At 72.2% G+C, this 55,184-nt stretch carries 50 protein-coding genes (1 of these 50 only partly in view); 20 read left to right on the top strand and 30 right to left on the bottom strand.

What is annotated here, in order from left to right:
- Window positions 1-37: 37 nt before the first annotated feature.
- A complete protein-coding gene (locus GJ743_RS07280; protein ID WP_196216948.1) occupies window positions 38-610 on the bottom strand; it encodes a helix-turn-helix domain-containing protein in 573 nt (190 codons plus the stop codon).
- Window positions 611-753: 143 nt separating this feature from the next.
- Window positions 754-1,134 carry a sterol carrier family protein gene (locus tag GJ743_RS07275; protein ID WP_155051232.1) on the bottom strand — a complete coding sequence of 127 codons (381 nt, stop codon included), beginning with the start codon at window positions 1,132-1,134 and terminating at the stop codon, window positions 754-756.
- A 94-nt stretch (window positions 1,135-1,228) separates the two neighbouring features.
- Between GJ743_RS07275 and purD the strand changes: the two genes are divergently transcribed.
- The 3 genes from purD (at window position 1,229) to GJ743_RS07260 (ending at window position 4,520) form a co-directional block, all read left to right on the top strand.
- The gene (gene purD, locus GJ743_RS07270) at window positions 1,229-2,539 is read left to right on the top strand and encodes a phosphoribosylamine--glycine ligase (protein WP_328288900.1); all 1,311 of its coding nucleotides are present in this window, start codon (window positions 1,229-1,231) and stop codon (window positions 2,537-2,539) included.
- 52 nt (window positions 2,540-2,591) lie between these two features.
- Entirely contained in the window at window positions 2,592-3,536 is a 945-nt protein-coding gene (locus GJ743_RS07265; RefSeq protein WP_155051231.1) for a phosphoribosylaminoimidazolesuccinocarboxamide synthase, read from the top strand.
- Between the two features lie 69 nt (window positions 3,537-3,605).
- Window positions 3,606-4,520: a VOC family protein gene (locus tag GJ743_RS07260; RefSeq protein WP_230386618.1), complete on the top strand. Its 915-nt coding sequence runs from the start codon at window positions 3,606-3,608 to the stop codon at window positions 4,518-4,520.
- Between the two features lie 48 nt (window positions 4,521-4,568).
- Here the strand turns inward: GJ743_RS07260 and GJ743_RS07255 are convergent, their stop codons facing one another.
- Window positions 4,569-5,210 carry a TetR/AcrR family transcriptional regulator gene (locus GJ743_RS07255; RefSeq protein ID WP_155051230.1) on the bottom strand — a complete coding sequence of 214 codons (642 nt, stop codon included), beginning with the start codon at window positions 5,208-5,210 and terminating at the stop codon, window positions 4,569-4,571.
- Between the two features lie 221 nt (window positions 5,211-5,431).
- A complete protein-coding gene (locus GJ743_RS07250; protein ID WP_155051229.1) occupies window positions 5,432-5,728 on the bottom strand; it encodes a DUF1905 domain-containing protein in 297 nt (98 codons plus the stop codon).
- A 149-nt stretch (window positions 5,729-5,877) separates the two neighbouring features.
- On the opposite strand from GJ743_RS07250, the gene kynA reads away from it, so the two are divergent.
- Genes kynA through GJ743_RS07235 form a run of 3 tightly spaced genes read left to right on the top strand, consistent with a single transcriptional unit; the run spans window position 5,878 to window position 9,094 of the window.
- On the top strand, window positions 5,878-6,774 hold the full coding sequence (gene kynA, locus GJ743_RS07245) for a tryptophan 2,3-dioxygenase (protein WP_328288899.1): 897 nt from the start codon (window positions 5,878-5,880) through the stop codon (window positions 6,772-6,774).
- A gap of 5 nt (window positions 6,775-6,779) precedes the next feature.
- Window positions 6,780-7,838, top strand: a complete 1,059-nt coding sequence (locus tag GJ743_RS07240) for an amidohydrolase family protein (RefSeq protein WP_155051247.1) — start codon at window positions 6,780-6,782, stop codon at window positions 7,836-7,838.
- Between the two features lie 2 nt (window positions 7,839-7,840).
- A complete protein-coding gene (locus GJ743_RS07235; protein ID WP_196216947.1) occupies window positions 7,841-9,094 on the top strand; it encodes a kynureninase in 1,254 nt (417 codons plus the stop codon).
- Here the strand turns inward: GJ743_RS07235 and GJ743_RS07230 are convergent.
- Window positions 9,042-9,512, bottom strand: a complete 471-nt coding sequence (locus tag GJ743_RS07230; RefSeq protein ID WP_196216946.1) for a DUF1304 family protein — start codon at window positions 9,510-9,512, stop codon at window positions 9,042-9,044. The genes GJ743_RS07235 and GJ743_RS07230 overlap by 53 nt on opposite strands.
- Window positions 9,513-9,803: 291 nt before the next feature.
- Here GJ743_RS07230 and GJ743_RS07225 point away from each other — a divergent pair, with 291 nt between their 5' ends.
- Window positions 9,804-10,235, top strand: a complete 432-nt coding sequence (locus tag GJ743_RS07225; RefSeq protein WP_155051226.1) for a hypothetical protein — start codon at window positions 9,804-9,806, stop codon at window positions 10,233-10,235.
- 82 nt (window positions 10,236-10,317) lie between these two features.
- Here the strand turns inward: GJ743_RS07225 and GJ743_RS07220 are convergent, their stop codons facing one another.
- On the bottom strand, window positions 10,318-11,613 hold the full coding sequence (locus tag GJ743_RS07220; RefSeq protein WP_155051225.1) for a wax ester/triacylglycerol synthase domain-containing protein: 1,296 nt from the start codon (window positions 11,611-11,613) through the stop codon (window positions 10,318-10,320).
- Between the two features lie 89 nt (window positions 11,614-11,702).
- Between GJ743_RS07220 and purS the strand changes: the two genes are divergently transcribed.
- The 3 genes from purS (at window position 11,703) to GJ743_RS07205 (ending at window position 14,187) form a co-directional block, all read left to right on the top strand.
- Window positions 11,703-12,023, top strand: a complete 321-nt coding sequence (purS, locus tag GJ743_RS07215; RefSeq protein ID WP_328288898.1) for a phosphoribosylformylglycinamidine synthase subunit PurS — start codon at window positions 11,703-11,705, stop codon at window positions 12,021-12,023.
- 17 nt (window positions 12,024-12,040) lie between these two features.
- Window positions 12,041-12,739: a phosphoribosylformylglycinamidine synthase subunit PurQ gene (gene purQ / locus GJ743_RS07210; protein WP_155051224.1), complete on the top strand. Its 699-nt coding sequence runs from the start codon at window positions 12,041-12,043 to the stop codon at window positions 12,737-12,739.
- A gap of 77 nt (window positions 12,740-12,816) precedes the next feature.
- Window positions 12,817-14,187, top strand: a complete 1,371-nt coding sequence (locus tag GJ743_RS07205) for a DUF2254 domain-containing protein (protein ID WP_155051223.1) — start codon at window positions 12,817-12,819, stop codon at window positions 14,185-14,187.
- A gap of 108 nt (window positions 14,188-14,295) precedes the next feature.
- Here GJ743_RS07205 and GJ743_RS07200 read toward each other — a convergent pair whose 3' ends face one another.
- The 3 genes from GJ743_RS07200 to GJ743_RS07190 all read right to left on the bottom strand — a co-directional run bounded on the left by GJ743_RS07200 (window position 14,296) and on the right by GJ743_RS07190 (window position 16,821).
- Window positions 14,296-14,544 (bottom strand): hypothetical protein, encoded by a 249-nt coding sequence (locus tag GJ743_RS07200; RefSeq protein ID WP_155051222.1) that lies wholly within the window; start codon window positions 14,542-14,544, stop codon window positions 14,296-14,298.
- 165 nt (window positions 14,545-14,709) lie between these two features.
- Complete coding sequence (locus tag GJ743_RS07195) at window positions 14,710-16,254, bottom strand: catalase (protein ID WP_155051221.1); 1,545 nt, start codon at window positions 16,252-16,254, stop codon at window positions 14,710-14,712.
- 126 nt (window positions 16,255-16,380) lie between these two features.
- Window positions 16,381-16,821 (bottom strand): Fur family transcriptional regulator, encoded by a 441-nt coding sequence (locus tag GJ743_RS07190; protein ID WP_155051220.1) that lies wholly within the window; start codon window positions 16,819-16,821, stop codon window positions 16,381-16,383.
- Between the two features lie 168 nt (window positions 16,822-16,989).
- On the opposite strand from GJ743_RS07190, the gene GJ743_RS07185 reads away from it, so the two are divergent.
- A complete protein-coding gene (locus tag GJ743_RS07185; RefSeq protein WP_155051219.1) occupies window positions 16,990-17,478 on the top strand; it encodes a hypothetical protein in 489 nt (162 codons plus the stop codon).
- A 63-nt stretch (window positions 17,479-17,541) separates the two neighbouring features.
- Here GJ743_RS07185 and GJ743_RS07180 read toward each other — a convergent pair whose 3' ends face one another.
- The 3 genes from GJ743_RS07180 to GJ743_RS07170 all read right to left on the bottom strand — a co-directional run bounded on the left by GJ743_RS07180 (window position 17,542) and on the right by GJ743_RS07170 (window position 20,744).
- Window positions 17,542-18,687: a M14 family zinc carboxypeptidase gene (locus GJ743_RS07180; RefSeq protein WP_155051218.1), complete on the bottom strand. Its 1,146-nt coding sequence runs from the start codon at window positions 18,685-18,687 to the stop codon at window positions 17,542-17,544.
- A gap of 212 nt (window positions 18,688-18,899) precedes the next feature.
- Window positions 18,900-20,228: a mechanosensitive ion channel family protein gene (locus GJ743_RS07175; RefSeq protein ID WP_328288897.1), complete on the bottom strand. Its 1,329-nt coding sequence runs from the start codon at window positions 20,226-20,228 to the stop codon at window positions 18,900-18,902.
- 150 nt (window positions 20,229-20,378) lie between these two features.
- Window positions 20,379-20,744, bottom strand: a complete 366-nt coding sequence (locus tag GJ743_RS07170) for a DUF1801 domain-containing protein (RefSeq protein ID WP_155051217.1) — start codon at window positions 20,742-20,744, stop codon at window positions 20,379-20,381.
- 77 nt (window positions 20,745-20,821) lie between these two features.
- Here GJ743_RS07170 and GJ743_RS07165 point away from each other — a divergent pair, with 77 nt between their 5' ends.
- Window positions 20,822-21,718: a formylglycine-generating enzyme family protein gene (locus GJ743_RS07165; protein WP_155051216.1), complete on the top strand. Its 897-nt coding sequence runs from the start codon at window positions 20,822-20,824 to the stop codon at window positions 21,716-21,718.
- A gap of 22 nt (window positions 21,719-21,740) precedes the next feature.
- Here the strand turns inward: GJ743_RS07165 and GJ743_RS07160 are convergent, their stop codons facing one another.
- The 3 genes from GJ743_RS07160 to GJ743_RS07150 all read right to left on the bottom strand — a co-directional run bounded on the left by GJ743_RS07160 (window position 21,741) and on the right by GJ743_RS07150 (window position 23,757).
- Window positions 21,741-22,475 (bottom strand): flavodoxin family protein, encoded by a 735-nt coding sequence (locus GJ743_RS07160; RefSeq protein ID WP_155051215.1) that lies wholly within the window; start codon window positions 22,473-22,475, stop codon window positions 21,741-21,743.
- 111 nt (window positions 22,476-22,586) lie between these two features.
- Window positions 22,587-23,120 carry an adenine phosphoribosyltransferase gene (locus tag GJ743_RS07155; protein ID WP_328288896.1) on the bottom strand — a complete coding sequence of 178 codons (534 nt, stop codon included), beginning with the start codon at window positions 23,118-23,120 and terminating at the stop codon, window positions 22,587-22,589.
- Window positions 23,121-23,160: 40 nt separating this feature from the next.
- Complete coding sequence (locus tag GJ743_RS07150; RefSeq protein WP_155051214.1) at window positions 23,161-23,757, bottom strand: hypothetical protein; 597 nt, start codon at window positions 23,755-23,757, stop codon at window positions 23,161-23,163.
- Window positions 23,758-23,967: 210 nt separating this feature from the next.
- Here GJ743_RS07150 and GJ743_RS07145 point away from each other — a divergent pair, with 210 nt between their 5' ends.
- Complete coding sequence (locus tag GJ743_RS07145; protein ID WP_328288901.1) at window positions 23,968-24,450, top strand: DUF3817 domain-containing protein; 483 nt, start codon at window positions 23,968-23,970, stop codon at window positions 24,448-24,450.
- A 41-nt stretch (window positions 24,451-24,491) separates the two neighbouring features.
- On the opposite strand, the gene GJ743_RS07140 is transcribed toward GJ743_RS07145, so the two are convergent.
- Window positions 24,492-25,664 (bottom strand): AAA family ATPase, encoded by a 1,173-nt coding sequence (locus GJ743_RS07140; RefSeq protein WP_155051212.1) that lies wholly within the window; start codon window positions 25,662-25,664, stop codon window positions 24,492-24,494.
- A 204-nt stretch (window positions 25,665-25,868) separates the two neighbouring features.
- On the opposite strand from GJ743_RS07140, the gene GJ743_RS07135 reads away from it, so the two are divergent.
- Window positions 25,869-35,027 (top strand): SpvB/TcaC N-terminal domain-containing protein, encoded by a 9,159-nt coding sequence (locus GJ743_RS07135; RefSeq protein ID WP_155051211.1) that lies wholly within the window; start codon window positions 25,869-25,871, stop codon window positions 35,025-35,027.
- Window positions 35,028-35,079: 52 nt separating this feature from the next.
- Here the strand turns inward: GJ743_RS07135 and GJ743_RS07130 are convergent, their stop codons facing one another.
- A complete protein-coding gene (locus GJ743_RS07130; RefSeq protein ID WP_155051210.1) occupies window positions 35,080-38,283 on the bottom strand; it encodes a carbohydrate binding domain-containing protein in 3,204 nt (1,067 codons plus the stop codon).
- 217 nt (window positions 38,284-38,500) lie between these two features.
- Between GJ743_RS07130 and GJ743_RS07125 the strand changes: the two genes are divergently transcribed.
- The 4 genes from GJ743_RS07125 (at window position 38,501) to GJ743_RS07110 (ending at window position 42,673) form a co-directional block, all read left to right on the top strand.
- Complete coding sequence (locus GJ743_RS07125; protein ID WP_155051209.1) at window positions 38,501-39,316, top strand: shikimate 5-dehydrogenase; 816 nt, start codon at window positions 38,501-38,503, stop codon at window positions 39,314-39,316.
- 228 nt (window positions 39,317-39,544) lie between these two features.
- Window positions 39,545-41,899, top strand: coding sequence for a phosphoribosylformylglycinamidine synthase subunit PurL (gene purL / locus GJ743_RS07120; RefSeq protein WP_328288895.1), 2,355 nt, complete (start codon window positions 39,545-39,547; stop codon window positions 41,897-41,899).
- Between the two features lie 19 nt (window positions 41,900-41,918).
- A complete protein-coding gene (locus GJ743_RS07115; protein WP_155051208.1) occupies window positions 41,919-42,419 on the top strand; it encodes an NUDIX hydrolase in 501 nt (166 codons plus the stop codon).
- Complete coding sequence (locus GJ743_RS07110) at window positions 42,419-42,673, top strand: hypothetical protein (protein ID WP_155051207.1); 255 nt, start codon at window positions 42,419-42,421, stop codon at window positions 42,671-42,673. The genes GJ743_RS07115 and GJ743_RS07110 overlap by 1 nt, the downstream gene beginning before the upstream one ends.
- 9 nt (window positions 42,674-42,682) lie before the next feature.
- On the opposite strand, the gene GJ743_RS07105 is transcribed toward GJ743_RS07110, so the two are convergent.
- Window positions 42,683-43,228 (bottom strand): hypothetical protein, encoded by a 546-nt coding sequence (locus GJ743_RS07105; RefSeq protein WP_155051206.1) that lies wholly within the window; start codon window positions 43,226-43,228, stop codon window positions 42,683-42,685.
- Between the two features lie 108 nt (window positions 43,229-43,336).
- Here GJ743_RS07105 and GJ743_RS07100 point away from each other — a divergent pair, with 108 nt between their 5' ends.
- Complete coding sequence (locus tag GJ743_RS07100; RefSeq protein WP_328288894.1) at window positions 43,337-43,720, top strand: SHOCT domain-containing protein; 384 nt, start codon at window positions 43,337-43,339, stop codon at window positions 43,718-43,720.
- 94 nt (window positions 43,721-43,814) lie between these two features.
- Here GJ743_RS07100 and GJ743_RS07095 read toward each other — a convergent pair whose 3' ends face one another.
- The 12 genes from GJ743_RS07095 to GJ743_RS07040 all read right to left on the bottom strand — a co-directional run bounded on the left by GJ743_RS07095 (window position 43,815) and on the right by GJ743_RS07040 (window position 53,952).
- On the bottom strand, window positions 43,815-44,234 hold the full coding sequence (locus GJ743_RS07095; protein ID WP_155051205.1) for a pilus assembly protein CpaE: 420 nt from the start codon (window positions 44,232-44,234) through the stop codon (window positions 43,815-43,817).
- Between the two features lie 32 nt (window positions 44,235-44,266).
- Window positions 44,267-44,467, bottom strand: a complete 201-nt coding sequence (locus GJ743_RS07090; protein WP_155051204.1) for a hypothetical protein — start codon at window positions 44,465-44,467, stop codon at window positions 44,267-44,269.
- On the bottom strand, window positions 44,464-45,429 hold the full coding sequence (locus GJ743_RS07085) for an SDR family NAD(P)-dependent oxidoreductase (RefSeq protein ID WP_328288893.1): 966 nt from the start codon (window positions 45,427-45,429) through the stop codon (window positions 44,464-44,466). Before GJ743_RS07085 ends, GJ743_RS07090 begins: the two co-directional genes overlap by 4 nt.
- Window positions 45,426-45,755, bottom strand: coding sequence for a chorismate mutase (locus tag GJ743_RS07080; RefSeq protein WP_155051203.1), 330 nt, complete (start codon window positions 45,753-45,755; stop codon window positions 45,426-45,428). The genes GJ743_RS07085 and GJ743_RS07080 overlap by 4 nt, the downstream gene beginning before the upstream one ends.
- Before the next feature lie 9 nt (window positions 45,756-45,764).
- Window positions 45,765-48,008, bottom strand: coding sequence for a heavy metal translocating P-type ATPase (locus GJ743_RS07075; protein WP_155051242.1), 2,244 nt, complete (start codon window positions 48,006-48,008; stop codon window positions 45,765-45,767).
- Window positions 48,009-48,064: 56 nt separating this feature from the next.
- The gene (locus tag GJ743_RS07070) at window positions 48,065-48,916 is read right to left on the bottom strand and encodes a hypothetical protein (RefSeq protein ID WP_196216945.1); all 852 of its coding nucleotides are present in this window, start codon (window positions 48,914-48,916) and stop codon (window positions 48,065-48,067) included.
- Window positions 48,917-48,938: 22 nt separating this feature from the next.
- Window positions 48,939-49,148, bottom strand: coding sequence for a heavy-metal-associated domain-containing protein (locus tag GJ743_RS07065; RefSeq protein WP_155051202.1), 210 nt, complete (start codon window positions 49,146-49,148; stop codon window positions 48,939-48,941).
- A gap of 164 nt (window positions 49,149-49,312) precedes the next feature.
- The gene (locus tag GJ743_RS07060) at window positions 49,313-50,098 is read right to left on the bottom strand and encodes a hypothetical protein (RefSeq protein ID WP_155051201.1); all 786 of its coding nucleotides are present in this window, start codon (window positions 50,096-50,098) and stop codon (window positions 49,313-49,315) included.
- Window positions 50,095-51,000, bottom strand: a complete 906-nt coding sequence (locus GJ743_RS07055) for an ABC transporter ATP-binding protein (protein ID WP_155051200.1) — start codon at window positions 50,998-51,000, stop codon at window positions 50,095-50,097. Before GJ743_RS07055 ends, GJ743_RS07060 begins: the two co-directional genes overlap by 4 nt.
- The gene (locus GJ743_RS07050; RefSeq protein WP_166548712.1) at window positions 50,997-51,356 is read right to left on the bottom strand and encodes a GntR family transcriptional regulator; all 360 of its coding nucleotides are present in this window, start codon (window positions 51,354-51,356) and stop codon (window positions 50,997-50,999) included. The genes GJ743_RS07055 and GJ743_RS07050 overlap by 4 nt, the downstream gene beginning before the upstream one ends.
- 66 nt (window positions 51,357-51,422) lie before the next feature.
- Window positions 51,423-52,850, bottom strand: coding sequence for an amidase (locus tag GJ743_RS07045; RefSeq protein ID WP_328288891.1), 1,428 nt, complete (start codon window positions 52,848-52,850; stop codon window positions 51,423-51,425).
- A 94-nt stretch (window positions 52,851-52,944) separates the two neighbouring features.
- Window positions 52,945-53,952 (bottom strand): DMT family transporter, encoded by a 1,008-nt coding sequence (locus tag GJ743_RS07040; protein ID WP_328288890.1) that lies wholly within the window; start codon window positions 53,950-53,952, stop codon window positions 52,945-52,947.
- A 154-nt stretch (window positions 53,953-54,106) separates the two neighbouring features.
- Between GJ743_RS07040 and lpdA the strand changes: the two genes are divergently transcribed.
- Window positions 54,107-55,184, top strand: partial view of a dihydrolipoyl dehydrogenase gene (lpdA, locus tag GJ743_RS07035; RefSeq protein WP_155051198.1) — the 5' portion only. The gene runs 323 nt beyond the window's last position; 1,078 of the gene's 1,401 nt are visible here — the first part of the coding sequence; it begins with the start codon at window positions 54,107-54,109; its stop codon lies off the right edge, out of view.

Here is a 55,184-nt window from a genome sequence, read left to right as displayed (position 1 = left end):
CATCAACCCCTACCTGTAACCCCACGCCGATGACCGCTTACACAAACCACTTGACAGGCTCCTGGACGTACAGGGCCCGGTAGATCGTCTCGTGACTCACCCGCCCAGTCTGATCCTCGCCCGCGGTCACGGCGAGCATCCAGGCGATCAGACCCGGACTCCACCCGTCGCCCATCCACGCCTCGACCCGGGCCCGCAGCTGCGGGTTCGCGGCGAGCTTGAACGGTTTCGGGCGACGCCGTTTCGCGGCCGCGGCCCGATCCGCCAGCGCCGCCCGGTACACCCCATCCGCACCCCGGTTCCGGCGAACCTCCCGACTGATCACCGACTTGTCCCGGCCGATCATCGCGCCGATCTCGGCCAAGGTCAGCTGCCACGCCAACCCCGCCTGGATCACCGCCCGATCCGCGTCCGAGAGATACCGGCCCGACTTACCATGCGACGGTGGCAACGGCTCGACCAGCCCACCCCGACGCCCCTTCCGCAACGGCACACCCACGGCCGCAGCCTTCCACCACCGCTCCACCGTCGGCACCGGCACGCCGAGCAACCGTCCCGCGGACGAGACCGACTCACCCGCCAGCACCAACCCCACGAACCGCTCCCGCATCCAATCCGGATACAACCGCCGCCCAGCCATGCAACACCCCCCGCGTTGCAACGACCGTATGAATCTGCCCCGCCCATCACCCGGATTCTCATGCGCAATGAAGCGAGACGGCACGACGACGACGCGGCGACGGCGTGCGCGGGTCAGGCGAGGCGCGCGGCGTCGATCACGGGCACGACGCCCTCGAGGTCGGCGCGCTGCCCGGACGCGTGCACCCGCCCAGCAGCGCGGGCGTCGACCCACGCGAGCGAGCCCGTCGCGAGGCCGAGCCAGGTCGCGGCATCCGTCTCGACGACGTTCGGCGGCGTGCCGCGCGTGTGCCGCGGACCTTCGATGCACTGCACCGCCCCGAACGGTGGAACGCGGACCTCGACCGTGCCGCCCGGTGCGCGCTCGGCGAGCAGCTGCAGCGTGTAGCGCACGGCGAGCGCGAGCGTGCTCCGGTCGACGGATGCCGCGGCATCCGCTCGCACGAACGCGGCGACCGCGTCACGACCCTCGACGTCTCCGATCCTGCGCGCCATCCCTCCATCCTCCCCCAGCACGGCGGGCGACGGTGGCCGGTCGGCCGCCGTCACGCGCCCGATCCGGCGGGAGGGGGTCCGGTAGCCTGAGCGGGTGAGAATCCTCGTCCTCGGTTCGGGCGCGCGCGAGCACGCCATCATCCTCGCCCTGCTCGACGAGGAGGCCGGCCACGAGATCGTGGCGGCGCCCGGCAACGCGGGCATCGCGGCATCCCCCACCTCGTCTGCACGTGGCAGCGTCGAGACCATCGCGCTCGACCCGACCGACCCCGTGATCGTCGCCGACTACGCGATGGACAACGACATCGAGCTCGTCGTCGTCGGCCCCGAGGCGCCGCTCGTCGCGGGCGTCGCCGACGCGCTGCGCACGCGCGGCATCGCGGTGTTCGGCCCGGGCAAGGCCGCCGCTGCGCTCGAGGGGTCGAAGACCTTCGCCAAGCGCGTCATGGAGTCGGCGGGCGTGCCGACCGGCCGCGCGAGCCTCGTCGACTCGCTCCCGAAGGTGACCGAGGTGCTCGACGAGTTCGGCGCGCCGTACGTCGTGAAGGCCGACGGCCTGGCCGCGGGCAAGGGCGTGCTCGTCACGGAGGACCGCGAGGCGGCCCTCGCGCACGCCGCGCACTACCTGCAGCAGGGCCCCGTGCTCGTCGAGGAGTTCCTCGACGGCCAGGAGGTCTCGCTCTTCCTGCTCTCCGACGGCACGAACGTGCTGCCGCTCTCGCCCGCGCAGGACTACAAGCGACTCCGCGACGGCGACGAGGGCCCCAACACCGGCGGCATGGGCGCCTACTCGCCGCTGCCGTGGCTCGACGAGCGGTTCGGCAGCGAGGAGGCGTTCGTCGACGAGGTCATCGAGACCATCGCGCAGCCGACCGTGACGCAGCTCGCCGAGGAGCAGACGCCGTTCATCGGGCTGCTCTACGCGGGGTTGATCCTCACGAGCCGCGGCATCCGCGTCATCGAGTTCAACGCGCGCTTCGGCGACCCCGAGACGCAGGTCGTGCTGCCGCGTCTCGCGACGCCGCTCTCGGGCCTGCTCTACGCAGCCGCGACGGGAGGGCTCGGCGAACTCCCCCGCCCGGAGTTCCGCACCGACGCCGCGGTGACGGTCGTGCTCGCGAGCGAGGGCTACCCCGAGTCGCCCGAGACCGGGCGCCGGCTCGACGGGCTCGACGCCGCGGCATCCGTGCCGGGCGTGCACCTCGCCCACGCGGCGACCGCGGTCGGCTCGACCAGCGACGACGCCGAGCCGCACCTCATCGCGACGGGCGGCCGGGTGCTCAACGTGGTCGCGGTGGGCGACGACTTCGCCGAGGCGCGCCGACGCGCGTACGAGGCGATCGGGCAGCTCCGCCTCGGCGGCGGCCAGTACCGCACCGACATCGCCGCGCGCGTGGCGGACTGATCGGGTGCGACGACTGCCGGGCGACGGCATCCGCGACGCGAAGGAGACGGACATGACCCACGTGAACGACCTCACCGGCTGGACCCTCGTCTACTCGGGCAAGGTGCGCGACCTGTACGTGCCCACCGACCTGATGACCGACGACGACACCTGGACCGGCGACCCGATGGGGCTCTCGCCCGTCGTCCTCGTCGTCGCGAGCGATCGCGTGAGCGCGTTCGACGAGGTCCTCGAGCCCGAGATCCCGGGCAAGGGCGCGCTGCTCACCTCCCTGACCCGCTGGTGGTTCGACCGACTGCCCGAGGTGCCGAACCACCTCGCCTACGCCGAGGACGACCGCTACCACGACCTGCCCGAGATCCCGGCCGCGGTCGCCGACCGGGCGATGCTCTGCCGGACGCTCGACATGTTCCCGATCGAGTGCGTGGTGCGCGGCTACCTCACCGGCAGCGGGTACGCCGAGTATGTCGCGACGGGCGCGATCGGCGGGCTGCCACTGCCCGCGGGCCTGCAGGACGGCGACCGGCTGCCCGAGCCCGTCTACACGCCCGCCTGGAAGGCTCCGCTGGGGCAGCACGACGAGAACATCTCGTACGAGCGCACGGTCGAGCTCGTCGGCGAGACCGTCGCCGAGCAGCTTCGCGCGATCTCGCTCGCGGTCTTCCAGCACGCCTCCGAGGTCGCCGAGGAGCGGGGCCTGATCCTCGCGGACACGAAGTTCGAGTTCGGCGCCGACCGCGAGCTCGGCATCGTGACGCTCGCCGACGAGGTCCTGACGAGCGATTCGAGCCGCTACTGGGACCTCGAGGCGTACCTCACGGGTGCGACGCCGGAGATCCGCATGGCGAGCTTCGACAAGCAGATCGTCCGCGACTGGCTCGCGGCGAACTGGGACCGGTCCGCGCAGTCGGCGCCCCCCACCCTCCCGTCGGAGATCGTCGAGCAGACGGCCGAGCGCTACCGGGCACTCGTGGAGCGGCTCACGCTCGGACTGTAGGGCGGTCGCGCCCGCGCGCCGGGGCATTTCGGGGCCCGCGGGAATAGCCGCCGGGAGGACGTGGTTGAAATGGTTGTGCCTACAACTGATTCAGGCGCCGACGCCGGCGCCGCCCCCGACCGCCTCGCCGCCGACACCGCGATGGGGCCTGTGACGCTCCGCGTCGCCGACCTCGACGCCATGATCCGCTACTACCGCGACGGCGTCACGCTCGAGCTGCTCAGCCACGACGGCCCGGTGGCGGTGCTCGGCCGCGGCGCAGTTCCCGCCGTGATCCTCGAGCACGCGCCCGAGCTGAAGCACGCGTCGCCCCGCAGTGCGGGCCTCTTCCACACCGCGATCCTCTTCGACACCCGCGAGGCGCTCGCCACCGCCCTGTTCTCCGTCGCATCGAAGCACCCGGGCACCTTCACGGGCAGCGCCGACCACCTCGTGAGCGAGGCGTTCTACTTCGACGATCCCGAGGGCAACGGCGTCGAGCTCTACTTCGACCGCGACCGCTCGACCTGGAGCTGGACGCACGGCACGGTCGAGATGGCCACGATCTTCCTCGACCCCAACGGGTACCTGCGCGAGCATCTCACCGAGCGAGGGGCGGATGCCGCGGCCGCCGGCACCGGGCTCGGCAGCGCCGGCGTCGGACACGTCCACCTCTCGGTGGGCGACGTCGCGAGCGCGCGCGAGTTCTACGTGAACCGCCTCGGGTTCGACCAGACCGCGACCTACGGCGACCAGGCGCTGTTCGTCAGCGCCGGCGGGTACCACCACCACATGGCCATGAACACGTGGAAGAGCCTCGGCGCGGGGCGCCGGCAACTCGCGCTCGGCCTCGGCACGGTCGAGATCCTGGTCCCGACGGCCGACGACCTCGGCGAACTGGGCGAGCGGATGGCGCACTTCCGGGTGCCGTCGCGAGACGACGGTCGCACGGTCGCGTTCGACGACCCGTGGGCGAACGTCGTCGAGGTGCGCTCGGCGGAGTAATCGAGGTCCGCTCGGCGGAGCAGCGCGCGCCGCGCGCGGCGCTCGCGCTCAGTCCTCCGGGCGCTTCCGGTGCGACATGTCGTGGAACTCGCCGAAGTCGAGCGCGGCGCCGGGCAACTCGGCCGCGCCGGGCTGCGCACGCAGCCCGTCGAGCACGATGGCCAGCTGGCGCCGCCAGAACGGCAGGTAGGTGCCGCCGTACTGTCCGAGCGACCCGAGCATGTCGACGAGCACGCTGATGTCGACGGACGTCACGTCGGGGCGGAGCGCACCCTCGGCCTGCGCCCGCGCGACGATGCCGTCGGCGACGGCCTGGAACTCCGTTCCCGGGCGATGGTCCGGGTCGAGCTCGGCGACGCGGCGCATGACGGCCGGCAGGTACGGGCGCTCGATGAGCCACGACGAGAGCGCCTCGAGCCAGATCTCGATGGCACGCCATCCGCTCTCGGCCTGGACGACCTCGGCGGTGAAGGCGCGCAGGTCGTCGACGCCGGTGTCGTAGAGCTCGCGGATCAGCGCGTCGCGCGTCGGGAAGTGCCGGTACACGGTCCCCGCGCCGACCTGGGCGCGCGTGGCGAGTTCGTCGAGCGGCGCCTCGATCCCGCGCTCGGCGAAGAGGCGCCGAGCCTCGACGAGCAGGCGCTCATGGTTGCGGCGGGCGTCCCGCCGCGACGACACGGTCGTGGTCACGACTCCAGCGTACGCCCGGGGGATCGGCGGATGACGGGACCTACGCCCCCGTGACGCCGGAGGTTGTCCGGATCGGATAGTATTCGGAGCGTCGACTCCGCTTCCCTAGAGCGGGAGACGCGCGCCCACTCGGGGGAGGGGCGCCGGCGTGCGGCGGGCACGGGGTGGGTGCTCTGCTCTGGGGGATGCCCGCCGCACCCACATCCGATCCCGTCCGGTCGCTACTCGAGCGTCTCGAGGTGCACGTCGACCGGCTCGCCCGGCTCGATGCCCTCCGCATCGCGGACGGCTCGCTTGAGCGGCAGCGCGTAGCGTTCCCTGCCGGGGAAGATCGAGGTGCGCCACGTGGTCCGGCCGATGGTCGCCGACACCCGGACGGACCCGAAGCCGCGCGGCATCCGCGGGCGATCCCTGATCTCGTCGGACAGGTCCTCGGGAACGTCGACGAAGAACCACGAGTCGGCCGCACGCTCCTCCCACCGGTACACGACCGCGGTGAACCGGTACTCCTCGGGCATGGGACGACCCTACGCCCGAGCGCCGACGCCATGGGCCGACGACCGCTCGCCGGCGACCGCACCGGCTCACCGCCGCGCGTCCGGGTCCCCGGACTCGCGGGGCCTCGGGGCCCTGACGGTCGCACGCTCGCGGTGGCTAGGCTGGCCGCGTGGCAGCACCCAACGACGACCGATCGATCGCGGCGGACGAGACCGGCGTCGAGGCGAACACCCGGCGCATCGAGGCATCCGTCGTCACCGACTTCAGCGACCGCATGAGCTACGGGGGCTACCTCGACCTCGACACGCTGCTCGCCGCGCAGCGGCCGATCTCGCGGCCCGAGCACCACGACGAGCTGCTGTTCATCATCCAGCACCAGACCACCGAGCTCTGGCTGAAGCTCGTGCTGCACGAGCTCGCGACCGCGTGCGAGCTCATGCGCGCCGACGACCTCGCACCCGCCCTGAAGTGCATCGCGCGCGTGAAGCACATCCAGAAGACGCTCACGGAGCAGTGGTCGGTGCTCGCGACGCTCACGCCGAGCGAGTACGCCCAGTTCCGGGGCGTCCTCGGCAACGCGTCGGGCTTCCAGTCGTACCAGTACCGCGCGGTCGAGTTCACGCTCGGCAACAAGAACGCGAAGATGCTGCAGGTCTTCGAGGCGGATGCCGCGGCGAGCGCGATCGTGCGCCGGGCCCTCGAGGCGCCGAGCCTGTACGACGAGTTCCTGCGCCTCCTCGCCCGGGCCGGGTACGACATCCCCGCCGAGGTGCTCGAGCGCGACGTGACGAAGGCTTGGACCTTCCACGAGGACCTCGTGCCGGTGTTCGCGGCGATCTACGCCGACCCCGAGCACAACTGGGCCGCGTACGAGACGTGCGAGGAACTCGTCGACCTCGAGGACAACTTCCAGCTCTGGCGCTTCCGCCACCTGAAGACCGTCGAGCGCATCATCGGGTCGAAGACCGGCACCGGCGGGTCGAGCGGCGCGCCGTTCCTGAAGCGAGCGCTCGAGCTGACGTTCTTCCCCGAGCTCTACGCGGTCCGCACCGAGATCCCGGGGTGAGCGCGATGACGGATGCCGCGCACTCGCCCGACCCGGTCGGCCCGATCGAGCCCCTCGGCCCGCTCGCGCGCCGCGTGCGCCGGTCCCTGAACGGCGACCACCCCGGCGAGACCGGCACCATGCTGCCGCCGTTCATCGACCACCACGTCCACCTGCAGCTGGCGGATGCCGCGCCCGCCGTCGCGCGCGGCATCGCCGCGGTCGTCGACCTCGGCGCCGACCCCGGCGCGATCGCGACGATCGCCCGCGCCGACGGGCTGCCGCACGTCCGGTACGCGGGGGCGTTCCTCACCGCGCGCGGCGGGTACCCGTCCGGGCGCCCGTGGGCGCCGGGCGGAAGCGTGCGCGAGCTCGACCCGGTCTCCGGCGACGCCGACGACGTGCGCGAGCGACGGCATCACGCGCTCAGCGGCCCCGTCGAAGCGGCGGTCGACGAACAGCGCCGGTTCGGGGCATCCGTCGTCAAGGTCGCGCTGAACGCCGTCGCCGGTCCGGTCTTCGACCGGGCGACGCTCGACGCGGTGATCGCGGCTGCGCACGCGGCCGGGCTGCCGGTCGCGGTGCACGCCGAAGGCACCGGGATGGCGGAGCACGCGATCGACGCCGGCGCCGACGTGCTCGTGCACGCGCCCTTCACCGACCGACTCGACGACGACGTGATCGCCCGGGCCGCGGCCGCGGGCCAGGCGTGGGTCTCGACGCTCGCGATCCACGTGCGCGACGACGCCTCCGTCGCCGAGACCGCGATCGACAACGTGCGCCGCTTCCACGCCGCGGGCGGGCGCGTGCTCTACGGCACCGACGCCGGCAACGGCGAGCTCGATCCGGGCGTGAACCCCGACGAGGTCGCGGCGCTCGTGCGGGCCGGGCTCGCGGCATCCGCCGTCATCGCCGCCCTCGCCGACCCCTGGCCCGAGCGTTCGCCCGGGTGGGCGGACGCGGGCGTCGCGACCTTCGTCCCCGACCCCGCACCGGCCGACGACGACCTCGTCGACCCCGACGCCGTCGCACGATGGCTCGCCACCGCGCGCCTCGTGCCCACCGAGGAACTGGAGCCCCGCTGACCATGGACTCGCTGCTCGCCTACGCCCGCCGCCAGGACCGCGCCGACGGCCTCGCGCACCTGCGCAAGCGCTTCGTCGGGGCCGACACCGACCTCGTCTACTTCGACGGCAACTCGCTCGGCCGGCCGCCGGTCGCCGCGATCGAGCGCGTCGAGCGGTTCATGCGCGAGGAGTGGGGCGGCCGGCTGATCCGCGGCTGGGACGAGTCGTGGCTGCAGCTGCCGTACGAGATCGGCGACCGCATCGGCCGCGCCGTCATCGAGGCCAAGGCCGGGCAGGCCGTCATCGGCGACTCGACCACCGTGCTGCTCTACAAGCTCGCGCGCGCCGCCGTCGACGCGCAGATCGCGCGCGACCCGCAGCGCCGCGAGATCGTCGTCGACCGCGACAACTTCCCCACCGACCGCTACGTGCTCGAGGGCATCGCCGCCGAGACCGGATGCCGCCTCCGCTGGATCGACGTCGACCTCGAGCGCGGCGTCACGCCCGAGCAGCTCGCCGAGGTCGCCGGCCCGCACACGGCCCTGGTCGTCATCAACCACGTCTCGTACCGTTCGGCGTACCTCGCCGACGCGCCCGAGCTCACGCGCATCGCGCACGACGCGGGCGCCCTGATCCTCTGGGACCTCTGCCACTCGGCCGGCTCGGTGCCCGTGCACGCCGACCGCTGGGAGTTCGACCTCGCCGTCGGCTGCACCTACAAGTACCTCAACGGCGGGCCCGGCTCGCCCGCGTTCGCATACGTGCGCGACGACCTGCAGCAGGTGCTGCGGCAGCCCATCCAGGGCTGGTTCGGCACGGCCGACCTGTTCGCCATGGGCCCCGAGTACGTGCCCGCGTCGAACATCCGCCGGTTCGTCAGCGGCACCTCGCCGATCACCGCGATGATCGCCATGCAGGAGACCCTCGCGATGATCGAGGACGTCGGCATGGCGGCGATCCGCGCGAAGTCGATCGCGCTCACCGCGTACGCCATCGAGCTCGCCGACGAGTGGCTCGCACCGCTCGGCGTCACCGTCGGATCGCCCCGCGACGCCGAGGAGCGCGGCGGCCATGTGATCCTCCAGCACGACGCCATGCGCGAGGTCACCGCCCGGCTCTGGCAGCGAGACGTGATCCCCGACTACCGCGACGTCGGCGGGCTCCGGGTCGGACTCGCACCGCTGTCCACGAGCTTCGAGGAGGTGCACCGCGGGCTGGACGTCACGCGCGAGGTGCTCCGCGAGGTGCTCGCGGAGCGGGCGGGGCTGGGGTAGCGGAGGACGCGACGGTCGGCGCCGGAACGGCGCTCCTGGGCTCGCCGAGCACGATCGCGAGGATCACGGCGAGTGCGAGTCCGGACTCGAACACCGCCGAGAGCCAGAGCTCCGGCGCGGTGATGACGAGCGAGACGCCGAGGACCACGTGCATGGCGGAGACCGTGAGGATGATCGCACGCCCCTCACCGACCCTCGCCCGGCTCACCAGGACGAGTCCGGCGACGATCGCGACGCCCATCAGCATGTTGTACACGCCGACGTTCCGGGTCCAGAGCGCGACCGCGTCGTATTCGTCGGGCTCGATCAGGAAGATCGGATACAGCTCGGAGCTGCGGTGGAAGAAGGTCTCGAGCACGCCGATCACCACGAGTGTCAGCGCCTCGATGGCGGCGAGGACCTGTGCGAGGGGTTTCATGGCCGGATCATCGTCGGCGGCCGCGGCTCCCGCATCGGGGTCATCCCCGCCCATCGATGGGGGTACACCGGAGGCGTCGCGTGCGCGCGTCGGCCACGTGATGCTCCGGCTCGACGTCACGCGCGAGGTGCTCCGCGAGGTCCTCGCGGAGCGGGCGGGGCTGGGGTCGGGGACCTCGCGCGGCTAGCACGCGACGCACCCCTCGGCAATCCCTCCGGCGCGTTCACGCGACCGGAACACGTCGCGCGTAGCATGGCCCACCACACGCGACACCGATGGAAGGGATGTTCCATGACGGATGCGACCGACAAGAAGACCGCCGACCTCGACGACCGCGTCGAGGAGGCCGTGGAGAACGCGATGGCGGCGGCGGATGCGGCGGCGGACGACGCGGGCGACCGGATCGACGACCTCGCGGACGCCGCCAGCGACGCGATCGGCAAGGCCACCGCCGCGGCGTCGGAGGCCGCGAGCAAGGCAACGGCCGCGGCGTCCGAGGCCGCGAGCAAGGCGACCGCCGCGGCCGCCGACGCCGCGAGCCAGGCGAAGGCGCTCGCCGCCGACGCCGTGGACGACGCGGGCGAGTTCATCGACGACGCGTCGGACTGGATCCAGGAGAAGTACCGCGAGAACCCCGCGCTCGTACTGGGCGTGGCGGCCGCGGTCGGCGCGGTGCTGCTCGTGGGCGTCGGCGCGATCGTGCGCGCGATCACGCGCGACTGACGCGACGCGCGCCGGGGGCGGCATGCGGGCCGGCTGCACCGCCCCCGGCGGTACGTCGCCGCCGGTCCCTCGTGCCCACGGATCACGCCAAGGCGGCGATCCGGGCGAACTCGTCGGCGAGCGCGTCCGCGACGACGTCCGCCGAGAGCGCGTCGGCGTCGCAGTGCACGGCGCACCCCAGCACGCCCGCGTACGAGAGCGCCGCGAGCCCCAGCCGCACGTTCCCCTGGATCGCCGCGAGCGGCCATGCCCGTTCGAGAGGTGCGCCGGCGAGGGCGAGCGGATGCCTCGGCCCGGGCACGTTCGTCGCGAACATCACGATCAGGCGCTGGTACCGCACGAACCGCGCGAACACGCGGGTGCCGAAGCGGCTGCGCGTGAGTTCGAAGGAGCCGCGCGCGCGGGCGTCGGGCTTGCGCTCGCGGGTCAGCTCGGCGACGAGCCGCAGTCGGCGCGCCGTGTCGGATTCCCCGGTGGGCAGCGGCACGAGCATCACGCCGACGGCGTTGCCAGAGCGCCCTCGTTCGCCGAGGGCGACGGGCACGCTCACGGGGAGGACGGGCGGCACCGGCTCGCCGCGGGCACGGAGTGCGGCCTCGGCGGCGGCGGCCATCGCCGTGAGCAGCGCGTCGTTCACGGTGGCGCCAACGCTCGCCGCCCCCGCGGCGAGCGGCTCGAGCGCCGCGTCGACGAAGGCGACCCCGCGGCGCGGACCGATCGGGCCGAGCAGGACGGTGCGCGGGACGGCCGGCCGGAGGATCGCGACGGTGCGTTCCCAGCCCGAGACGAGCGTGCGCAGCCGGGCGCGGAGAGGGCTCGGCGCGGCGGGCGCGCGCGGCGCGGCATCCGTCGGCTCAGTGGCATCCGTCGGCGCAGTGGCATCCGCCATGCCGTCGGGGCCCAGCAGTCGCTCGACGAGGCGCACGGCGGCGAGCCCGTCGGCCATCGCGTGCTGGATGCGCAGCACCATGCCGACGCGCGCCGGCGCGACGCCCGGGACGAGCAGCAGCTCCCAGAGCGGACGATCGAGCGGGAGCGGCGTCACCATGAGACGGGCGCACAACGCCTCGAAGCCGCTGCGCCCGTCGACCGGCTCGACCAGCCGCACGTGGTGCTCGAGGTCGAGCGGCACGGCGTCCCAGGCGAATCGACGCCCCTCCGGCACGACCCGTTGCGAGAGTCGCGGCATCGCCGGGACGAGCGCAGAGATCGCCCGGCGCACGGCCGCGAGGTCGACGCCGCCGTCGGGCGCGACCGGCCTGCCCGGGGCGAGCACGCCCGCCATCAGGAACGCGTTCACCTGGTCGGGTGCATCGATCACGATGTTCGACGCGTCGGCCGCCGTGAGCCGCTCGCGCCGCAGTCCCGCTCGCGCCACGGCCGCAGTCTACGGCCGACGACGATCCACACCCGCGCGGCGGATAGAATCGACGGCATCCACCCCTCGACACCGAACGGAGAACCGCGGTGCCCACCATCGTCGTCGAAGTGATGCCCAAGGCCGAACTGCTCGACCCGCAGGGGAAGGCCGTCGCCGGCGCGCTCTCCCGCACCGGGCACGAGTCGATCAGCGGGGTCCGGGTCGGCAAGCGCTTCGAGCTGACCGTCGAGGGTCCGATCGACGACGCCGTCCGGGCCGAGGTCGCAGCCCTCGCAGAGCACGTGCTCTCCAACTCCGTCATCGAAGACGTCGTGGGCATCCACTACGAGCAGTCCAACATCGAGCTGGCCGGCGAGGCCGCCGAGCACCACGACGGCTACGACGCGCCCGCGGGCGAGACCCACTGAGACCGGGGAATCCACGCATGCGCATCGGCGTCATCACCTTCCCCGGCTCGCTCGACGACCGCGACGCGCAGCGCGCGGTGCGCCTCGCCGGCGGCGAGCCCGTCGCGCTGTGGCACGGCTCGCACGACCTCGAGGGCGTCGACGCCCTGATCCTGCCGGGCGGCTTCAGCTACGGCGACTACCTGCGGTGCGGCGCGATCGCCTCGCTCAGCCCGATCATGACCGAGGTCGTCGAGGCCGCGAACAAGGGCCTGCCGGTCCTCGGCATCTGCAACGGCTTCCAGATGCTGGCCGAAGCGCACCTGCTCGAGGGCGGCCTGATCCGCAACGACCACGGCTCGTTCATCTGCCGCGACCAGGTCCTCCGCGTCGAGAACGCGTCGACCGCGTGGACCTCCGACTTCGAGGCGGGGCAGGAGATCGTCATCCCGCTGAAGAACGGCGAGGGCGGGTTCATCGCCTCCGAGGAGACGCTCGACCGCCTCGAGGGCGAGGGTCGCGTGGCGTTCCGCTACGTGGGCGTCAACCCCAACGGGTCGCTGCGCGACATCGCGGGCATCACGAACGCGGCCGGCAACGTGGTCGGCCTCATGCCGCACCCCGAGCACGCGGTCGAGCCGGGCTTCGGCCCCGACACCGCGGCCGCGATGCGGTCGGGTGTCGACGGGTTGGGCTTCTTCACGAGCGTCATCCGCCGCACCCTCGTCGAGGCGTAGCAGCGGCTCGGTCGCACCGCGTCAAGGCCTCTCGCCGCGTCGCCCTCCTCCCCTAGGCTGACGCGCGGGAGGTGCCGATGCCGACGTCCGACGGAACCCGCCGCTGGTGGGCGACGCTCTCCGAGTCGATCTCGTCGCGGATCTGGCCGCTTCCGGTCGCGGCGATCATCGCCGCGGTCCTCGCCGGGATCCTGCTGCCGATCCTCGACTCGGCGGTCGACGAGCACCTCCCGGCCTGGCTCGGGGCGATCCTCTTCAGCGGCGGCACCGACGCCGCGCGCGCCGTGCTCACGACCATCGCGGGCTCGCTGATCACCGCGACCTCACTGACCTTCTCGCTCACCGTCGTCGCGCTGCAGCTCGCCAGCAACCAGGCCTCGCCGCGGCTGCTGCGCACCTTCTCCTCCGACCGGATGGTGCACGCCACGCTCGCGGTGTTCCTCGGCACCTTCGCCTACGCGCTCACGGTCCTCCGCACGGTGTCGGACACCGGCGAGTCCGTGCCGCGGATCGCAGTGACGATCGCCTTCGCGCTCACTCTCGCGAGCGTGGTCATGCTCGTGCTCTTCCTCGCCCACCTCGCGAGCCGACTGCGCGTCGAGACGATGCTGCGCGACGTGCACCGCGAGACGACGCGGACCATCGCCCTCGTCGGCGCCGACGACCGGCCGACGGCGCCCGCGCCCGAGCGCCCCGCCGATGCCCGGCCCGTCTTCGCGCGCCGATCGGGCTTCGTGACCGGGATCGACCGCGACGCACTGGTCGAGGCGGCGCGCGACCATGCGGCGGTCGTCCGCGAGCTCCGCCAGATCGGCGCGAGCGTCATCGAGGGCACGCCCGTCGCGGAGTGGTGGCCGGAACCGGACGCAGGGGCCGGGTCGGATGCCGCTGCCGAGCACGGCACGCGCGCCGATCGCGCCGCGCTCGAGGCCGCGGTCGTCGAGGCGTACCGCGTCGGCTACGAGCGGACCTCACCGCAGGACATCGGCTTCGGCCTGCGACAGCTCGCCGACATCGCGGCCAAGGCGCTCTCGCCGGGGGTCAACGATCCGACGACGGCGGTGCACGCCCTGAGTCACATCGCGGCCGTCCTGAGCGATCTGGCGGACCTGCCCGAGGGGCCGTCGGCGTATGCGGACGAGGATGGCGCGGCACGCGTCATCCCGGTACGCCACGAGTTCGCGGAGCTCGTCGAGGTCGGCGTGCAGCAGGTCCGGCGGTACGGCGCGGCCGATCCCGACGTCGCGGCGCGCCTGTTCGAGCTCGTCGACGACGTCGGCCGCCACGCGAACCGGCCGGAGCACCGACGGGTGCTCGAGGACCAGCTCGATCGCCTCGTGGCGAGCGTTGCCGCCGCGGACTACGACCCGCACGAACGCGCCGAGTTCGCGCGACTCGCGGATCGCGCCCGCGGCGTGCTCGCCCAGGAGGACGCGACGTCGGTGTAGCGAACGGCTGAGTTCGCAGGACGAGACGCACGGACCCGGCCCCAGCAGGGCTCCGCTTCATCTCATCCTGCGAACTCGCCGACTCACGCCTCGCGCCGTCGCCCTCCGTCAGGCGAGGTCGACGTCGGTGTAGCGACCGGGTTCGCCGGCCGGGGCGCCGGTGTACGAGCCAGGGGCGCCGGCGCCGGCGTCGCCCACGTACCGGCCGGGCACGGCCGGCTCCGAGAGCGGCACGTACTGTCCGCCGAGCGGGTGGGGCACCGCTGCGGGCACCGAGGCGGGCGGTGCCGAGGCGGGCCCCGCCGCGGACGGGAGCCCGGCGTGGTCGACGTAGGCTTGGAGGGATCCGTGGTTCATCGTTCGTCCTTCAACGGGGTTCGTGGACGTGGGTCCTGCGATGCCGGGGCTGCCACCCCGGCATCGCGCTTCTCCGGCCGCGCGGGTCGCACGACCGGTCCGGCCGGCGCCCGAGCCGCGCTGCCACGCGACCCGGACGCCCTGCCGATGCTCAGTGCGGCCGGCTCAGGCCGCGGCCTCCTCGGCTTCTGCCTCCTCGGCCTCGGGCTGCTGCGGCGCGCCGGCGTTCACGCCCGCGGCGTACGCCTCGCGGAGCGCCGTGCCGAGTCCGGCATCGACGTTCGTCCAGTACTGGAAGAACCGCTCGCGGATGTCGTCGACGGTGATGGCGTTCGCCTGGCCCGAGAGCGTCTCGAGGAAGCGCGCCTTGGCCTCGGCCGAGTAGACGTCGCGGTAGAGCGTGCCGGCCTGGCCGAAGTCGGAGTCATCCGCTCGCAGCGTGTAGGCCGTGCGCACGAGCGAGCCGTCGGCCTCCCAGCCGCCCTCGCCCGCGGCATCCGCCGACGCCACCGGGCCGCCGACCGAGTTCGGCGCGTAGACCGGCGCGGTCGGTGCGTCGAAGTGGTAGCGCGCGGCGCCGTCCTGCGAGTAGTTGTGCACGGATGCCGCGCGCGGCGCGTTCACCGGCAGCTGGTTGTAGTTCGTGCCGACGCGGTAGCGCTGCGCGTCGGGGTAGCTGAACACCCGGGCCATGAGCATCTTGTCGGGGCTGATCGCGATGCCCGGGACCGTGTTCGCGGGCGAGAACGCGGCCTGCTCGATCTCCGCGAAGAAGTTCTGCGGGTTGCGGTCAAGGGTCAGCGTGCCGACCGGGATCAGCGGGTAGTCCGCGTGCGGCCACACCTTCGTGAGGTCGAAGGGGTTGAAGCGGTAGGTCTTGGCGTCCTCGTAGGGCATGACCTGCACGTGGAGGTCCCACTTCGGGTGGTCGCCGCGCTCGATGGCCTCGTACAGGTCGCGGCGGTAGAAGTCGGCGTCGGCGCCCGCGATGGCCTCGGCGGTCTCGGCGTCGAGGTGCAGGTCGCCCTGCTGCGAGCGGAAGTGGTACTTGACCCAGAACTTCTCGCCGGCGGCGTTGATCCACTGGTAGGTGTGCGAGCCGTAACCCTGCATCTCGCGCCACGACTTCGGCAGGCCGCGGTCGCCCATGAGGTAGGTGACCTGGTGCGCCGACTCGGGCGAGAGCGTCCAGAAGTCCCACTGCATGTCGGCGTCGCGGAGGCCCGAGCCGGGCAGTCGCTTCTGCGAGTGGATGAAGTCGGGGAACTTCGCGCCGTCGCGGATGAAGAACACCGGGGTGTTGTTGCCGACGATGTCGTAGTTGCCCTCGGTCGTGTAGAACTTCAGCGAGAAGCCGCGCACGTCGCGCCACGTGTCGGGCGAGCCCTGCTCGCCCGCGACCGACGAGAAGCGCAGCAGCGTCTCGGACTCGGCGCCGGGCTGGAAGACCGCGGCGCGCGTGTACGCCGAGACATCCGCCGTCACCTCGAAGCGGCCGAATGCGCCGCCGCCCTTGGCGTGGACGATGCGCTCGGGGATGCGCTCGCGGTTGAACTGGGCGAGCTTCTCGACGAGGTACCGGTCGTGCAGCACCGTGGCGCCGTCGGCGCCGACCGTGAGCGAGTGCGCGTCGCTGGCGACCGGCGTGCCGGTCTGCGTCGTCGTCACTGCCTGGGCGGTCGTCACGGGCGGGGTCGTGGGGTTCGACATGTCGTCCTTCTCTTCTCGGTGGGTGGATGCCGCGGCGCGGCGGAGCACGACGTGCGGGCACGACGAGCACCGCCCCGGTCGGGCGGTCGGCGCGCGAGCGCGCCTGGGCGAGCGGATGCCTCCGGGCTAGCCGGCGAGCTCCCGCTGGCAGTCGGCGCAGAGGCCCCAGAAGGTGACCTCGGCGGTGTGGATGGCGAAACCGGCGGCGTCGGAGGGTGCGAGGCAGGGCGGCTCGCCCACCACGCAGTCGACGTCGGCCACGGCGTGGCACCTCGTGCAGACGACGTGGTGGTGGTTGTCGCCCGTGCGGCTCTCGTAGAGCGCGGGCGACTCGGCGGGCTCGATGCGGCGCAGCAGTCCGGCGTCGGTGAGCGCGCCGAGCACGTTGTAGACCGACTGCAGCGAGGTGCCGTGGAGCGTGCCGGTGACACGGGCGAGCACGGCGTCGGCGTCGAGGTGCCCGTGGCCGCTGACGGCGTCGAGCACCGCGAGGCGCGGCGCGGTCACCTTGAGGCCCGCGGCGCGGAGGCGCGCTGCGGCGTCGTCGCGGTGGGTCTCGGTCGTCATGCCCCCACCGTAGCAGTTGTTTTGAGTGATTCAAAACAACTTCGACCACGGCGTCGTGGTTCGCGGCGCACGCCGGGCTGCGCCAAAGCCCGCGCATAGCCTCACGTCGAAGCATGGGGGACAGGGCCGGTGCGCCCGCACCGCCCGAGCCAGCCCGAAGGACCGATCATGACCTCGCAGACCACGACGACGGACGCGGACGAGTCGGCGACGACGCCGGACGCTCCCGCCACCGCCCCGACCGAGCCGCTGTCGCCGACGGCGCAGACGCCTCCCGCGTCGCAGACGCCTCCCCCGTTCCAGCCCGCCTCGCCGGCCCACCCCGCGGCGGCCGCACCGCCCGCCCACGGCGGGCCGGCTCCCGTCTCCGAACCCACGCCGTGGTACCGCCGCGTCTGGGTCGTCGTCGTCGGCGCCCTCGTCGCGGCCCTCGTCTTCTTCGGCGCGGGCTTCGTCGCCGGCAACGCCGCCGCGCTCTTCAACGGCGTGGTGGGCGGCCAGACCGGGGTCCCGGCGGGCCCGGGCTTCGGCGGCGACCGGGACGGCTTCGCCCCGGGAGGCGGCCGACCCGGCTTCGGCGAACCCGGCGAGCGCCCGGGTCTCGAGGACCAGGACGGCGACGCCGACGCCGACTCGGGCACGGCCCAGTCGTTCTGACCCGACTCCCGGGCACGGCGAGGGCCGAGCCGCACGCGGCGGCCCGGCCCTCGTCGTTGCGGCCTACGGAACGGGGATGACCCCGGTGTCCGTCTGGTAGCCGGTGACCGGCGCGTGCGGGATCTCCTCCCAGCGCGCGGGGTCCTCCTGCTGCACCTCGCCGGTCGCCATGCCGGTCAGGAGTTCCTGCAGCGCGAGCACGTTCTGCTTGATCGACTTGCCGCGCGCCTTCTGGCCGAGGCTGCCGTCGCTCGTGTTGCCGCTCGTCTCGAAGAAGATGGCCGGGTTGCTGTGCCCCTCGGGGTTCAGCCCGTCGTGGTCGAGGCCGAGCATCATCGCCGAGACGACCCCGCCCTTGATGTCGATCTCGAGGCTGCCGCCGACCTGGTAGCGGTCCATGTTGACGTACCCGTACTTCGCGAGCTCGTCGTAGACGTGCACGTGCATCTGCCGGGTGAGCACGTCGTACGCGCCGCCCTCGACGCCCGGGAGCGTCGGACCGCCGGGCGCGAGCGAGATGCCGAGCGACAGGGTGACGTCGTCGCCCGTGCCGTACTCGCGCTTCAGGCCCTGGTGGTGGATGTCGACCGCGAAGGCCGGGTCGACCATCGTCCAGTACTCGTAGAACGCCTCCGACTCGGCGGCCGCGAACTTGCCCTCGCCCCAGTCGCGGTTCAGGTCGATCCGGGTGTCCGAGCCGTCCTGCAGGATCGTGTGGCGGATGTTCAGCTCCGACCCGTCGGGGTTGTACATCGGGATCACGTGGAAGGTGTACGTGTCGCGCAGCAGCGTCCAGTCGGGCGAGCCGTTGGTGCCGAGCTCCTTGAGGACGGCGAGAAGGGACTCGGTTCCGTAGGGCTCGTTGCCGTGGATGCGGCCCTGCAGCCAGACGGACTCGGGACCGTCGCCGACGGTGGCGACGTAGAGGTCGCGACCCGACTCGGAGGTCGAGACGGCGGTGCCGACCTCGGCGAGTGTCTGGACGTCGACGCCGAAGCGTGCGGTGTCCTCGAGCTTCTGGAGCTCGGCGATGAGGTCGTCGTAGGTCGCGATGCTCGCCGTGCTGGTGTTCCCCTCGGTGGAGGGGAAGTTCGGGTCGGCCACCGCCGGAGCGGCGGCGACGAGTGGTGCGGCCACCGCGAGCGCTGCGGCCGCGGCGAAGGTCGCGGTTCGGGATCGGTGGTGCGTCGGCGTCGGGCCTGTGGACATCGAGTACTCCCCTGTGAGTGCGACGTGCCGGTGAAGGCGGCACGGGCTCCGGGGATCACCCGGAAGAGGCTTTCCCATGAGCGTGCTGTGAGCCTACGGAGGATCGCCTCCGCTCATCAAGGGACACCCGTCCTCGGTTCGCGGCCGGTCCGCACCGATCGTCCGGCGTCCGGCGCTCAGCGCCCGCCCGCCTCCGGCGCGCGGCACCGGCGTCAGCGCGCCCGCTCGTCCGGCTCGGCCGGCCGTTCGGCGCCGCGGTCCTCGTCGGCCCCATCCGCCCCGGCGTCGCCCTCGTCCGCGCGCTGCACCGGGATCGCCTGCGTGAACTCCGACGCCCGCTGCTCGCCGTCCGCCGTCCCGGAGAAGAGCCCGGCGCGCGGCATGGAGCCCGTCGCGGGCCTCGACTCCGGCGCCTCGCCGACCGGTCGATCCGGCTCGGCCGCGGCATCCGTCGCCCCGCGCTGCACGGCGCGCTCGATCGCCTCGGTCCGATCGGCCGGCTCCGCACCGACGAGGACGCGCTGCTGCGGCAGCGCCCCCGCATCCTGCTCCCTGATCCACTCCACGAGGTCCTCGCGCACGAGGCAGCGGAGGTCCCAGAGCGCCGCCGAATCGGCCGCGCTCACGAGCACCCGGACGCGCACGAGCCCGCCCGTGGCCTCGGTGACCTGCAGCACCTTCGTGCGCCCATCGAAGAGCTCCTCGCCCTCGAGGATCCGGTCGAGCTCCTCGCGCATCGCGTCGGTCGAGATGCGCCAGTCGACGTCGAGCTCGACGGAGCCGATCAGCGCGCTGCCGTACTTGGTCCAGTTCTGGAACGGCTTGGTCGTGAAGTACGTGCAGGGCAGCACCACGGTCCGCTCGTCCCAGGTGACGACCACGACGTAGGTGAGCGTGATCTCGCGGATACGGCCCCACTCGCCCTCGACGACCACGACGTCGTCGACGCGGATCGCCTCGCTGAACGCGATCTGGATGCCGGCGAACATGTTCGCGAGCACCGACTGCGCCGCGAGGCCGGCGACGATCGAGGCGATTCCGGCGGAGGCGAGCACGCTGGCACCCACGGCACGCACGCCGGGGAAGGTGAGCAGGATGGCGCCCACCGCGAGGATCACGATGACGACGACCACGAGTCGGCGCACGATCTGGAACTGCGTGTGCACGCGGCGCGCGACCCGGTTGTCGGCGACATCCATGCGGTACCGGCTCACGCCCAGGTCGGCGAGGAACAGGAACAGTTGCGCGACGAGCCACGCGCCCGCCGCGATCATGCCGATGAGGAACGCGTGGTCGACCGGCGGCCGCCAACCCGCATCGGGGAACGCCAGAGCGATCGCGATCCACGTGCCGCCGACGAGCAGCACGGTGCGGAACGGCCACCTGGCGCGACGGATCAGGATGCCCGCCCAGTCGCGACGGCGCGCGACGGCGCGCACGATGATCGAGGCGATCGCCGAGATCACGAAGGTCGCGACGATCGCGATGACGAGCGCGATCGCGAAGACCATCACGGTCTCCCAGGTGGTTGCGTCGGGCACGGGGACTCCCTCCGGTCGGCCGACCAGCGTAGGCAGGGCACCACCGGTCGATGCAAGCCGAGCGGGCGGCTCTCGGGGTCTGCCCAGCGCATGCGGAGGTGACGGCCAGCGCGGCGCGCTCGAGCGGCGACGCGCCGAGGCGCCGAGCCCTCAGTCCGCGTCGCGGGTGGCGATCCAGGCGCGGACCAGCGCCTGCAGCGCGTCGCGCTTCTGCCCGAGCTCGGCGGCGTCCGCGAACTTCGCGACGCGCGAGACATCCCCCTCGCCCTCGAGGAGCCCCTCGGGGTCGGGCAGCTCCGCACCGCGATGGAACATCAGGCTCGCGTGCGCCTTCGCCTTCGGGTAGAACGACGCGATGTTGCCGCGGTACACGAAGGTCGGCGCCTGCCACTTGATGGTCTCGGTCACCCGCTCGTCGGCGTCGAGCACGGCGTCGCGCACCGCCATCACGAGCTCGCGCTGCGGGTTGTCGTAGCGTTCGAACCAGGCGTCCACCGTGGGATCGTGCCGGACCATGCCCGCAGTATCGCACCGGCCGACCCGAGCGACCAGAGGGCGGCGGATGCCTCCGCACGCGCGGGTAGCCTGAACGGATGGCGCTCACCGAGCTCGTCCCCCTCCCCGGCGGCACGTTCCGCATGGGCAGCGACGCCCATTACCCGGAAGAGGCGCCGCAGCACGAGCGTGTCGTCGCACCGTTCGCGATCGAGCGCCACCCGGTCACGAACGCGCAGTTCGCCGAGTTCGTCGCCGCGACCGGCTACGTCACGACCGCCGAGCGCCCCCTCGACCCGGTCGAGTTCGCCGACGTCCCCGAGGCCGAGCGCGCGCCCGGATCCCTCGTCTTCACGCCGACCGAGGGTCCTGTCGACCTGCGCGACTGGCGCCAGTGGTGGCGCTGGGTGCCGGGCGCCGACTGGCGCCATCCGTTCGGCCCCGACTCCGGCATCGACGGCCGGGCCGACCACCCCGTCGTGCACGTCGCCTTCGCGGATGCCACGGCCTACGCCGAATGGGCGGGTCGCCGCCTGCCCACCGAGGCCGAGTGGGAGTTCGCGGCGCGCGGCGGCCTCGACGGCGCCGAGTTCGCGTGGGGCGACGAGCGCACGCCCGACGGCGTCGTCATGGCGAACACCTGGCAGGGCAGCTTCCCGTACCGGAACACCGGCTGGGGCGGCACGTCGCCCGTCGGCGCGTTCCCGCCCAACGGGTTCGGGCTCGTCGACCTCATCGGCAACGTCTGGGAGTGGACCTCGGATCCGTTCACGCCCCGCCATGTTCCCCCCGGTGCGGCATCCGTCGACCGCGGCGAGCGCGCCGACCTGCTCACGGGCACGGCCCCGTCGCGTGCGCTGCACGTGACGAAGGGTGGCTCGCACCTCTGCGCGCCCGAGTACTGCCGGCGGTACCGGCCCGCCGCGCGCTCGTCGCAGGCCGAGGACTCGTCGACGACGCACCTCGGGTTCCGCTGCGCGGCCGACCCCGCCTGAGGCCGCGCCGGCGCGGCCGCCCTCAGCGGTACTCGGGATTCGGGTGGTCCGGCGTGGGCCGGTAGCCCCAGCGCTCGCCCGAGTCCCACTCGTCGCGGACGTTGCCGATCGCGGGGATCCCGCCGGCGTCCTTCAACAGCCGGGCGAGGTGCATGAGGTTGTACGTCATGAAGGTGGTGTTGCGGTTGGTGAAGTCGTTCTCGGGCCCGCCGGAGCCCTCGTCGAGGTAGCTCGGCCCCGGACCGGCCTCGCCGATCCACCCGGCGTCGGCGGCCGGCGGGATCGTGTACCCGATGTGCTGCATCGAGTAGAGCAGGTCCATCGCGCAGTGCTTGATGCCGTCCTCGTTGCCGGTGATGACCACGCCGCCGACCTTGCCGTAGAAGGCGTACTGGCCCTTCGCGTTCCGCTCGCCGCTCATCGCGTACAGCCGTTCGACGAGGCGCTTGGTCACCGACGAGTTGTCGCCGAGCCAGATCGGGCCGCCGATGACGAGGATGTCGGCGTCGCGGACGCTCGGCCAGATCTCGTCGGGCCAGGCATCCGTCGCCCACCCGTGCTCGCGCATGTCGGGGTAGACGCCCGTCGCGACGTCGTGGTCGACGAAGCGGAAGGTCTCGACCGCGACGCCGTGCTGCCGCATCAGGGCGATGCTCGCGTCCATGAGGCCCTGCGTGTTGCTCACCTCGGGTGATCGCTTGAGCGTGCAGTTGACGTACACCGCGCTGAGGTCGCTGAAATCGGGTGCTGCTGCCATGGGGCCGACGGTACTCCTGAGACGAGCGGATGCCACGGGGGTTGCGGTCGGGCGGACCTCGCCCCCTTCCGCGGCCGGCCGCGCCGCCCCGCCACGGCCCGCCCCGCGGGGTCAGTACTGGAGGAGGCTTCGGATCTCGATCCGATCGCCGAGCCGGGCCCGCCCGCCGAGGGCCGGCAGCTCGATCGCGACCGAGACGCCGGCGACGAGCCATCCGGCCCGCTCGATCAGCGCCGCTGCCGCCTCGACCGTGCCGCCCGTTGCGAGCACGTCGTCGATGATGAGCACGCGCGAGCCGGGCGGCAGCTCGCCTTCGTGCACCTCGAACGCGGCCGTGCCGTACTCGAGGTCGTACTCCTCGCGGAGCACCGCACGCGGCAGCTTGCCCGCCTTGCGGATCGGCAGCACGCCCGCGCCGCACAGCGCCGAGGCGGCGCCGGCGAGGAGGAACCCGCGCGCCTCGAGGCCGGCGAGGTGGTCGAACCGGCCGGCGAAGGGCGCCGTCAGCGCCTCCGACAGCGCGTGGAACGCGGGCCCGTCGGCGAAGACCGGGGTCAGGTCGCGGAAGATCACGCCGGGCTCCGGGAAGTCGGGGATGGTCGCGAGCTTCGACTCGACGAGGTCTCGGACCTGCGCTTCGTTCACCGGTTCACCCTACTCTTGCGCGTCCCGGCGGCTCGCGCGCTCAGTGCACCAGCGAGCTCAGCCAGATCACGAGCAGGCCGAGGCTCGCCGTCACGAGCGCGCTGAGCAGGTGCCAGCCGCGGTTGCCGCCGCGACGAGCCGCGACCGCCCAGCCGATGATCGCGAGGACGGCCGTGCCGGCGAACAGCGCGATCCAGTACGCGACGTACTCGTCGAGCCATCCGATCGCCGCCATGCCGAGGAACACGATCGGCACGACCATCGCGAGCACGATGCCCGACGAGTCGACCGCCGAGGTGCGGGCGGCGCGCGCGATCGCCCGCCACCTCGGACGCCCGGACTCCGGGCCCTCCTCGCGCGCGATCGTGCCCGAGTAGACGTGCGCGAGCCAGAACACCCCGGTCGCGCCGAGCGTGAACAGCAGCACGTCGAGGTCGGTGTCGTCGTTCCATCCGACCGCGATCACCGCGCTCACGAGCACGACGCCGTAGATCGACGACTCGCTGCGGTAGGCGCGGAGCATCAGCCCCGCGGTCGCGCGGCCCGCGCGCGTCACGGTGCCGCGTCGCGACGATCCGTGCGCGGCACCCGGCTCCGCAGCGGCCTCCGGGCGCCGTCGCTCCCCCTCATCCCCCATCGCCACACCCTACGCCGTGCCGGTCGCGCCGTGCGAGGCATCCGTCAGCGTCAGGACCTCGCCGGATCAGTCGATCGTTCGATGCCGCCGGTCGGGCCCGTTTGCGAGGATGGTCGGGTGACTTCTCCCGACCCGACCCCGACCTCCCCCGACATCGCGGCAACGGCGTCCGAGGCGCTGCGCGTGCTCGCGCCGCCGGTGACGACGCCCGTGACCTCGGTCGCGCCGGGCCTCACGCCGAAGCGACTGTTCCGCCTCCTCGCGATCGCCGAGGCGATCACCTGGACGATCCTCATCACCGCGCTCATCATGCGCGCGACGCTCGGCCTCGACTGGGCCGTGCTCGTCGGCGGATCCATCCACGGTTTCGTGTTCCTCGCGTACGCGTTCACCGCGGCGCTCGTCGGCGTCAACCAACGCTGGCCGTTCGGGCTCATCGTGCTCGGCGTCGTGTTCGCGATCGTGCCCTACGCCACCATTCCGTTCGAGGTGTGGCTGCTCCGTCGCGGACGGCTCGACGGGCCCTGGCGGCGCGAAGCGACCGACCACCCCGCCGACGCGAACGTGATCAACCGGATGCTGCGCTGGTTCCTCGCACGCCCGCTGCTGCTCACCGTGGCCGCCGTGCTCGGCATCGCCGCCGTCTTCGCGATCCTGCTGCTGATCGGCCCGCCCGGCGGTCGCGAGGCCTGAGCATCTCGCGCCGAGACGCAGCACACGGCGTCCGGACGCCGTCACCGAGCCCGGTGGTCGAGGAGCCGAGCGAGCTCCAACGGGTTCCCCCGCGAGCGCTCGGCGAACTCGGCGACGGTCTCGGGATCGGGCATCCCGCCCAGCCGGTACGTCAGGTAGGCCCGCACAGCCGACTCGTCGAAGGCGGCGAGGGTCATGACGCGAGCGGCACCGTGCCACTCGAGGTCGCGCACGACGGAGGCGATCCGGGCCCCGGCCGGGCCGTCGGGGTCCCGATAGGTCGCGAGCACGAGCACTCGGTCGCCGGCCCCGCCGGCGGCCAGCGACGCGATCAGTCCGACCGTCGCGGTGTCGCCGGCGTGCAGGTCGTCGAACACCAGCAGGACCGGCGCTGCGTTCGCGAGTTCGGCGAGCGCGTCCGAGAACTCGCGGAGCATGCGCTCGAAGCGACCGTCCTCGGGAGCACCCGCGCGATCGCGCAGCCGAACGGCCTCGTCGTCGTCGAGCAGCCCGGGAAGGAGCAGGAGCCACGTCGGCGCGTGCTGCCACAGCACATCACGGGCGCGACGCCCGCCGGGGCCTCGGCACACGGCGTCGAGGGCGTCCAGGAACGGCGAGTACGGCTCGCCGCCGGCGCGATGCCCGACGCATCGGCCGACGCCGACGTACGCGTCTCCCCCCGCCTGCACCTCGTCGGCGAACGCTCGAACGAGCGAGGTGCGGCCGACCCCCGACTCCCCGGCGACGAACCCGACGATCCGGCGACCCGCGTGCACCTCGGCCCACCAGCGGCGAAGCTCGGCCGACTCGGGCTCGCGGCCGAGAAGAAGCCGGCCGACCGATCCTCGTGCGGAGGGCGCCTCCGACACGGCCGCCACGAATCGGTAGCCCCGACGGTGCGCCGTGGCGATGAATCGGGGATGGCGGGAATCGTCGCCGAGGATGCGCCGCAACTCGTTGACGCACACGGCGAGCACGTCGTCGCCCGTCGCCGAGGTGCCCCAGACCGCCTCGAGCAGGTCGCGCTTCGCGACGACCTCGCCTGCGGCATCCACGAGCGTGCGGAGCACGCCCGCGGTCTTCGGCCGGAGGTAGACCTCGACCCGGCCGCGAGCGAGTCGTCCGTCGGTCGGATCGAAGCTCCATCCGGCGAAGTGGCGCGCCTCGGATCGGGCGCCCCGGGTCGCCGTCGCGGTGCCCGCCCCGATGCTCACGCCCGCCCCCGATCCGTGCGGCGCAGCGGCGGCCCGTCGGGACGTCGGCGGCGGCGCACGACGCTGAGTCACCCGCTGTCCAACCGCCTGAAGCCTAATCGAAGAACTCCGTAAGGACACGGAGTCGGAGATAGGTGTCCACTTGCCTCATACGCGCGCGGTGGCCCGACGTGAGCGCGTCGCCCTCTGAAAGGGGACGCTGCCGTGACGTCTCGACCGAGCACGCACAGGACCATCATCGCGGGTGCCGTGACGCTCGCGCTCGTGGCCGGGGCCGGCGCCGTGGCGGCGGAGTTGATGGGCGGTTCCGGTCCCGGCGACGACGGGCAGGTGCTTCCACGCGAGGAGCAGGTCACGCCGGCCGACCTCGGCGACGGCCGCGTCGACTGGCTGCAGTACGCGGATGCGACGGAGGGCCTGTCGCTCGTCGGCGCGCCCGAACCGTCGAGCGACGGCGCTGCGCGGCTCAGTTACCCCCTCGTCATCCCCGAGGGCCGCGGACTCACGCCCGAGCTCTCGCTCGAGTACGACTCGGGAGCGGGTAACGGCTGGGCCGGTCGCGGGTGGGACCTCTCCGTCGGCGAGATCGCCGTCGACACCGCGTTCGGCGTGCCGCACTTCGATCCCGACAGCGAGAGCGAGAGCTACCTGCTCGACGGTGCGATGCTCGTGCCCAACGCGCTGGGCGACAGTTGGGCACCGCGCACGCGCGGCGACCGCGAGGATTTCACCCGGCAGGTCGAGGGCGAGTACGAGCGCATCATCCGGCACGAGGTCGGCAACGGCGGTCCCGACGACTACTTCTGGGAGGTGCGCGACAAGGACGGCGGCGTGCGCTGGTACGGGGGCACGCTCGACGGCGGCGGCCCCGACGGAACGGTGTCCGACGAGACGACGGCCGATCCCGACGACCGGATCGCGGTGGAGCCCCGGATCGACCGGAGTGCGATCGTCGACGACGATCCGGCGGGCAACGGCAACCAGGTGCGCTGGCTGCTCTCTGCGCAGCGCGACGTCGGGGTGAACACCATGACGTACGGCTACCGGACGCTGAAGTACAAGTGGGACGGGAAATGGGTGCGCGACGACGCCTGCGTCGCGTCCGAGACCGTGCTCTGCGCGCAGCACACCTACCTCGACACCATCTCGTACACGGGCGCCGCGCAGGCGTCCGGCGAACCCGCCGACCCCGCGTACCAGGTGAAGTTCATCCTCGAGACCGACCCCGATCCGGTGGCGCCCGGCACCGACCCGACGCTTCGAGACGACACCGTGCTGGATGCGACGGGGGGCTACCTCGATCTCGTCGCCGAGCGCCTCGCCTACATCGAGGTGCGGTACGGCGACCCCGTCGACAACCCCGACTACGACCCCGACGAGGACGGCGCCTACGCCAATCGGCCGTTCGATCCCGCGCAGCCGGAACTCGGACCGAGCCGCTTCGACCGCACCCACGCCCAGGTCGCCGCAAGGTACCGGCTCGACTACGCCGACGACAGCCCGTTCGGCACCTCGCTGCTCGCATCGGTCACGCAGGGCACGGACCCCGCGGCATCCGCGACCCACACCTTCGACTACCACGACACGGTCACCGACGGCGCCGGCACGTATGCGGGCTTCGACACGACGGAGCAGACGTGGGACACGGGCGAGGACGTCGAGTCGCGCGAGATGCTCACCGCCGACTCGGATGGCAGCGCGCTGGGGATGTCGACCTCGAACTCGGCCGAGGGGCATGCCTACATCGGGTTCAACCCGACGATCCCGCAGAAGGTCGGCTCGTTCGGCGGTTCCTTCCAGGTCGGCGGCGGACGGACCGAGGCGATCGGCGAGTGGCTCGACCTCGACGGAGACGGGCTGCCGGACAAGGTGTTCCGGACCGACACGAACCAGGACGGCCTGCTCGACGCGGTGAAGTTCCGGCTGAACGCGAGCGGACCGGACGGCGGCACGATCTTCGGGCCGGCGTCGACGGAGAAGATCTCCGGGCTCGACACCCTCTCGGGCGAGAGCGAGCTCTCGTTCCAGCTCTCGGGCGAGGCGTACCCCATCGTCACCGTCGCACTGGGCATCGGCGTGTCGGTCGCCTGGAGCGACTCGTACTTCATGGACGTGAACGCCGACGGCCTTCCGGACTTCGTCGCCGGGGCGAAGGTGCTCTTCAACCGGCTCGAGAACGGCGTGCCGACGTTCAAGGAGGGCAGCGGCGGCACCGAGGTGCCGATCATCGACGGAGAGACGCCGACGTCCGTCGATCCGGAGATCCAGGCGATCCGCGACCGGCTGGCCGCCCAGTCCCCGCTCGTCGACACGGTGCGCCGGTGGATCGCACCGTTCGACGGCACCATCGACATCGACGCCGTCGCGACGCTCGTGGGCACCTCGGTCGACGGCGTGCGCGTCTCGATCGAGCACGCCGACGGCGCGACGAACGCCGACGTGGTGGATCCGGTGACCCTGGCGATCGGGCAGTCCGCCTTCACGTCCACGATCGAGGACGAGGAGGTGTCGGCCGGCGACCGCCTCTACTTCCGCGTGCACTCGATCGACGACGGCGTCGGCGATGAGGTGACGTGGGCGCCCGCCATCCGCTACACGGCCATCGACGGGTTCGACCTCGCCGACGTGCCGCTCGACGTCAACGGCCTCTCGCAGGTCGAGTTCGATTCGGTCGACGACTTCACGCTCAGCGGACGGCCCGGCACCGCGGTCGGCATGCCGCTCCGCGGCGAGGTGCGCTTCAGCGCCACGATCGAGAAGACCGCGGAGACCACCGACGAACTCGAGCTGCAGCTCCAGCGCGCCCGGGTGGTCTCGCTGGACACGATCGACACGTTCGACGTGGACGGCTTCGAGGTCACCCGGACACCCGACGGCGGTGCGGCGACGACCACGACCGAGGACGACGTCGTGATCGCTGCGGACTTCGTCGGCACCGTCGAGGTCGAGGCGGACTTCGACGTCCAGACGCCGGGACTGCCCTCGGCCTCGAACCCCCAGGCCGGCCCCGACCGGGTCGCCGCCTGGCTCGACGTCGACTCGCCGATCGACATCCACGCCATCGCGTGGCAGCCCACGCTCGACTACCTCTCGGCGTTCGACCGCGACGGTGCGCCGGTCAACACCGCACAGGCCTCCGTCGAACTCGCGCCGGAGATCGACCACTACCCCGAGAACGACGGCGGGGTCTCGGAGCCGTGGACGCCCGACGAGTCGGGGTCGGTCGACGCGCTCGTGAAGCTCGAGCCGACGGGCGAAGAGGTACCCGACGAGCACGCGTGGGGCGACGCGGTGCTGACGATCAAGTCGGCAGACGGACTCGTCGCCAAGGGGTCCTTCAGCCTCGACCCGGCGCCCGGCGAGGATCCGGACACGAATCCCGACGCCGCCCTCACCGAAGCGGCCCTCGAACTCGACGCCGAGCTCGAGGAGGACGAGGAGTACTGGATCGACCTCACGTTCGCCAGCACCGCCGACGTCGGGCTCGTCGAGCTCGAGCAGGTCGACCTGCAACCGTCCGAGTCCGACGACGACCTCGCGGTGACCGACGCACCCGTGACCGTGCACTGGACCGGTGCGCAGGGATACTTCGCCCTGCCGTACCGCGGCTGGGCCGCGGCGGGGTACACCGCGGCGGGCGCCCGCGCGACCACTCCGATCGTCGAAGCGGGATTCGTGCTCGACGCCGACACGGTGCAGGCCCCGACCGGGCTGAATGGACCGCAGAACGTCGGCGACGTCGAGGCGCAGGAGGCCGAGCCCGACCCGGCGCACGCCTACCTCGCCGTCGTCGAACCTCCCGTGCTCGGCTGCCAGCCGGTCGCCGGGTCGGCGGTCGCGACCTGCCCGCCGGCCCCGCTCGGCGGCGCGCAGTGGCAGGGCCCGCGCGTCAACCTCACGGCAGGCCCGGAGCGGATGCGTTCCTCGCGGCTCGGTGCGGACAGCATCGCCATCGCCGCGAGCGCCACCGGCTCGGGCGGCGGCGGCTCGCAGCCGGGCAGCGGCACGCTCGGTGCGCTCATGACCCGGCTGAGCGTGGCGGGCCCGTCGGTCTCGATCGCGGCGAGCCTCGGTCCGCTCGGCGGCTCGGTCGGCACCGGCCCGAGCTTCGGCTACCAGGATTACCAGGACATGAACGGCGACGGGTTCCCCGACTCGATCCGACGCAACACCATCCAGTACACCGGACCGCGCGGAGGGCTGCTCCCGGAGACGAAGATCCCGGCCCCCCTGGCGCAGTACACGAGCCAGAACTTCACCGTCAGCTCCCAGCTCGGGTTCTCGGCGGGCCTGCTCGACGTCAAGCCGAACAGCTCGGGGAACACCAACGCGACCAAGAACAACGGCTCCAGCGGCACGGGGACGAAGTCGTCCTCGGCGACCAGCGGCCAGCAGGCGAACGCGAGCGACTCGGGGCTCGGCGGCAGCTTCGGCATCGACTTCGGCGGGAGCGCGAACTTCAGCTGGACCAACCCGAACGAGTCCGAGGCGCACGACCCCGACGGTCCCGCTGCGAAGGTCGGCGACGACGTCACGAAGATCGGCGAGAAGGGCGGCCAGAAGGACCCGCCGATCCTCGAGCAGCAGTTCGCCGACATGAACGGCGACGGGCTGCCCGACCGGGTCGTCGCGAACGCCCAGGGCGTGCTCGTGAACTACAACCTCGGCTACGGCTTCGCGCCCGCGGCGGTGCAGATCGCCACCGGCGGGTTCGAGACCCAGACCTCGAGCGGCGCCTCGTCCACCCTCGGGTTCTCCACGCCCAAGGGCGAATTCTCGGGCGGGCTGGCCCTGAACTGGGACTGGGACCGCACCCAGTACGCGTGGATCGACGTGAACGGCGACGGCATCCTCGACAAGCTGCACCAGCTCGGCACCACCGGCAGCCCGACGGTCCAGTACGGCAACGGCTCGGGCTTCAGCGTCGACACGGCGGAACCGTACGGCGACTTCGTCGACGCATCCGACATCGCCGGCGTCTCGCAGGGCCAGCAGGTGACGTTCGACCGCAGCGACAGCGTCGGCGGCGGGTTCGACTTCACGCTCTACATCGGGCCGCTGTGCCTGCCGGCGCCGGTCTGCTTCCTCGTCATCAACCCGGGCGCGTCCTACCAGAACTCGCTCAGCGCGAGCGAGGTGACCCTCGAGGACATCGACGGCGACGGCTTCCCCGACTCCCTCCGGTCGACCGACGACGACGAGGTCACGGTCCGGCTCAACCGGCACGGCGAGACGAACCTGCTCGCCGCGGTGCACAATCCGATCGGCGGCACGATCGAGATCGACTACGGCCGGGAGGGCAACGAGCGCGACCACGCCGATTCGGTGTTCACCATGTCCGCCGTGCGCCTCGATGACGGTCGTCCCGACGCCGACGCGAACGACCTCGCGTTCTCCTACGAGTACGAGGAGCCGAACTTCGACCGCCTGTTCCGGCAGCCGCTCGGCTTCGCCGAGGTCGTCGAGAACGAACTCGACGCGACGGACGGCTCGACGCAGCGCTCGACCGTTCGCACCTACCTCAACGACGACGTGTTCGTCGCCGGCCTGCAGACCTCCGAGACGGTGCAGGATGCCGCGGGCACTCCGCTTCGCAGCACCCTGCAGGAGTGGCGCTTCCGCGACGTCCGCGACGTGCCGGGCGACTTCTCGCCCGTCGACGCGGTGGACCCGAAGGCCGCGAGCGACCTCGGCGCCCTCACGGGCACGGGCGCGCTCGGCCGGTCCATCGCCGCGCTGATGGTCGAGAGCGAATCGCGCTTCCACGACGGCGCCGGCGTCGTGCGGCAGGAGACGCGCACCGACTACGTCTACGACGGCTACGGTGACGCGCTCCGCACGCACGACCACGGCGAGCTCGAGGATCCCGACGACGACCTGGTGACCGAGATCACCTGGTCGGACTGCGGCATCTCGTCCTCCATGGACCCGCAGTGCCCGCCGCAACCGGATCGCCCCTCGCCGCTCTGGTCGGCGGACGCCTGCCCGACGTGGGTGCACACCCCGGCGATCCTCACCGAGCACAACGGGAAGTCGGGCTTCGATCGCATCGAGTACCGGGAGGTCGACGGTTCGCTCGACCTCTGCAACAACCAGTCGGTCACGCGCCTCGTCGAATCGACGGACGGCTCCGGCGCCGTCGCGATCACCGAGCTGCAGTACGACCCGTGGGGCAGCTACGACCGGATCGTCAACCCCGAGGATGCGAACGGGATCCGCTACGCCGTCGAGTACGTCTGGGACGAGGATCGCCATTCGGACATCGCGCAGACGACCGAATTCGACTTCACCGACGACGAGGCCCAGGTCTTCCTCGACTACGAGGACGACACGACGCCCGTCGCCGAGCGCGAGGGCCTCACGAGCACCGCGACCTTCGACCCGATCGCCGGCAAGGTGCGCACCCGCACCGACGGCGGCGGACTCGTGACCGGATACGCGTACGACTCGCTCGCGCGGCTCATCCGGATCGACAACCCGAAGGCATGCGGCGTGGTCGAGTTCACCTACGCGCCGAACGCCGCCGGGTACTCGTACGGCACCGCCGCGCACCTCGACGACCCGTCCGCACCGAAGCCCGACCGCAGCCAGGCGGACCCGTGCGCACCACCGACCCCGGCGCCGCCGAAGCCCGCGTCGATCGACACGGTGCAGTTCGTCGACGGCCTGGGCCGCGTCATCCAGACCAAGCGCGATGCGCGGGTGACGGATGCCTCGGGGCAGGCGGTCGAGACCCGGATCGTGAGCGGACGCATCGTGGCCGACCCGCTCGGACGCACGGCGGAGGAGTACCGATCGACGGTCGACACCGCGGCATCCGCCACCGAGTTCGAGGACGGCGCGCCCGCGACGCCGAAGACCACGACGGAGTGGGACCTGCTCGACCGGGAGACCCTGCGCGTCGAGCCGTCGCTGACGAAGCCCGGCGGCCGCGACACGGCCACCGCCTACGGGTTCGACGTCGTCGACGGGATCACGGTCATGACGGCCACCGAGAGCGACCCGCGCGACCGGGTCGGCACGGGGTGGATCGACGTGCGGGGCAACGTCCGGGCCTTCGAGGACGACCCGGCCGACGAGGACGCCCGGACGACGTCGTACGAGTACGACGGGACCGGCCTGCTGATCGAGGTCGTCGACTACGCCGGCCGCACGACGACGCACGCGTACGACCTGCTCGGCCAGCGCACGGCCACCACGACGCCCGACGGCGGTCTCGTCGAGTACGGCTACGACCCGGCCGGGCGGCTCTCCACCGAGCTCACGCCAAACCTGCGCGAGGCGGGCGACGAGCCGACGCGGTACGGCTACGAGCTCGACCGGCTCGTGTCGGTCGACTACGCCGAGGGCACGCCGTCGATCCGCTACGAGTACGGCGACGCCGCCGACGGCGGCGGAGCCGGGCGCGTCGTGGGCATCGACGACGGCGCGCGCATCCTCACGCGCGTCTACGACGAGCTCGGGGAACCCGCGATCGAGACCGCCGAGATGAAGCTGCACAACTGGGAGCCGGACGTCGCGGATCCCGAGCGCTTCCAATGGACGACGCGCTTCACGCGCGACCCGCTCGGACGGCTCACGACCGTCACCCTGCCCGACGAGGAGGTCCTGCACTTCGGGTACGACTCCGGCGGACTCGCGCAATCGGTGCACGGACTGGAGCAGGGGCTCGAGCGCGAGCTCGTGGGCGTCGACGCGTCCGGCGAGCCGATCTACGTGGACCGTGCCGTCACGCGCCGCTACGACTACGTGCTCGACCGGGGCTACGACGAGTTGCTGCGGCCGACCGCGACCGCCCTCGGCAACGGAGTGGAGACCGACTGGACGTACGAGGAGGACACCACCTGGTTGAAGGCGGTCCGAACGGTGTCGCCGAACCGCAACGTGGGGAGCCAGGGCTCCGCGTACCAGGAGGTGCAGGACCTGCGATACACCTACGACCTCGTCGGCAACCCGAAGACCTACCGGAACGACCTTCCGGCCGACGTGTCGAACCTCTTCGGAGGGCTGGTCACCCAGACCTACCACTACGACGGCTACGACCGGCTCGACTTCGCCTCGGGCGACTGGACGCAGGCGCCGAAGCAGAACCACCGGTACACGTTCGACCTCGAGTACGACGACGACGGCAACGTCGAGTCGAAGACGCAGGTGCACACGGTCAACGGCAAGCGGCAGAAGGAGACCTCGTACTCGTTCGATCGCACGTATGCCGCCGATCGCCCGCACCAGGTCGCGACGCAGGGCGGCGACCGGTTCCACTACGACGCCGACGGCAACCTCACCGGCATCTCGGACTCCCGCGACCGGTGGGTGCGGCAGATCACGTGGAACGCGGCCGACCGGATGACCGAGGTGATCGACGGGAACACCTCCACGGAGTACCGCTACGACGACGCGGGACGGCTCGCCATCGAACGCGGGCCGAACGGCGAGACGGCGTTCATCAACGAGTGGGCGACCGTGCGCAACGGCAACGAGCTCGTCAAGCACGTCTGGCTCGACGACGAGCGGGTCGTCAGCCAGCGCGACCCGGGCGACGACCCGTACGAGGAGGAGACGCAGCGGTACTGGCTCCACACCGACCTGCAGGGCAGCACCAACCTGCTCACCGACGCGAACGGCGACACGTTCCAGCACCACGAGTACTTCCCGACGGGCGAGGTCTGGGTCGACGAGTCGAGCAACGTCTACCGGACGCCGTACCAGTACGGCGGCGGGTACACCGACGAACGCCGCGACCTCATCGCGTTCGGCCAGCGCTGGTACGACCAGCGGCGCGAGCTGTTCACCGCGCCCGATCCGGTGCTCGTCGACGATCCAGAGGCGATCGTCGGCCAACCCGACCTCCGAGCGGCGTACACGTACGCGGGTGCGAACGCCCTCGCCTTCGTCGACCCGGGCGGCGATCGATTCGGCAGCGTGCTGAAGAACGTCGCACGGCCGTTCACGCAGCTGAAGTCCAAGATCGGACAGCTCGTCGCGAAGGTGCAGGCCAGTCGCGCGGCCGCGGTCGCGGCGAAGCCGACCTCGGTCGCGACGCCCGCGAAGGCCGGGGTCACGGCCAAGGCGGGCACCAAGCCGGGTGCGAAGGCCAAGGCCGGGAAACCGCCGACGCAGAACCAGCAGCAGGCGGGCCCGAACAAGCTCAAGGCCAAGCTGTTCACCGCCGATACGGCCGAGTCCGTCGTGCAGAAGGCGAAGCAGAACTTCGGATCCCAGGCGATGCCGGGCTGGTACTCGAAGTACCACGCGAACTACAAGCTCGCCGACAAGGCCGATCCGGGCGCGCTGTTCGAGTACGACGTCAAGACGAAGACGCTCGAGTTCGGCGCCTTCAAGTGGAGGAAGAAGATCAACTGATCCGAGGCGAACGAGGGGCGGATGCCGCGGCATCCGCCCCTCGCCCTCACCGTCAGTCGACCGTCACGCGGTCGATCGACGCCGTCCCCTTGCCCGCGAACGTGAGGGAGTAGCCCTGCACGTCCGTCAGCGTGAGGCCGTCGTCGGGCGCGCCGTCGGGCTGCTCGTCGGCCCGCTCGAACGCGTCGAACGGAATGGTGACCTGCTGCCATCCGGTGCCGCGCACGACGGTGCTCGCGGTGAACCGCTCGGCCGTGTCCGGCGCCTGGTAGACGCGGACGTAGTCGACCGTGAGCGACTGCGGGAACTCGAGGTCGTCGCCGAGGGCGCCGCCGAAGTTGCCGCCGACCGCGATGTTCGTGATCAGCGAGAACGGGTGGTCGAACACCCACTCGTTCGGTGCGACGTCCGCCGGCACGGCCTCGTGGTACTCGATGCCGTCGACCGACCAGACGATCTCCTCCGGGGTCCACTCGACGGCGAACTCGTGCCAACCCTCAGGCACCGGCTGACCGAAGTCGTAGATGCCGCCGTAGGACTGCCCGCCCGAGTAGCCGGGGCCGTGGATGGTGCCGAAGATCTCGTTCGGCAGGCGACCGACGTACTCCATGATGTCGATCTCACCGGTCTGCGGCCAGCCGACCTCGCGGAAGTCGGTGCCGAGCGACCAGACGGCCGGCCAGATGCCCGAGCCCTCGGGCAGCTGCACGCGCGACTCGATGCGGCCGTACTCGAACTCCTGCTTCTGCTTCTGCTCGGTGATCAGACGCGCCGACGTGTACTCGCACGGGCCGTACCAGCACTCGAGGCCTTCTGCCTCGCCGTCGACCTCTCGGGCCGTGATGACGAGGTTGCCGTCGCCGTCGAGCCCCGCGTTGTCGGTGCTGTCGGTGTAGTACTGCAGCTCGTCGTTGCCCCAGCCCCAGCCGCCGGTCTCGTACGTCCAGTTCTCGGGGTTCGCCGGCGCGCCGGCGGGGCCGTCGAACTCGTCGCTCCACGCGAGCTCCCACGTGCCCGGGCCGTCGTCGGGCGCCGGGTCGTCCTGGATCTCGACGGTGACGGGCGTGGCCTTCGCGGAACCGTTCACCCAGAAGCTGAGTCCCTCGGCGTCGGACCAGTCCTCGCCGCCCGCGAATCCGCGGCCGAGCGTCGACTCGCCCTTGTAGGCGAAGTCGGCGACGTTCTCGTAGGCGTCCTGACCCTCGTAGCCGTCGCCGGAGTCGGCGGCGATCTCACGCGTGGTGAGCGTCGACTTCCCGGTCGTGTCGTACAGCCACGGCGTCGCCTCGAAGTCCTCGACGAGGGTCGGGTCGGCCAGGTCGTCGTCCTGGATGCTCACCGTCGCGGTGCGCACGAAGCCGAACTCGGCCCCCTGCGGGTCGGACAGCCGTACGACGAAGGTCTCGTCGACCTCGTTCTTGCCGTCCTGCAAGGTCGGCAGTTCGATCGTCGCCTCGCGCTCGCCGGCCGGGATCGTGACGGTGCCGCTGACCGGAGTGAAGTCGCGGTCGGCGGTGGCCGAGAGGTCCTCGGTCGCGGTTCGCGCCTCGATCGAGAGCGACTCGTAGGCGACCGTGACATCCGTCTCGGCCACGCGGTTGAGTCGGATGACGCCCGCGAGCGTGTCGCCCTCGGTCACCTCGTACCCGGCCCGGTCGAACCCGACCGAGAGGGCCGGCGGCTCGACCTCGCCGTAGAGAAGCACGTCGTCGTAGAGGAAGGTCTGCGGCGTCGTCGTGCGGAGCGAGCCGAACGCGTAGCCGTGCATCTCGGTGAGGGTGAGGCCGTCGTTCGGCGCGTTGTTGCCGATGTTCTTGCGCGAGAAGTCCGCGAAGTCGAACGTGAGGAACTTCCAGCCGCGCCAGTCGTCCTCGTACGACACGACGAAGCGCTCGGCGTCGTCGGTCGTCGAGCCCGGGTTGCGGTTGTCGAGCAGGTCGAGGAACAGGTCGGTCCCCGAGCCGTTTCCGTACTGCCAGAAGCCGATGCCCTCGTAGGTCGACCAGTCCTGCGTGGTCCACGCGTCGGCGGCCTCGTTGGTGAAGTTGCGCACGACGACTCCGAAGCTCGTCACGTCGAAGTCGGCGCGCAGCACGTCGTTGCCGTCGGGGGCGCCGGGAACCGGCGCCGGCGGGGCGTCGGTGCGCTCGAACGCCACGGTGCTGCTCGGGTCCTGCGCCTCGAACCAGCCGACGGGGATGCCGCCGGCGTCGCCACGCACGAGCGGCGACTCGTGGTCGTCGACGATGGCGGCGCGGCCGCTCGGCGGCCCGACGACCTCGCCGTCGTCGTCGAGGATCGTCACCTCGAGCGCCGTGACCGAGCCGAGCTGCGCGCCTGACGGCGCAGCGAGTCCGAGCGTGAAGGTCTCGTCGGACTCCTCGACGTCGTCGCCGGTCGTCGCGACCTGGATGGTGCGGGTCGTCTCGCCCGGCGCGAACTCGACGGTCGCGGCGGGGTCGGCGTAGTCGCCGTCGGCGAGCGTCGCCGTGCCGTCGACGGCGCCGAGCTCGACCGTCACGGGCGCGTCGGATGCGAGGTCGAGCCGCACCTCGACGTCGAGCGCGTCGCCCTCGATCGCCGATGCGGCCGCGGCCGAGAAGGAGACCGACGGGGTCAGGTCGGCGTCGGAGTAGACGGCGATGTCGTCCACTCGGATCGTGTCGGCGCCGTTCACGGCGGGAATCGCGTAGCCCCAGAGCGTCGTGAGCCCGAGTCCGTCGTCGGGCGCACCGCCGGGCTGGAAGTCGGTCGCTCGCGTGAAGGCCGACCAGGGCAGGCGCACCTCCTTCCATCCGCCGGTGTCGTCGACGAGGTCGACGTCGAAGCGCTCCGAGGCGTCGGCGTTCGGCCCGCCGTCGAAGAGCTCGACCTGGTAGGACGCGCCGTTGCCCGAACCGTCGACCATGAGGGTCACGCCGTCGAAGGCGCTGACGTCGCGGGCGCCGGCGAACGTCTGGCCGACGCCGCCGAAGGAGCCCGGCGCGGTGACGTCCCACCCGTAGGAGACGACCTTCGTCGGGTCGGTCTGGCCGGGCTTGGCGTCGGGCGAGTCCGCGGCGACGTCGACGATGCCGAATCCCGCCGCGCCGTACGAGAAGAACCCGTCCGGTGCGCCGCCCTCGAAGTCGGCGAGGACGGAGATGCTGCCGGCCGCTGAGGCCGGGGCGGCTGCGGCGAGCGGCGCGGCGACCACGGCCGCAGCGGCCAGGGTCGCGGCCGTTCGCCGTGAGAGCGCTCTCTTTTTCGAGTCCATTCGTGCTCCATTGCAGTAGGTGAAGGGATCGACCGAGGTGGTCCCCGACAGGGTAGGCAGGCCCTGACGATTCCCGCAAGCCCCTTGTGGATACTGGGATCGATGGCGGATCGTCCGGTTCCGTCCGATCGGCGTACAGGAAACCGCTCACCGGGCCTTCGATGAAGAGAGCGCTCTCACAACATATTCACCGCCGGGCGACGAGGAGAATGGCGTCATGCCGATCCTCAACAAGGACATGCAGGTCTGCATCTCGCTCTCCGGTCGCCCGTCGAACCTCGGCACGAGGTTCCACAACTTCCTCTACGACGAACTCGGGCTGAACTTCCTCTACAAGGCGTTCACGACCGACGACCTCGAGGGCGCCATCCGCGGCATGCGCGCGCTCGGGTTCCGCGGCTGCTCGGTGTCGATGCCGTTCAAGGAGGCCGTGATCCCGCTCGTCGACGTGCTGGAGGACTCGGCCGCGGCCATCGAGTCCGTGAACACGATCGTGAACGACGGCGGCCGGCTCACGGCATCCAACACCGACTACGAGGCGGTCGCGCAGCTGATCGCCGAGCACGGGCTCGACCCCGCCGCGCGGGTCGCCGTGCGGGGGTCGGGCGGCATGGCGAAGGCCGTGGTCGCCGCGTTCCGCGGCGCCGGCTTCGACGACCTCACGGTGCTCGCGCGCAACGCGGAGGCCGGGCCGGCGCTCGCGGCGAAGTACGGCTACACGTGGGCTTCGTCCGACCCCGCACCCGACTTCGACGTCATCGTGAACGTCACGCCGCTCGGCATGCAGGGGGCGGATGCCGCTGCGCTGGCGTTCGACGAACGGTTCATCGAGCGCGCCTCGACGGTCTTCGACGTGGTGGCGTTCCCCGCCGAGACGCCGCTCATCGCGGCCGCGCGCGCCACCGGCACTCCCGTCATCACGGGCGCCGAGGTCGTCGCGCTCCAGGCCGCGCGCCAGTTCGAGCGCTACACGGGCGTCGCGCTCACGCGCGAGCAGGTCGAGCGGGCCGCCGCGTTCTCCCGCGCCGAGTAGCGCCGCGCCGCGGCATCCGCCCACCGAATGCTCTTCTCAGGAACCCGCTCCGGATCTGCACCCTTCTCAGGAAGACACGCCGCCGAATCCGGCGACACGCCGAAAGACTCCTGAGAACGGCAGCCGACGACCGTCGCGAGGCGGGGGTGGAGCCGCGGGTAGACTCGGGGCGACCGGCATCCGCCCGCGGCATCCGTCTCGCCGCCGTTTCCAGGAGCTCGCCACACCGTGACTGACGCACCCGCCACGACCGCTGCCCCCGACCAGGCCGCAGCCCCCACGACGCCGGTGCTCGACACCGTCGAGGTCGCGACCGCGACCCCCGAGAAGGAGCAGCCGTACGCGGCGCTCGGCGTGAAGCCCGACGAGTACGAGCGCATCCGCAACATCCTCGGTCGCCGCCCGACGAGCGCCGAGCTCGCCATGTACTCCGTCATGTGGAGCGAGCACGCCTCGTACAAGTCGAGCAAGGTGCACCTGCGCCAGTTCGGCAAGAAGGTCACGCCCGAGATGAAGCAGCACCTCATGGTGGGCATCGGCGAGAACGCGGGCGTGCTCGACATCGGCGAGGGCTGGGCGGTCACGTTCAAGATCGAGTCGCACAACCACCCGAGCTTCATCGAGCCGTTCCAGGGCGCCGCGACCGGCGTCGGCGGCATCGTGCGCGACATCATCTCGATGGGCGCGCGCCCGGTCGCCGTCATGGACGCGCTGCGCTTCGGGGAGATCGACGACCCCGACACGGCGCGCGTCGTGCACGGCGTGGTCGCCGGCATCAGCTTCTACGGCAACTGCCTCGGCCTGCCGAACATCGGCGGCGAGACCTGGTTCGACCCGGTGTACCAGAAGAACCCGCTCGTGAACGCGCTCGCCGTGGGCGTGCTGCGGCACGAAGACCTGCACCTCGCGAACGCCAAGGGCGTCGGCAACAAGGTCGTGCTCTTCGGCGCCCGCACGGGCGGCGACGGCATCGGCGGCACGTCGATCCTCGCGTCGGACACGTTCGCCGAGGGCGGCCCGACCAAGCGCCCGGCGGTGCAGGTCGGCGACCCGTTCGCCGAGAAGGTGCTCATCGAGTGCTGCCTCGAGCTCTTCGCGGGCGACCTCGTCGAGGGCATCCAGGACCTCGGGGCGGCCGGCATCTCGTGCGCGACCTCCGAGCTCGCGGCGAACGGCGACGGCGGCATGTCGATCGTGCTCGACGACGTGCTGCTGCGCGACCCGTCGCTCACGCCGGAAGAGATCCTGATGTCGGAGAGCCAGGAGCGCATGATGGCCATCGTGCGCCCCGAGAAGCTCGCCGGGTTCATGGAGGTCGTGGGCAAGTGGGACGTCGAGACGAGCGTGCTCGGCGAGGTCACCGACACCGGCCGCCTCTCGATCACGTGGCGCGGGCAGGAGATCGTGAACGTCGACCCGCGCACGGTGGCGGTCGACGGCCCGGTGTACGAGCGCCCGATGACCTACCCGTCGTACCTCGACGCGCTGCAGGCCGACACGGCGGCCGCACTCGAGCGTCCGGCCGACGACGACGTCGACGGGCTCCGCGCGCAGTTCCTGCAGTTGGTCGGTTCGGCCAACCAGGCGGATGCCGCGTGGATCACCAACCAGTACGACCACTACGTGCTCGGCAACACCGCGCTCGCCGCGCCCGATGACGCGGGCATGATCCGCGTCGACGAGGAGTCGGGCCTCGGCGTCTCGATCGCGACCGACGCGAACGGCCGCTACTGCCAGCTCGACCCGCGCCGCGGCGCGCAGCTCGCGCTCGCCGAGGCGTACCGCAACGTCGCCGTGACCGGCGCGACCCCCATGGGCATCTCCGACTGCCTGAACTTCGGCAGCCCCGAGAACCCCGAGGTCATGTGGCAGTTCGCCGAGGCGGTCACGGGCCTCGCCGACGGATGCCTCGAGCTGGGCATCCCCGTCACGGGCGGCAACGTCAGCTTCTACAACCAGACGGGCGACGTGCCGATCCACCCGACGCCGGTCGTCGCGGTGCTCGGCGTGATCGACGACGTCGCGCGCCGCATCCCGTCGGGGTGGCAGGACGAGGGGCACAACATCTACCTGCTCGGCGAGACCTACGCCGAGCTCGACGGTTCCGCGTGGGCCGGCGTCGTGCACGACCACCTCGGCGGCATCCCGCCGTTCGTCGACCTCGGCCGCGAGAAGCAGCTCGCCGAGCTGCTGCGGGCGGCGGCGCTCGAGGGTCTCATCGACTCCGCGCACGACCTCTCCGACGGCGGCCTCGCGATCGCGCTGGCCGAGGGCGTCGGCCGCTTCGGCGTGGGCGCCCGCGTGTTCCTCGGCGAGGTCACGGAGGACGCCGGGATCGACCTCGCGACCGCGCTCTTCTCGGAGTCGACGGGCCGCGTCATCGTCACCGTGCCGCGCGAGGACGACGTGAAGTTCCGCGGCCTCTGCGAAGGTCGCGGCTACCCGGTGCGCCGTATCGGCGTGACGGATGCCGCGTCCGGCTCGCTCGAGGTCCAGGGCGCGTTCACGGTGTCGATCGACGAGCTCCGCGGCGTCAACCGCGCCCCGCTTGCCGACGCGTTCGGCCCGGTCGTCGGGTACTGAGCGGGCGGATCGGCGGCCGATGTCCGACGAGCCGCGGCAGTCGTACCCGGCGGCGTACGCCGCCGAGCACGGCACGTTCGCGCTGATCCCCGCGGCGTACGTGTTCCTCGTCGAGGGCGACCGGGTGCTCCTGCAGATGCGAGCGGGCACCGGGTACTACGACGGATGGTGGGCGGCCTCGGCCGCCGGACATGTCGACCCCGGCGAGACGATCATGGCCGGCGCGGTGCGCGAGACCCTGGAGGAGATCGGGGTCGAGGTCGCCGAGGCCGACCTCGAGCCGATCACGGCGATGCACCGCACGGCGCCGACCGGGCTGCCGATCGACCAGCGGCTCGACGTGTTCTTCGTGGCGCGCGCCTGGCGCGGCATCCCGTCGCTGCAGGAGCCCGACAGGGCGAGCGCGCTCGAGTGGTTCGCGCTCGACGACCTGCCGGAGCGGCTCGTGCACCACGAACGCTTCGCGCTCGAGGGCTGGCGCGACGGCGGCCTGCCCGCGGTGACGGCGTTCGGCTTCTGATGGAGGTCGTCGTCGGAGTGCTCGCCGCGCTGTTCGTCGCGGTGCTCGCGGTGGGCATGACGGTACGAGCGATCCGCGCGCCGCGCGGGCGGCGCGCCCGCGCGGCGTTCGGTCCGATCATGAGCGCCGGCGAGACCTACCAGGAGCTCCACACCGGCCAGCGCGGGCTCCAGGACTCGGTCATCGAGTCGATCGCCGAGCAGGAGCAGCGCCCGAGCCGCACGGACGCCGACGGCGAGGAGCTGCGAGGCTGACCACCCGCCTCACGCGCCCTGCGGCGGGTGCGCGAGCAGCTCGACGCGCTCGGAGAGGTAGGCGCCGAGCGGGAGCACCGCCGCCGGGGAGTTCGGATTCCAGCGCACGCCGACGGCGGCCGTCCCGTCGTCGAGCGACGTGAGCACGAGCGGCCCGGCACCCACGGCGAGCGCGTCGGCATCGAGGTCGAGCGGCTCGGCGTCGAACACCACGCTCGCCCCCTCGGCGATCCCGCCGCGGATCGCGGCCGCGCGGTAGGCGCGCTGCTCGGCGACCGACTCGGCGAGCACGCTCTGCCGCACCGCGCGCTCGGCGCGCACCACGCGCCCGGTCGAGTAGAGCCGCCCGTCGGCGTCGAGCAGCAGCACGCCGAGGCGCCAGATCGGCCCGATCACTCGCATGCGCGGCGCGCGAGGGATGCCGAGGACCCGACGCGCAGGTACGAACTCGGCGAGCGTCTCGGTGCGGGCGGATGCCTCGACGAGCACCCGGACGGAACGGTCGACCGCCTCACGCGCCCGCGCGGCCGCGGCCGCGGCATCCGTCGACCCCATGGCCCGAGCCTATCCACGTGCCTTTGGTCCCGTCTGCGCCCGTTCGGCGACCGCTAGCGTTCGCGCAACACGGGGCGAATCCCGCACCCGCGAACGAAGGGAACGGCCGTGAACAGCCTGTGGGACTTCATCGTCTGGATCTTCTGGTTCTACGTGATCGTCGCGTGCATCTGGATCTTCATCACCGTGTTCATCGACATCTTCCGCGACCACACGTTGAACGGGTGGGCGAAGGCGCTGTGGGTGATCTTCCTCGTCTTCGTGCCGTTCCTGGCGGCCTTCATCTACCTCATCGCGCGCGGCGACGGCATGACCAAGCGCAACATGGCTCGGGCGCAGGAGATGAGCGCCCAGCAGGACGCGTACGTGCGCTCGGTCGCGGGCACGCAGCAGTCGGCCTCCGCGGAGATCGAATCCGCGAAGAAGCTGCTCGACAGTGGCGCGATCACGGCCGCGGAGTACGAGGCGCTGAAGGCGAAGGCGCTGCAGTAGGCCCGGACGGCCGGCCCGCTCCGACCGACCCGGGCCGGCCGTCCGATCACCGGCGCGCCCGATCACCGGCGCGCCCGGCCGCCGGCGCGCCCGATCAGCGCGTGCGCTCGATCAGCGCGAGGAGGGCCATGCCGTACGCCTCCGCGGCGTCGGGATGCTCGAACGCGAGCTGGTCGCCCGCGACCTCGATCGCCACCTCGAACGCGTCGGGCAGGCGGCGGAGGCTCCGGAACGTGGCGCGGAGCAGCTCGCGCAGCTGGTCCTCGCGGGGCAGCCAGACCGCATCGGCGAGCGCGACGGAGTCGAGCGCCCACTCGGTGGTGCCGTTGAAGGCGAGGATCGTGCCCGTGGGGTAGCGGCGCGTCTCGATCGTCATCTCGCTCACCGTGAAGGTGTCGGCCTCGACCTCGGCCTCGACGTCGCTCGGCAGGTCGAGCTGGAAGCGGTCGCCCGAGTCCGGATGCCACACCAGCCCGGCGTCGCGCAGCTGCAGGGCGAGGTCGCGGCTGATCATGCGGACACGTTACGCGGTCGGGTCGCGCGGGCCTACTCGCGACGCTTGCGGATCCGCGCGGGCCCGAGTCCCGCACCGAGCCCGACGATGATGATCCCGGCGAAGAGGAAGCCGTAGCGCGCGCTGAACACCCCGAAGACGCCGAGCACGACCCCGATGACGACGACCACGCGAGCGATCCGCATGCGGACGCCCGGCTGCGACCACCAGCGCGAGACCATCCCCCGGATCACGAGCGGCCCCCGACGTCGAACGTGCGGCCGACCGCGTCCTCGGCGAACGCCCACACCCGTGCCCCGATGCGCGCGTCGCGGCTCGTGCGCGTGGGTGTCGCCAGGCGCGGCGCGCCCTTGACCATCCACTGCGGCCCCCAGAACTGGCCGCCCTCGACGTCGTCGGCGGTGACCGCGTGCACGATCGCCTCCGCGCCCCGGTGCTTGCCCTGCGCCCACGCGGCCTGCAGGGCGTCGGCGAACCGGTCGGCGGTGGGCGGCTGGTTGACGCCGGGCACGCGCGGCGTGCGCCCCGAGATCGCGTAGCCCGGGTGGGCGACGACGCTGTGCACGCGGGGCGTGACGGATGCCGCGCCCACGGCCTCCGCGGCATCCGTCGCCGCACGGCGCAACCGCCGATCGAGCTCGAACCCGAGCGAGGTGGCGGCGATCTTCGACTGCGCGTACGCGCGCCACGAGTCGTACGACCGGGTGAGCTGCAGGTCGTCGACGCGGAACGAGGAGAGCCTCGTCGACAGGGAGCCCACCGAGACGACTCGAGCACCGCGCGCGAGGTGCGGTACGACGTCGGCGAGCAGGGCGAAGTGGCCGAGCACGTTGGTGGCGAGCACGAGTTCGTTGCCGTCGACCGACTCGCGCCGTTCGCTCGGGGTGTGCACCATGCCGGCGTTCAGCACGACCGCGTCGAGCGGCGCTCGGTCGAGCAGCCAGTCGGCGCCGGCGCGCACCGACTCGAGCGAGGCGGTGTCGATCACGAGCGTGTCAACGGAGGCCCGCGGCATCCGGGTGCGGATCGCGGCGACGGCCGCGGCGAGCCGCTCGGGGCTGCGGCCCGACAGCGTGACGTGCGCGCCCGCGCGCGCGAGCCGCGCGGACGTGAAGAACCCGAGCCCGGCGTTCGCGCCCGTGACGAGCACCTGGCGCCCCGCCTGCGGCGGCAGCCGGGTCGGGTACCAGTTCACGCGCGGTCCGGCCCGGAGCCGTCGGCGATCTCCTCGTGGTGGCGGATCACCTCGGCCACCACGAAGTTGAACCACTTCTCGGCGAACGCCGGGTCGAGGTGCGCGTCCTCCGCGAGCGAGCGGAGCCGCTCGATCTGCCGCTTCTCGCGGTCGGGGTCGCTCGGCGGCAGGCCGTGCTCCGCCTTCAGGCGACCGACCTGCTGCGTGAACTTGAACCGCTCCGCGAGCAGGTGGATGAGCGCGGCGTCGATGTTGTCGATGCTCGACCGGATGCCGAGCAGGGTCGTGATCGCGGCGTCGCGTTCGTCGGGAGTCTCGGCGGTCATGCTTCGACCCTAGGCGGTCGGGGCCGCCGATCGGAACGCGCGCAGGCGCAGGCTGTTGCCGACGACGAACACGCTCGAGAACGCCATGGCCACGCCGGCGAGCATGGGGTTCAGCAGCCCGAGTGCCGCGAGCGGGATCGCGGCCACGTTGTACGCGAACGCCCAGAACAGGTTGCCGCGGATGATGCCGAGCGTGCGGCGCGACAGCCGGATGGCGTCGACCGCGGCGAGCAGGTCGCCCCGGACGAGCGTGAGGTCGGCGGCCTCGATCGCGACGTCGCTTCCGGTGCCCATCGCGATGCCGAGGTCGGCCTGCGCGAGCGCGGCCGCGTCGTTCACTCCGTCGCCGACCATCGCGACCGAGCGGCCCTCGCCCTGCAGGCGGGCGACGACGTCGGCCTTGTCGGCGGGCAGCACCTCGGCGATGACGCGCTCGATGCCGACCTCCGCGGCGACCCGCCGGGCCACGGTCTCGTTGTCGCCCGTGAGCAGGATCGGCTCGAGACCGAGGCTCCGCAGCCGCGCGATCGCGTCGGCGCTCGTCGGCTTCACGGCGTCGGCGACGGTGAGCGCACCGCGCACGCGGCCGCCCCAGGCGACGACGACGGCCGTGCGACCCTCGGCCTCGGCGGCGGTGACGGATGCCGCGACCCGCGCGTCGGGCTCGATCGCCCATCCGGCCAGCAGCGCGGGCCGGCCGACGACCACCAGGTGCCCGTCGACGACGCCGTGCACGCCGAGCCCCGGATCGTTCTCGAACGACTCGGGCGTCGGCAGGACGCCGACGCGCGCGGCCGCGCCTTCCGCGATCGCCTTCGCGACCGGGTGCTCGGAGGCGTGCTCGAGCGCGCCCGCGAGGCGCAGCAGGTCGGCCTCGTCGACGCCGTCGGCGGCGTGCACGCTCGCGAGCGACATCCGCCCGCTCGTCACGGTGCCGGTCTTGTCGAGCACGATGGTGTCGACGCGGCGCGTGGACTCGAGGACCTCCGGCCCCTTGATGAGCACGCCGAGCTGGGCGCCGCGACCGGTGCCGACGAGGAGCGCCGTCGGGGTCGCGAGGCCGAGCGCGCACGGGCACGCGATGATGAGCACGGCGACCGCTGCCGTGAACGCGGCGGTCGCGGGGAAGCCGGCGCCGAGCCACACGCCGAGCGTCGCGATCGCGATGACGATCACGACCGGCACGAACACGCCGGCGACGCGGTCGGCGAGCCGCTGCACCTGGGCCTTGCCCGCCTGCGCGTCCTCGACGAGGCGCGCCATCTGCGCGAGCTGCGTGTCGGCACCGACGCGCGTCGCGCGCACCACGAGGCGTCCGCCCGCGTTCACGGTCGCGCCGATGACGGCGTCGCCGACCTCGACCTCGACCGGCACCGACTCGCCCGTCACCAACGATGCGTCGACCGCGCTGCGACCGTCGACGACGACGCCGTCGGTCGCGATCTTCTCGCCGGGGCGGACGACGAACGCGTCGCCGACCGCGAGCCGCTCGACCGGGATGCGGGTCTCGACGCCGTCGCGGAGCACCGCGACCTCCTTCGCGCCGAGCTCGAGCAGGGCGCGGAGCGCCGCGCCCGCCGCCCGCTTGGACCGCTTCTCGAGGTAGCGGCCGAGCAGCACGAACATGGTCACGCCCGCGGCGACCTCGAGGTAGAGGTTCGATGCGCCGTCGCTCGGGGCGACGGTGAGCTCGAAGCCGTGCACCATGCCGGGCGCGCCCGCCGTGCCGAGGAAGAGCGCGTACAGCGACCAGAGGAAGGCCGCCGTGACGCCCAGCGAGACGAGGGTGTCCATGGTCGCGGCGCCGTGCCGCAGGTTCACGAGCGCCGCGCGATGGAACGGCCAGGCGGCCCACGTCACGACCGGAGCGGCGAGTGCGAGCGACGCCCACTGCCAGTACGTGAACTGCAGCGCGGGGATCATCGCCAGGAGGATCACGGGCACCGAGAGCACGACGGAGGCGACGAGGCGCGTGCGGAGCGAGCGGAGCTCGGCGTCGGCCCGGGTGTCGGCGGACTCGGCCGCGGCGCCATCCGGACCGCCGGCACCGCCGGCGTCGGCGGCCCGAGCCGGAGGCGGCGGGAGCTCCGCGCGGTACCCCGCCGCCTCGACCGTCGCGATGAGCTCGGCCGCGTCGACTCCATCCGGCGCCGAGACCCGGGCCTTCTCGGTCGCGTAGTTCACGGTCGCCGTGACGCCGTCGAGCCGGTTGAGCTTCTTCTCGATGCGCATCGCGCACGAGGCGCAGGTCATGCCGCCGATCTCGAGCTCCACGACCCGCTGGTCGGCGGATCCGGTCGCGAGCTCCGTCACCGGTGACCTCCGCCGTGCGGGCCGGCGCCGTGCGCGCCGGCGCGCGCGGCATCCGCCGCCCCTTCGTCCGCCGTCGGCGCGGTCGCGGTGACGACGAACGGGATCGAGCGGACGACGCCGCCCTCCTTGAGGTCGAGGTAGAGCAGGTAGCGGCCGGCCGTCGGCGCGATCGCCATGAAGGCGATCTCGGGCCCGGGCTCGGTGACGCCGTCGCCGGGCTCGCCCATGGGGTGCACATGCAGGTAGGCGAGGTCGCCCTGCCGCAGTGCGATGAGGTGCCCGTAGGCGCCGAGGTACGGCTCGAGCGCGGTCACGGGCTCGCCGTCGCGGGTGACGGTGAAGACGAGCTCGCTCGGCGTGCCGGCGACGAGCGCACCGGAGAGGTCGACGTCGAGGCCCTCGACGGTCGAGGTCGTGAGGTCGGCGACGCGCGGCTCGGGGCGGAACTCGCCCGCCACCTCGATGGTGCTCGTCAGCGTGATCGTCTCGCCGAGCGCCGACGGCGTGACGTCGGCGAACACGCGGTGCGCGCCCGCGGCGTCGAACGTGTACGGGATGCGCCACGTGCCGTCGTCGCCCAACTCGGGGTGGACGTGCCGGAAGTGCGCGCCATCGGTGCGCACCACGATGAGGTGGAGCGGCCGGTCGTGCGAGATCTCGACCTCGGTGACCGCGGCCCCCGAGGCATCCGTCAGGGTGAACGAGATCTCGCCCGCCTCGCCCGCCCGGGCGGGCGCGGCGAGGCCGGAGAGGGTGATGCCCCGGTGCGAGACCGCGAGACCGCGCAGGTCGTCGGCGGATGCCGCGGCAGCGGCGTGGTCGCCGTGCCCGGAGTGCTGGTGGTCCATCGGATCCTCCTCGTACGAGCGCCTAGACGCGCACGGCGGAATATCCGGCCTCCTCGACGGCGGCGATCACGCCGGAGTCGTCGAGGTCGGCGGGGGCCGAGAGGGTCAGGGTGCCGGCGGCGGCCGAGACGCGGATGCCGGTCACGCCCGACACCTGCTCGACCTCTTCGCGCACCGACAGCTCGCAGTGCCCGCACGTCATCCCGGTCACCTGGTACTCGCGCTCGGTCATGGAGTTCTCCTCATCTGGATCGGATCGTGTTCGAGGGTACCCCGATGGGGTACCTCTTCCAAGTCGAACGTGATACCCTATATGGGTATTCCGGTTCGACGGCGCGAATCACGAAGGGCGCGACATCCGCGTCGGATGCCGCGCCCTCGGGACGCCGCGGCCCCCTACCGCGGCGTCGCCCGCCGGATCACGAGCAGGCCCGCCACCGCCCAGAGCAGGGCCTTCGCCAGCACGAGCGTGAACACCCCGACGACTCCGATCGACGCCAGCCAGGCGCCGAGCGCCTCCCACGCCTCGGTGAAGGTGAGCACCGCGATGATCGCGAGGATCAGGGCCACGCCGCCGAAGAGCACGGTCATCATGCCCTTCATGCGCCAGCGCATGAACACGGTCGTGATGCCCGCCCCGATGAAGAGCACGAGGAGCTGGAGCGCGAAGGTGCTGTAGAACGCCGTTGCCCAGTCGGCCCCGACGTACCAGAGCGCGTCGAACATGCCGGCGCCGATCCCCCAGCCGTTCGTCGCCCGTTCGATGAGCAGCAGCGTCGCGATCGCCGCGGCGTTCAGCACCGAGACGATGGCGAACATCAGCCCGGTGCCCAGCCAGTAGTCGCGCCGGGTCGCGCCGAAGCCGAGTGCGAACGGGAACGTGTACGACACGGCCTGGACGCCGACGACGATGAGGTACCACTGCGGCGAGAGCACGGCCCAGCTGTACTCGAAGCCGGTCTCGGCCTGGTCGAGCGGGCCCGCCGCGCCCTGGATGATGAGCGCGATGATCATCGTGACCGCCCAGGCGCCGCCGAGGATCATCCACGGCACGCCGAAGAAGATGGCCGGGTTGACCGTGTGCAGGCGCACGATGCGCAGGATCTCGTTCGGCCGCACGCGGCTCGGCGCGTCGGTCGCCCGCGCGCGGGCGGAATCGGTGGCGCTGGCGGTGGCGGTCATGCCGCGACCTCCTTCTCGGTCGACTCGGCGAGTTCGGCGCCGGTCAGGTGGACGATGAGCTGCTGGAGCGAGACGGGCGCGAGCTCGAGGCCGAGTTCGGCCGCCCGGACGCGCTCGTCGTGGTCGAGGCGGCCGTCGACCGTGACGGATGCGAGCCCGCCGATGCCCTCGCGCCCGATCACCGGTCGGCCGGCGACGAACTGCTCGACGGCGGCGCGGGCACCGGCGACCGTCGTCGCGCTGCCCCGCACCTCCTCGGCGTCGCGGTCGAGCAGGATCCGCCCCTGGTCGATGAGGATCACGTGCTCGAGCAGGTTCGCGACCTCGTCGATCAGGTGCGTCGAGAGCACGACGGTGCGCGGGTGTGCCGCGTAGTCCTCGAGCAGCCGGTCGTAGAAGATGTGGCGCGCGACGGCGTCGAGGCCGAGGTACGGCTCGTCGAAGAACGTCAGCGGGGCGCGCGACGCGAGACCGACGATGACCCCGACGGCGGACAGCTGCCCGCGGCTGAGCTTCTTGATGCGGCGCTTCACCGGCAGCCGGAAGTCGGCGATGAGCCGCTCTGCGAACTCCGCATCCCAGTGCTCGAAGAACCACGGCGCGGCACGGAAGACGTGCGCCGGCGTGAAGTCCTCGGGGTAGCGCTGGGCCTCCGCGATGAAGCACATGCGGCGGAGGACGTCGGCGTGCTCGGCCGGCTGACGGCCGAAGACCTCGAGCTCGCCGCCGTTCGCGAAGATCTGCCCGGTGAGCAGCTGCATCACGGTCGTCTTGCCGGCGCCGTTGCGACCCAGCAGGCCGTAGATGCGGCCCTCCTCGAGCGAGAGGTCGATGCCGTCGATCGCGGTGAACGATCCGTAGCGCTTGGTGAGCCCGCGCGCACGGACGACGGTGGTGGTCATGTCAGGATCCTTTCCTCGCGGACCATGCCCGCGAGCTCGTCGACGCCGATGCCGAGCTTGGCGGCCTCGACGATGAGCGGTCGGAGGTACTCGGCCGCGAACTCGGCGCGGCGACGTTCGATGAGCCGCTCGCGCGCGCCCGGCACGACGAACATGCCGACCCCGCGGCGCTTGGCCACGAGCCCCTGCTCGACGAGTCGGTTCACGCCCTTGAGCGCGGTCGCGGGGTTGATGCGGTGGAACGCGGCGAGTTCGTTGATCGACGGGATCGCGGCATCCTCGGCGACGTGGCCGTCGACGATGTCGTTCTCGATCTGCTCCGCGACCTGCAGGAAGATCGGCCGGGATTCGTCCACGGCACCTCGCTTCGGTTCATTGGTTAGTTACTTCAGTAATTAACCAACCATGTTGCCGAGCGGATGTCAAGACTCCTCGGGCACGGCCGGCACCGCGGCATCCGCCGGCCGCTCGCGCTCCCACCACGCGGCGAGCGCGAGCACCCGCAGGTCCGCGAAGCGCGGGCCGGCGATCTGCAGCGCGATCGCGCGCCCGTCGGCCGTGACGCCGGCGTTGATGCTCGCGGCGGGCTGGCCCGACATGTTGTACGGGAGCGTGAACGCGATGTGCGCCATCCCGAGGTCCTCCTCGCCCCATGGCATCGGCCGCTCGGCGGGGAACGCCGCCATGGGCGCGACCGGCGAGAGCACCGCGTCGAACGGCGCGGTCGCGAGCACCGTGCGGTGCCGGAGCTCGCCGATGCCGTCGTAGGCGGCGAGCGCGTCGACGCCCGAGACGCCGCCGCCGGGTGAGACCCAGCGCGCGATGTACGGCAGCACGCGGTCGCGGGCCTCCGGAGACAGTTCGTCGTACGTGCGCCGGAACCGCACACGCCAGAACCGGTCGACCTGCCCGAGCAGGCCGTCGTCGAGGACCGGCGCGAACTCGACGACCTCCGCGCCGGCCTCGGCGAACCGCTCCGCGGCCGCGCGCACCGCGGCGGCGATCTCGGGGTCGACGGGCAACCCCGCCCCCGCGTCGGTGTGCACGGCGATCCGGAGGCCTCGCACGTCGAGCCCCGGATCCGACCAGTCGAGCTCCTCGTACGGCAGCGACGTGTGATCGCGCACGTCGGGCCGCGAGACGACCGCCATCGCCGCGGCCAGGTCTGCGACACGGCGCCCGATCGGGCCGCCGGCTCGGCCGAGGTAGGGCGGGTCGATCGGCACGCGCCCCGCGCTCGGCTTCAGCCCGACGAGGCCGAGCCACGCCGCCGGGAACCGGATCGAGCCGCCGATGTCGGTGCCCAGGTGGATCGGTCCGAGGCCTGCGGCGGCGGCCGCGCCGGCTCCGGCGCTCGATCCGCCGACCGTGAGCGCCGGGTCGAGCGGGCTCCGCGTGATGCCGTGCAGGCTCGAGACGCCCGACGAGAGCATGCCCCAGTCGGGCATCGTCGTCGAGCCCAGGATGATCGCGCCCGCCTCACGCAGGCGGGCGACGATCGGCGAGTCGGCGTCGGGCACGACCGGGGCGGATGCCGCGGAGCCCGACCGCGCCGGGACGCCGGCGCGCAGCATGTTCTCCTTGACCGTGACCGGCACGCCGTCGAGCCGGCCGAGCGGCGCACCGCGCCGGAACCGTTCGGCGCTCGCCGCGGCATCCGCTCGCACCTGGCCCGGATCGTGATCGGAGAACGCGTTCACGACCGGCTCGAGCCGCGCGATACGGGTGAGCGCGTCGTCGGCGACCGCCTCGGGCGTGGCCGCGCCCGCGCGGTACGCCGCCGCGAGTTCGGCCGCGGAGGAGGTCGCGTCGGCGGTGGGGCCGGGGGCGGGCTGCGAGGCGCTCGTCACCTGCTCACCCCATCACATCGAGCGGCGGCTGCACAGGGCCCCGTCGGTCATCGGGCGGGGAGCAGCGGCCCGCGACCGTGCGCGGGCGCCCGCCTCACGCGGCCGTCGCCGAGCGGCGCGCGAGCGGCATCCGCACCCGACCCTGCGCCAGCAGGATGCCGAGCATGACGACGAGCGCACCGACGGGCTCGTTCCACGACAGCGGCTCGCTGAGCACCAGCACGCCGAGCACCACGCCGACGACGGGCGTGACGTAGGTGACGGTCGACGCGTTCGTCGGGCCCCAGTCGCGGATGACGCCGATGTTCCAGACGTAGGCGAGCCCCGTGCCGAGGACGCCGAGGATCGCGAGGCACACGACGATCGCGGCGTCGAGCCGCACCGGACCGACGGCGAGCAGCGGCGTGAGGAGCAGCATCACCGCTGCGCCCATGCCCACCTGCAGGAACGCGAACGTCGTCTGCGCGATCGGCCGGCCGCTCAGGAACTTGCGCGTGTAGCCGAACATGACGCCATAGCAGGCCGTCGCGCCGAGGCACGCGAGCTGGCCCGCGAGGCTGCCGGCGAGCTCCGAGCGCCAGGGCGCGATGATCACGACGACGCCCCCGATGCCGACGAGGACGCCCAGCCAGCGCGATGCGTCGAGCTTCTCGACGCGGAACGCGAGGGTCGCGATGATCGCCGTCATGATCGGCGTCGTCGCGTTGAGGATCGACGCGAGGCTCGAGGTCACGCTCTGCTGCGCCCAGGAGAACAGCAGGAACGGGATGACGCAGCCGAGCACGCCGATGACGAGGAAGTGCAGCCACACGACCGGCTGCCGCGGCAGCACCGGCCCGCCCTCGACGCGCGGCCGGGCGACCAGCACCACGAGGCCGAGCGTGAGGCCGCCGAGCACGGTGCGCGTCCAGGCGACCTGGGTGAACGAGATGCCCGTGAGCGCCACCGCCATGAAGAGGAAGCTCGCGCCCCACACGAGGCCGGCCGCGAGGAACTGGGCCCAGGTGCGGATGCCGCCGCGGCGCGGTGCCGTGGCGGCGGCGCTCGTCGTGGCCGATGGGCGGTTCGCGGCGGGTGCGGTCGAGGTGGTGCGGGTGCTCACCGGATCACGGTACGTCGCCGGAGCGGCGCCTGCGAGGGCTCCGGAACGCGATGTCCGGAACCCGCCGAACGTTGGCAGGCCTCGCCCGGCCCTGGGGCTCAACGTGCGCATCCGACCCGTGCCGATCCGGCGGCCCCCGCCTAGGCTGGGCGCCATGACCAGCCATTTCGACGTCATCGTCCTGGGTGCGGGTCCGGGCGGCTACGTGGCCGCCATCCGCGCCGCCCAGCTCGGCCGGAAGGTCGCCGTCATCGAGGAGAAGTACTGGGGCGGCGTCTGCCTCAACGTCGGCTGCATCCCCTCGAAGGCGCTGCTGCGCAACGCCGAACTCGCCCACATCTTCCACGCGCAGGCCCAGACCTTCGGCATCTCGGGCGACGTGCACTTCGACTTCGGCGCCGCGTACGACCGCAGCCGCCAGGTGTCGGAGAAGCACGTCAAGGGCGTGCACTTCCTCATGAAGAAGAACGGCATCACCGAGTTCGACGGCCGCGGCTCGTTCACGGGCCCGAACGCGATCGACGTCGCGAAGGCCGACGGGACGGTCGAGCAGCTGACCTTCGACAACGCGATCATCGCGACCGGCTCGAGGGTGCGGCTGCTGCCGGGCGTCGAGCTCTCCGACAACGTCGTGACGTACGAGACGCAGATCCTCACGCGCGACCTGCCGCGCTCGATCGCGATCGTCGGCGCGGGCGCCATCGGCATGGAGTTCGCGTACGTGCTGCGCAACTACGGCGTCGAGGTCACGGTCGTCGAGTTCCTCGACCGGGCGCTGCCGAACGAGGACGCAGAGGTCTCGAAGGAGATCACGCGCCAGTACCGCAACCTCGGCGTCCCGATCCTCACCTCGACGAAGGTCGAGACCGTCACCGACCAGGGCAGCCAGGTCACCGTGACCTACACGGGCGCTGACGGCCAGCCCGGCTCGCTCGTCGTCGACAAGGTGCTCATGGCGGTCGGCTTCGCGCCGAACGTCGAGGGCTTCGGCCTCGACGCCACGGGTGTGCAGCTCACCGAGCGCGGCGCCATCGCGATCGACGAGCGCATGCGTACGAACGTGCCCCACATCTACGCGATCGGCGACGCGACCGCGAAGCTCATGCTCGCGCACGTCGCCGAGGCGCAGGGCGTCGTCGCGGCCGAGACCATCGCCGACGCCGAGACCATGGAGCTCGGCGATTACCGGATGATGCCCCGCGCGACGTTCTGCTCGCCGCAGGTCGCGTCGT

It is taken from the genome of Agromyces bracchium (assembly GCF_009709675.1).
Lineage (GTDB): Bacteria > Actinomycetota > Actinomycetes > Actinomycetales > Microbacteriaceae > Agromyces > Agromyces bracchium.
The sequence above is the reverse complement of the archived record's forward strand: the minus strand, read 5'-3'. Positions and strand labels throughout refer to the sequence as shown.

Excerpts from the sequence above, each read along its gene's own strand:
- GJ743_RS07280 (WP_196216948.1), bottom strand. The coding sequence starts at position 610 with ATGCGGGAGCGGTTCGTGGGGTTGGTGCTGGCGGGTGAGTCGGTCTCG.
- GJ743_RS07275 (WP_155051232.1), bottom strand. The coding sequence starts at position 1,134 with ATGGCGCGCAGGATCGGAGACGTCGAGGGTCGTGACGCGGTCGCCGCG.
- GJ743_RS07265 (WP_155051231.1), top strand. The coding sequence starts at position 2,592 with ATGACCCACGTGAACGACCTCACCGGCTGGACCCTCGTCTACTCGGGC.
- GJ743_RS07260 (WP_230386618.1), top strand. The coding sequence starts at position 3,606 with ATGGTTGTGCCTACAACTGATTCAGGCGCCGACGCCGGCGCCGCCCCC.
- GJ743_RS07250 (WP_155051229.1), bottom strand. The coding sequence starts at position 5,728 with ATGCCCGAGGAGTACCGGTTCACCGCGGTCGTGTACCGGTGGGAGGAG.
- GJ743_RS07240 (WP_155051247.1), top strand. The coding sequence starts at position 6,780 with ATGACGGATGCCGCGCACTCGCCCGACCCGGTCGGCCCGATCGAGCCC.
- GJ743_RS07235 (WP_196216947.1), top strand. The coding sequence starts at position 7,841 with ATGGACTCGCTGCTCGCCTACGCCCGCCGCCAGGACCGCGCCGACGGC.
- GJ743_RS07230 (WP_196216946.1), bottom strand. The coding sequence starts at position 9,512 with ATGAAACCCCTCGCACAGGTCCTCGCCGCCATCGAGGCGCTGACACTC.
- GJ743_RS07225 (WP_155051226.1), top strand. The coding sequence starts at position 9,804 with ATGACGGATGCGACCGACAAGAAGACCGCCGACCTCGACGACCGCGTC.
- purQ (WP_155051224.1), top strand. The coding sequence starts at position 12,041 with ATGCGCATCGGCGTCATCACCTTCCCCGGCTCGCTCGACGACCGCGAC.
- GJ743_RS07205 (WP_155051223.1), top strand. The coding sequence starts at position 12,817 with ATGCCGACGTCCGACGGAACCCGCCGCTGGTGGGCGACGCTCTCCGAG.
- GJ743_RS07200 (WP_155051222.1), bottom strand. The coding sequence starts at position 14,544 with ATGAACCACGGATCCCTCCAAGCCTACGTCGACCACGCCGGGCTCCCG.
- GJ743_RS07195 (WP_155051221.1), bottom strand. The coding sequence starts at position 16,254 with ATGTCGAACCCCACGACCCCGCCCGTGACGACCGCCCAGGCAGTGACG.
- GJ743_RS07190 (WP_155051220.1), bottom strand. The coding sequence starts at position 16,821 with ATGACGACCGAGACCCACCGCGACGACGCCGCAGCGCGCCTCCGCGCC.
- GJ743_RS07185 (WP_155051219.1), top strand. The coding sequence starts at position 16,990 with ATGACCTCGCAGACCACGACGACGGACGCGGACGAGTCGGCGACGACG.
- GJ743_RS07180 (WP_155051218.1), bottom strand. The coding sequence starts at position 18,687 with ATGTCCACAGGCCCGACGCCGACGCACCACCGATCCCGAACCGCGACC.
- GJ743_RS07170 (WP_155051217.1), bottom strand. The coding sequence starts at position 20,744 with ATGGTCCGGCACGATCCCACGGTGGACGCCTGGTTCGAACGCTACGAC.
- GJ743_RS07165 (WP_155051216.1), top strand. The coding sequence starts at position 20,822 with ATGGCGCTCACCGAGCTCGTCCCCCTCCCCGGCGGCACGTTCCGCATG.
- GJ743_RS07160 (WP_155051215.1), bottom strand. The coding sequence starts at position 22,475 with ATGGCAGCAGCACCCGATTTCAGCGACCTCAGCGCGGTGTACGTCAAC.
- GJ743_RS07150 (WP_155051214.1), bottom strand. The coding sequence starts at position 23,757 with ATGGGGGATGAGGGGGAGCGACGGCGCCCGGAGGCCGCTGCGGAGCCG.
- GJ743_RS07130 (WP_155051210.1), bottom strand. The coding sequence starts at position 38,283 with ATGGACTCGAAAAAGAGAGCGCTCTCACGGCGAACGGCCGCGACCCTG.
- GJ743_RS07125 (WP_155051209.1), top strand. The coding sequence starts at position 38,501 with ATGCCGATCCTCAACAAGGACATGCAGGTCTGCATCTCGCTCTCCGGT.
- GJ743_RS07115 (WP_155051208.1), top strand. The coding sequence starts at position 41,919 with ATGTCCGACGAGCCGCGGCAGTCGTACCCGGCGGCGTACGCCGCCGAG.
- GJ743_RS07110 (WP_155051207.1), top strand. The coding sequence starts at position 42,419 with ATGGAGGTCGTCGTCGGAGTGCTCGCCGCGCTGTTCGTCGCGGTGCTC.
- GJ743_RS07105 (WP_155051206.1), bottom strand. The coding sequence starts at position 43,228 with ATGGGGTCGACGGATGCCGCGGCCGCGGCCGCGCGGGCGCGTGAGGCG.
- GJ743_RS07095 (WP_155051205.1), bottom strand. The coding sequence starts at position 44,234 with ATGATCAGCCGCGACCTCGCCCTGCAGCTGCGCGACGCCGGGCTGGTG.
- GJ743_RS07080 (WP_155051203.1), bottom strand. The coding sequence starts at position 45,755 with ATGACCGCCGAGACTCCCGACGAACGCGACGCCGCGATCACGACCCTG.
- GJ743_RS07075 (WP_155051242.1), bottom strand. The coding sequence starts at position 48,008 with ATGACCTGCGCCTCGTGCGCGATGCGCATCGAGAAGAAGCTCAACCGG.
- GJ743_RS07070 (WP_196216945.1), bottom strand. The coding sequence starts at position 48,916 with ATGGACCACCAGCACTCCGGGCACGGCGACCACGCCGCTGCCGCGGCA.
- GJ743_RS07065 (WP_155051202.1), bottom strand. The coding sequence starts at position 49,148 with ATGACCGAGCGCGAGTACCAGGTGACCGGGATGACGTGCGGGCACTGC.
- GJ743_RS07060 (WP_155051201.1), bottom strand. The coding sequence starts at position 50,098 with ATGACCGCCACCGCCAGCGCCACCGATTCCGCCCGCGCGCGGGCGACC.
- GJ743_RS07055 (WP_155051200.1), bottom strand. The coding sequence starts at position 51,000 with ATGACCACCACCGTCGTCCGTGCGCGCGGGCTCACCAAGCGCTACGGA.